We start from the raw sequence: 40,865 nt of genomic DNA, 5'->3' as shown, positions 1-40,865 counted from the left end.
GCGGCCGGGGTGGTCGACGCCGGCGGCCAGGGCGTGGTCGCGGTGCTGGTCGCGCTGGTCGCGGTGGTGCGCGAGCAGCCGGCGGCGCTGGTGGCCGCCGCGCGGGCGCGCGAGCTGCCCGCGCCGGAGCTGTCGATGTACACCTCCCGGGAGTCGGGGTCCGACCAGTTCGCCTACGAGGTCATGTACCTCCTGGAGGACGTGGCCGAGAACGGGTCGGACCCGGTGGCCAAGCTGCGCGACACGCTCGTCGGACTGGGGGACTGTGTCTCGGTGGTCGGCGACGGGGTCGGGCTGTGGACCGTGCACGTGCACTGCAACGACATCGGCGCGGCCATCGAGGTGGGCGTCGAGACCGGGCGTCCCCGGCAGATCCGGGTGGCCAGGTTCGCCGACGCGCCGTCGGCCGAGTCGACCCGGTTCGTCCGGGACCGGGCCGTGGTCGTGCCGGTGCGCGCCCCCGAGCTGGGTGACCTCCTGGCCGGCGAGGGCGTGACCGTCGTGCCCGTCGACGGGGACGAGACCACGTTCCGGCTGGTCGACGCCATCACCGCGACCGGGGCCGCGCACGTGACCGTGCTGCCCGCGGGGGCCGGTCTGGTCGAGGCCGCCGACGAGGCCTCGATCAGGGCCGTGGCCGCTGGTCAGGACGTCGTCGTGGTGCCGTGTGCCTCGCCGGTGCAGGTGCTGGCCGCGGTGGCCGTGCACGACCCGCGCCGCCGCGCCGGCGACGACGTGGTGGCCATGGCCGAGGCCGCGGCGGCCACCAGACGGGGTGAGGTCGTGGTCGCGGCGCAGGACGGCATCACCTGGGTCGGCGCGTGCTCGGCCGGGGACGTGCTCGGGTTCGCCGACGGAGAGGTCGTGCTGATCGAGCCGGGCCCACCACGGGTGGACGCCCTGGACCGGGCCGCGTGCGGGGTGGTCGCGCGGCTGCTGGGCGCGGGCGGCGAGCTGGTCACCGTGCTGCTCGGGGCGGGCGCCCCGGAGGACCTGGCCGACGAGCTGACCGACTACCTGCGCCGTGAGCACCCGGCCGCCGAGGTCGTGGTCTACGACGGCGGCCAGCCGGACGCGGTGGTGATCATCGGTGTCGAGTAGCTCACCACCCGACGGCGCCGTCGACCCGCTCGCGTAACAGGTCGGCGTGGCCGAGGTGGCGGGCGTACTCGGCGATCATCTTGAGCAGCACCCACCGCAGCGAGAACCGCTCACCGGTCTGGATCCGGGTGCCGGTGTCCTCCGGCGAGGCCCCGGCGACGATCTCCCGGGAACGCGCCACCTGCGCCCGCCAGACCGCGACCGCCTCGTCGAAGTCGCCGTCCAGGCTGGTGAAGTCCTGGTCGGGGTCGTCGTCACGGTAGTAGAGCAGCTCGGTGTCGTCGCCGGCGAACTGCAGGTGCAGCCACCAGCGCTCCACCCCGGCCAGGTGCCTGACCAGGCCGTGCAGCGTCAGCGTGGAGGGCGGCACCAGCGGCTCGGAGTGCTCGCGGCCGGGGATGCCGGCGCACTTGAGCGCCAGGGTCTCGCGCTGGAAGTCGAGGTAGGCCGACAGCAGGGTGGCCTCGTCGCCGAGCGGGGGTGGGTCGGGCCGGCTCGGCTCGGCGAGCTTGGGCGGGAAGTGGGACTCGGGCATGGGCGAGAGCTTCATGCCTGGAGCGTTCCACCGGGGTCCGACAGTTTTCTTCGGCGAGAGTCGGGGTGGGTCGCCGGGACTGTCGGGGCGGCGCGACATAATCGCGGGCGATGGCCTCCCTGGACGACAAGCTCGAGCTGGCGGTGGGCGCCAAGACCGCCAAGGCGCTGGCCGGTGCCCTCGATCTGCACACTGTCAACGATCTCGTGCACTACTACCCCCGCCGGTACGCCGAGCGCGGCGAGCTGACCAACATCGCCGGGCTCGAGCTCGGCGAGCACGCCACGGTGCTCGCCAAGGTGAAGACGATCAACGAGCGGCGCATGCGCCAGCGCCGAGGCTGGATCCTCGAGGTCGTCATCACCGACGGCTCGCGCACGCTGAACTGCACCTTCTTCAACCTGCGCCAACACTCGGTGAAGCTGGCGCCGGGAGTGAGCGCGCTGTTCGCCGGCAAGGTGTCGATCTACCAGAACAAGCTGCAGCTCACCAACCCCGAGTACCAGCCGATCGAGGAGGACACGCCGACCGAGCCCACCCTGGACACCACCACCGAGCCCGCCGCCGAGCCCACCACGGTCGACTCCGCCATCGACGAGTTCCTCGGCCTCATCCCGGTCTACCCGGCCGCGGCCAAGGTGCAGTCCTGGCAGATCGCCAAGTGCGTCCAACAGACCCTCGGCCTGCTCGACGCCATCGAGGACCCGATGCCCGAGCGGCTGCGCGCGGGCAAGCTGACCTACGACGAGGCCATCCGCGCCATCCACTCCGCCAAGGACTGGCCGGGGGTGAGCGCCGCCCGCTCCCGGCTCAAGTGGGGCGAGGCGCTCGCCGTGCAGCTCGCGCTCGCCCAGCGGCGCAGCGCGGCCACCGCGCGGCCCGCGCCGGCCTGCCAGCGCCGCGACGACGGCATCCGGGCCGCCTTCGACGAGCGCCTGCCGTTCCAGCTGACCGCCGGTCAGCAGGAGGTCGGCGAGTCCATCGCCGACGACCTGGCCCTGCCCCATCCGATGAACCGGCTGCTGCAGGGCGAGGTCGGCAGCGGCAAGACCATCGTGGCGCTGCGCGCGATGCTGCAGGTGGTCGACGCCGGCCGGCAGGCGGCGCTGCTCGCGCCCACCGAGGTGCTCGCCGCCCAGCACGCCCGCTCACTGGCCAGGATGCTCGGCGACCTCGCCCAGGCGGGCGAGCTGGGCGGGGCCGAGCAGGCCACCCGGATCGCGCTGCTCACCGGCTCGCTCACCACCGCCCAGCGCAAGCAGGCGATGCTCGACGTGGTCAGCGGCGCGGCGGGCATCGTCGTCGGCACGCACGCGCTCATCCAGGACAAGGTCTCCTTCGCCGACCTCGGACTGGTCGTGGTCGACGAACAGCACCGGTTCGGCGTCGAGCAACGGGACGCGCTGCGGACGAGGGCCGGCGAACACGCCAGCCCCCACGTGCTGGTCATGACCGCCACCCCGATCCCGCGCACGGTCGCCATGACCGTCTACGGCGACCTGGAGACCTCCTCGCTGCGTGAGCTGCCGGCCGGCCGCTCGCCGATCAGCACCACCGTGGTGCCGGTGGCCGAGAAACCGGCCTGGCTCAACCGCACCTGGCAGCGACTGCGCGAGGAGGTCGCCGCCGGCCATCAGGCCTATGTGGTCTGTCCGCGCATCGGCGAGACCGACGAGGCGGCCGAACTCGAGGCGCTGGAGAAGGACGACGGCACCGGCCGCCGGCCGCCGGTGGCCGTGCTGGACGTGGCCGCCGAGCTGGCCGGCGGCCCGCTTTCTGGGCTGCGCCTGGAGATCCTGCACGGCCGGCTGCCCGCCGACGAGAAGGACGCGGTGATGCGCGCGTTCGCCGCCGGCGAGGTCGACGTGCTGGTGGCGACCACGGTGGTCGAGGTCGGGGTGGACGTGCCGAACGCGACCGCCATGGTGATCATGGACGCCGACCGGTTCGGCGTCAGCCAGCTCCACCAGCTGCGCGGCCGGGTCGGCCGGGGCGCGGCGGCCGGGGTGTGCCTGCTGGTGTCCGAGGCGTTGTCCGGCACCGCGACCCGCGACCGGCTAGACGCCGTGGCGTCCACACTGGACGGATTCGAGCTTGCCCAGGTCGACCTGGAGATGCGCCGCGAGGGCGACATCCTCGGCGCGACCCAGTCCGGCAAGCAGTCCCAGCTCCGGCTGCTGTCGCTGCTGCGCGACGCCGAGGTGATCGCGCAGGCACGCGAGGTCGCACAGGGACTGGTCGCGGAGTCCCCGACGCTCGAGGAGTACCCGGGTCTGGCGCGGATGGTCTCCAGCCTGGTCGGCGATTCCCGGGCGGAGTACCTGGAGAAGGTCTGAGTCCACTCAGGACATGCAGCGGCGGACATGAAGCGGCGCCCGCACCGAACCGGTGCGGGCGCCGCTGTGCTGCTGAGCTACTTCCCGTTGACGTGCGAGCGAACCGAGTTGCCCGACTGCGGCTTTGGCTGGTTCTCCCGCGGCGCGGGCGCCTTGTCCTCGGCCGCCGGGACCGGCGCCGGCTCGGGACTGACCGCCGCGCCGACCTCCGCACCCATCGCCTTGCCGAAATGCCGGCGGGCCTCGCCGAGAATCGCGTACGTGGCGCTCACCTGCTCGGACACCCGACGCTCGAAGTCGTCGGCCCGCCGGGTGCGGTCGTTGGCCTCGGCCAACCGCTGCTCGGCGTCCTCGATGATCTTCGCGGCCCGGATCTTCGCGTTGGCCTGCTGCTCGGTGAGCTCCTTCTCGATCCGGTTGCGGCGCTCGGTGATCTCCTTGTCGCTGGCCTGACTCCTGGCCTCGGCGTCGGCGACGGTCTTGTCCGCCTGCTGCTGGGCCATGGTCTCCAGCTCGCCGAGGTGCTTCTCGGCCGCCGTGCGCTTGTCGGCCAGCGCCTTGTCGGACTCCTCGGTCCGGCGCCGGGCGTCCTCGATAATCTTGGACGCCTGGGTCTGCGCGGCCGCCTCGCGTTGGGCGAGGACCTGCTCGGCCTCGTCCAGATCGGCGTTCCACGCCTCGCGCAGCGTGGCCACCTCACGCTCGGCGTCGGCGACGATCTTGGCCGCCCGGTCCTTGGCCACCCCGGCGCGCTCGGCCAGCTCCCGCTCGAGCTCGGCGCGTTGGGCCTGGATGCCGAGCTCGGCTTCCTGTTCGAGCGAGACCCGCTTGGCGGCGGCCTTCTCGTCGAGCAGTTCGCGCTGCTTGGCCGCTTCGCCGTCGCGCTGGTCGCGCCGCTGGCGGGCGGCGGCGTCGAGCTGGGCGATGCGTTCCTCGTTGGCCTTGGTCGCCCGCTCCGCCTCGACCCTGGCGTCGGCCATCAGCTGGTCGTGCTCGGCGGACGCGCGGGCCCGCAGTGCCTCGTACTCGGTCTCGAGGGTCGCGTGGTTCTTCGCGTACTCCTCTTCGAGCGCCTTGCGGCGGCGGGCCAGCTCGGCGGTGGTCGCCTCGTGCTTGGCCTTCTGCTCCTTGGCGAACTCGGCCACCTCGGCGCGCACACCGGCGGAGTACTCGTCTGCTGCGGTCTTGGTGGACGACACGTAGGCGTCCGCGTTGTCGCGCAGTTTGGTCGAGTGGTCGTCGGCTTCCTTGCGCACACCAGCGGAGTACTTGTCCGCCGACTCCCGGGTGCTCGAGGCGTGTGCGTCGGCCTTCGCTCTGGTCGAGTGGCTGTACTCGTCGGCGTCGGCTCTCGTGGTCTGGTCGTAGTTGTCCGCGTCGCGCTTGAACTCCGCGATCTCCTCTTCGGCCAGCTGCCACATGAGCCGCTGCCGCTCGGACATCGCCTCGTTGCTGGTCGGGTTCGAGGTGATGCGGTTGAGTTGGGCCTTCGCGTCGATCAGCTGCTGCTGGGCGCTGCCGAGCGCCTTGGTCAGCTCAGCGACCTTCGTGACGGCCTCGTCGCGGCTCTTCTGGACGTGACCCAGGTCGAAGGTCAGGCGAGTGACTCTCTCGTTGACCTGGCGCTGGTTGTAGCCGCGGAGCACGGTGTCGAATCGAGGGACTCGGCTGTTTGCGTCGGAATCGCCAGCAGGCATTGCCCCACTTTAGAGGGTACCTCAAGGGGTGAACATCGGTGGCCGCACAAAACCCCCGAAGCGGCCATCTCACCGCCCGAAACGGTGAGATGGCCGCCTCCCCCTGGCGGTCACCGCACGGACTGTGGTACCCCGTGCCGTGCCTCGATCGAGTGATCATCTTGCGGCGGAAAGGCCGGCGGGAATTCCGTGCCGTCGTCCTGGCGAATTCGGCCTGGCCACCAGTTCGCCCGCCCCAGCAGTGCCATCAGCGACGGCAGCACGAGTACCCGGATCACCATCGCGTCCACGAACACCGCGACCGCGAGCCCGACACCCATCTGCTTCATCTCGCTCATGCTCAGCGTCGCGAAGATGGCGAACACCGACACCATCACCATCGCGGCGCTGGTGACCACCCCGGCCGAGCGCGTGATCCCGTACGCCACCGCGTCCTTGGTCGACAGGCCTGCCCGCGCGGCCTCGCGGATCCGGCTCACCACGAACACGTGGTAGTCCATGGACAGTCCGAACAGGACGGCGAACAGGAACAGGGGGATCCACGCGACGATGGCGCCGTTGGAATGGAATCCCAGGATCCCCTCCGCCCAGGAGTTCTGGAACACGAGTACGAGCGTGCCGAAGGCGACCCCGGTGGATAGCGAGTTCAGCAACAGCGCGGTCAGCGCGATCGCGATCGAGCGGAACGTGGCGAACATGATGACGAACGTCAGCAGCAACACGAACCCGATCACCCACGGCATGCGTTCCCGCAACAGACCGGTCGAGTCGACATCGCGTGCGATCTCACCGCCGACCGCGTGTTCGCTGCCCGGGATCGGGCCGATGTTCGCCGGCACGAGATCACCCCGGAGTTTCTCCAGCGACGCGCTCGCCCCCTCGGTGCCCGGCGGCTGGGTGGTCGGCACGTCCAGCATGGTCACCCGCTGGTCGGCCGACACCTGGATCCTCGGCGGCGCGACGCTGGCGAACAGCGGGTCGTTCCTGGTCCGCGCGTAGAGCGTGTCGAGCGCGGCCCGCACCTGGCCGGCCTGTCCCGGTTCGGCGCGCACGGCCACCACGTGGTTGACGCCCTCGCCCGGGTAGGCGTCGGTCAGCCGGTCGTAGGCCTGCATCACCGGGATGCTGCGCGGCAGGTCGTCCTCGCCGCTGTTCTTGAGCTTCAGGTCGAGGGTGGGCAGGGCGAGCGCACCGAGCGCGGCGAGCGTGACCACCAGGGTCACCAACGGGTAGCGCAGGGCCGGGCGCAGCAGCTTGGGCCACACCCTCGGCGGGCCGGATCGGTTGGTCAGCCGCCACAACAGCGGCACGCGCGGGCGGTCGACGAACCGGCCGAGCTTGGCCAGCAGCGCCGGCAGCACGGTCAGCGAGCCGAGCACGGCAACCGCCACCACGATGATCGACCCGGTGGCGAGCGAGGCGAAGACCGCGTCGCTGGTCAGGTAGAGCCCGGCCATGGACACCATCACGGCGAACCCGGACACCACGACCGCGTGCCCCGACGTGGCCGCCGCGATCTCCACCGCCCGCACGTGTGGGTTGCCGCGGTGGCGTTCCTCGCGTTCTCGCTTGAGGTAGAACAACGAGTAGTCCACGCCGACCGCCATGCCCATCAGCAGGATGACGCTGGAGATGGTGTCGACGGACGGGACCACGAGGGAGGCGACCGAGGAGAGCCCGAACGCCGCGCCGACCGCGGACATCGCGAGCAGCACCGGCACGCCGGCGGCGATGATGGCGCCGAAGGCGATCAGCATGATCACCAGGGTCACCGGCAGGCTGATGAACTCGGCCTTGGTCAGGTCCTCGCCGACCCGGTCCATGATGCCCTGATCGATCGACTCGCCGCCGACCTGCTCCACCCGCAGACCGGGGTGATCCCGTTGCAGTCCGGCGGTTTCGTCGAGCAACGCGCCGACGTTGTCGCTCTCCTCGCCGTAGTCGGTCGCCATGGTCACCGGGACCAGCAGTGCCTGCCCGTCCGGTGCGGACACCGGCTCGCCGACCTCGCCGACCTCGGGCAGCGCGAGCATCCGCTGCCTGGTGTCGGCCGCCGCCGCGGCCGCCGCGCGCTGGTCGAGCTGCCCGGACCTGGCGGTGATGAGGACGTTCTCCTCGGCCGGGTCGTCGAAGTCGCCCGCGTTGATGATGGCCGTCGCCCGGCCGGACTCCCCGGTGGCCATGTCCTCGTCGGTGGCGTCCCTGGTCCCCACCCAGGAGCCGGCCGCGAGGCAGACCGCGACGAACACGACCCATAACCCGATCGCGCGCCACGGATGCGTCGCACTCCATCTCGCGACCCGTACCGTCGTTGGTTGCTTGCCCACTGTCCGCCCTTTCCCCTTGCCTGACAACGTGTTCATGCTCTCGGGGTGCGGGGGTGGGAGGCACGGGTGTGTTCCCCCGGACCGGGGGTGGGGTTAGCCCTACCGGGTACCTGGCAAATGGTGAACCTTGCTCGTGTCTTCGTGAACGACTAACGACATGAGTATGAATCCGCGCACCGGGAAACAGCTGGTCACCAAGGTCGGGGTCGCTCTCCTGCTCGCCACGGCGGTCGCCGTGCCGGCCGAGGCCGCCGCCGAGGAGTCCGACTACATAGTGGTGCTGTCCGACACGAGTGGACAGCGGGCGGTGCCGGCACAGGCGACCGCGATCGCCGACCGGTTCGACAGCACCGTCGACCACACCTATACCGCCGCGTTGCGCGGTTTCTCGTTGTCGTTGACCGCCGACGAGGCCGCCGCGCTCGCCCGCGAACCGGGGATCGCGGAGGTCGTCGCGGACGAGCCGGTCCGGGCACTCGGCGAGCAGCTCAACCCGCCGTCCTGGGGGCTGGACCGGATCGACCAGCGCACGCCGCCGCTGGACGGGGTGTACCGGTACCCGAACACGGCCTCGAGCGTGCACGCGTACGTGATCGACACCGGGGTCGCCCCGCACCCGGACTTCGGCACCCGGCTGCTGCCGGGGATCGACATCGTCGACGGCGACGACGACCCGGTGGACGGCAACGGGCACGGCACGTTCATCGCCGGGATCATCGGCGGCGAGCTCTACGGCGTGGCCAAGGAGATCAGCATCGTGCCGGTGCGGGTGCTCGACGACGCCGGCTCTGGCTCGGTCGCGGACGTGATCGCCGGGATCGACTGGGTGGCCGCGAACGCCGTCGGGCCCGCGGTGGCGAACATGAGCCTCGGCGGGAGCGCCAACGCGGCGCTGGACACGGCCGTGCGGAACACGATCGCCGCCGGTGTCCCGTTCACCGTGCCGGCCGGCAGCTCGGCCACCGACGCGTCTGGCTTCTCCCCGGCGCGGGTGACCGAGGCGCTGACGATCGGGTCCATGGGTGGCGAGTGCGCCGCGCCGCAGTCCAACCACGGGCCGGTGCTGGACATGTACGCGCCAGGGCAGAACATCACCGGCCCGTGGCCGGGCGGCGGCCAGCAGACGATCTCCGGGTCGTCCTTCGCCGCGGCGCACGTGGCCGGGGTGGTCGGCATGTACCTGCACGCGCACCCCACCGCGGACGCCGCGACCGCCTCGACCGCCGTGGTCGCGGCGGCGACCGAGGGCGTGCTGTGCAACGTGCCGCCGAACACGCCGAACCGGTTGCTCTACGCCGGCGTGTAGACCATCACCTGGGACGATGCTCCCGGTTGGCGGGATCGGGCAAGTAGAGTCGCCTGGACGTTCCCCTCGGCCAGGAGGTTCGCCCATGTTCAGCAAGGTCCTCGTCGCCAACCGGGGTGAGATCGCGATCCGCGCGTTCCGTGCCGGCTATGAGCTCGGTGCCGGCACGGTCGCGGTCTTCCCCCACGAGGACCGCGGCTCGCTGCACCGGATGAAGGCCGACGAGGCCTACGAGATCGGTGAGCCGGGGCATCCGGTCCGCGCCTACCTCTCCGTCGAGGAGATCATCAAGGCCGCGCGGCGGGCGGGCGCGGACGCGGTGTACCCGGGCTACGGCTTCCTGTCGGAGAACCCGGAGCTGGCCAGGGCCTGCGAGCAGGCCGGCATCGTGTTCGTCGGCCCGTCGGCCGACATCCTGGAGCTGACCGGCAACAAGGCCCGCGCGGTGGCCGCCGCGCGGGAGGCCGGGCTGCCGGTACTGCGCTCGTCGGCGCCGTCCTCGGACATCGACGAGCTGGTCACCGCGGGCGGCGAGCTGGGGTTCCCGCTGTTCGTCAAGGCGGTCGCCGGTGGCGGGGGCCGGGGGATGCGGCGGGTGCTGGTGGCCTCGGCCCTGCGCGAGTCGGCCGAGGCGGCCATGCGGGAGGCCGAGTCCGCCTTCGGCGACCCGACGGTGTTCCTGGAGCAGGCCGTGGTGGCGCCCCGGCACATCGAGGTGCAGATCCTGGCCGACGGCACTGGCGAGCCGGGCGGGGTGATCCACCTGTTCGAGCGCGACTGCTCGGTGCAGCGCCGCCACCAGAAGGTCATCGAGATCGCGCCGGCGCCCAACCTCGACCCGGCGCTGCGCGAGCGCATCTGCGCCGACGCGGTCGCCTTCGCCAGGCACATTAACTACCGCAACGCGGGCACCGTCGAGTTCCTGCTCGACGCCGCCGGCCAGCACGTGTTCATCGAGATGAACCCGAGGATCCAGGTCGAGCACACGGTCACCGAGGAGGTCACCGACGTCGACCTGGTGCAGTCGCAGATGCGCATCGCCGCCGGGGAGACCCTCGCAGACCTCGGCCTCGCGCAGGAGGAGATCCGGCTGCGCGGCGCGGCCCTGCAGTGCCGGATCACCACCGAGGACCCGGCCAACGGCTTCCGCCCGGACACCGGCGTGATCAGCCACTACCGCTCGCCGGGCGGCGCTGGCATCCGGCTCGACGGCGGCACCTCCTCCTCCGGCACGGTGATCAGCGCGCACTTCGACTCGATGCTGGTGAAGCTGTCCTGCCGTGGCCGGAACTTCACCGCGGCGGTGGCCAGGGCCCGGCGCGCGGTGGCCGAGTTCCGCATCCGCGGCGTGGCCACGAACATCCCGTTCCTGCAGGCGGTCCTGGACGACGGGGACTTCATCGCCGGCAACGTCACCACCGCGTTCATCGAGGACCGGCCCTACCTGCTCACCGCGCGCCAGCCGGCCGACCGGGGGACCAGGCTGCTGACCTACCTGGTCGACGTCACGGTCAACAAGCCGCACGGCGAGCGCCCGGAGGTGATCGACCCGCTGGAGAAGCTGCCGGCGGTCGAGCCGGGCACGCCGCCGGCCGGGTCCAAGCAGCGGCTCACCGAGCTCGGGCCGGCGGGGTTCGCGCGCTGGCTGCGCGAGTCGACCTCGGTCGGGGTCACCGACACGACCTTCCGGGACGCGCACCAGTCGCTGCTCGCCACCAGGGTGCGCACCAAGGACCTGCTCAACGTCGCGCCGCACGTGGCCGCGCTGACCCCGGAGCTGCTCTCGGTGGAGTGCTGGGGCGGCGCGACCTACGACGTCGCGCTGCGGTTCCTGGCCGAGGACCCGTGGGAGCGGCTGGCGGCGTTGCGGGCGGCGATGCCGAACCTGTGCCTGCAGATGCTGCTGCGCGGGCGCAATACCGTTGGCTACACGCCGTATCCGGCGGAGGTGACCACCGCGTTCGTGCAGGAGGCGGCGGCCACCGGGATCGACATCTTCCGGATCTTCGACGCGCTCAACGACGTCGAGCAGATGCGCCCGGCGATCGACGCGGTACTGGAGACCGGCACGGCCGTGGCCGAGGTCGCGTTGTGTTACACGGCGGACCTCTCCGACCCGGCCGAGCGGCTGTACACATTGGACTACTACCTGAAGCTGGCCGAACAGATCGTCGGCGCGGGCGCGCAGGTGCTGTGCGTGAAGGACATGGCGGGCCTGCTGCGCCCGCCGGCCGCCCACCGGCTGGTCACCGCGCTGCGCAAGGAGTTCGACCTGCCGGTCCACCTGCACACCCACGACACCGCGGGCGGGCAGCTCGCGACCTACCTGGCGGCGATCCAGGCCGGGGTGGACGCGGTGGACGGCGCCAGCGCGTCGATGGCCGGGACGACCTCGCAGCCGTCGCTGTCGGCGATCGTCGCGGCGACCGACCACGGCCCCCGCGAGACCGGGCTCGACCTGCGGGCGGTGTGCGACCTCGAGCCGTACTGGGAGATCGTGCGCAAGGTGTACGCGCCGTTCGAGGCCGGGTTGCCGGGGCCGAGCGGTCGGGTCTACACCCACGAGATCCCCGGCGGTCAGCTGTCGAACCTGCGCACCCAGGCGGCGGCACTCGGGCTCGCGGACCGGTTCGAGGAGATCGAGGCGACCTACGCGGCCGCGGACCGGATGCTCGGCCGGCTGATCAAGGTGACCCCGTCGTCCAAGGTGGTCGGTGACCTGGCGCTGCACCTGGTCGGCGCCGGCGTCGACCCGGCCGAGTTCGAGGCCGACCCCGGCCGGTTCGACGTGCCGGCGTCGGTGATCGGCTTCCTGCGCGGTGATCTCGGCGACCCGGCCGGCGGCTGGCCGGAACCCTTCCGCGGCAAGGCGCTGCGCGGCCGGGCCGACCCGAAACCGGTGGCCGCACTGAGCGACGAGGACCGTGCCGGCCTGGCCGACGATCGGCGGGCGACACTGAACCGATTGCTGTTCCCGGAGCCGGCCAAGGAGTTCCTGGTCCATCGGGAACAGTTCTCGGACACCAGTGTGTTGGCCAGCAAGGACTTCTTCTACGGCCTGCGCCCGAGGATCGAGTACCCGGTCGACCTGGAGCGCGGCGTCCGGCTGCTGATCGAGCTGGAGGCGATCGGCGAGGCCGACGAGCGGGGGATGCGCAACGTCATGGCGAACCTGAACGGCCAGCTGCGCACGATCCAGGTGCGGGACCGGTCGGTGGCCTCGGACCTGCCGGTGGCCGAGCGGGCCGACCGGTCCAACCAGGGCCATGTCGCCGCGCCGTTCGCCGGCGTGGTGACCCTGGTGGTCGCCGAGGGCGACCAGGTGGAAACCGGCGCGACGGTAGCCACGATCGAGGCGATGAAGATGGAGGCCGCGATCACCGCGCCGAAGGCCGGCACGGTCGAGCGAGTAGCCATCGGCGCAGTAGCCCAGGTCGAGGGCGGCGACCTCCTGGTCGTCCTCAGCTGATGCGCTGAACATTTCGGGGCAGTTGACCCATGTCGCACTGGCGGGTGTTCGTGCGGAGGCTGCTCGCCGAGGGCCTGTGCGCGGAGCTGACATCTGAGTTGGCAGTCAGCTATGTCGGCGTGCTCTCAGCTACGTCGTAGCTCGGCGAGCAGGTGGTCCGCTGCTGTCCGCGCCGGCTCCGACAACGGTGTTGGCGCACCGCGACGGGTGGCGACGCGGATCGCGTTCGCGCACTGCAACAGTTTCGTGAGCCTGCCGGAACGGGTCTCCAGGTCGGCGGTGAACTCCCGGTGGACCCGCTCGGCGACCCGAGGGTCAGGAAGCGCTGACTGCCACAGGCACGCGGCATCATGGCCACGTGGGGCCGCACCCCAGTCTTCCCAGTCGATCAGGTGCCCCTCGGCGGTCAGGTTGCTCCAGTGCACGTCCGTGTGCGCGGTGGCCCACTCGTCCACGGTCGTGTCCACATCGCCGAACACCTCGGTAATCCTCTTGGTGAGGTGAGCCTGACTCATCCCCACCCGTTCAGTCGGGTGCGCCCCCAACGCGGCGAGCGAGTTCCGGAGGCCGGTCCACCACGAGTCCGGCAGGGTTGCCGCTGTGGTGAGGTCACCCACAACGGGGACAGTGATCAACTCGATCTCGTCTGTTCGCCACACCACGTCCCGGTCCTGGTCGCTCCAGGTGGCGCTCTGGAACCACTCGGGTTTCTTGACCCCACGGATCGTTGCCGCCGCTTCGAGTCCGATCCATCCGGCGCTGTTGATGCGCCACCGCTGACGGCGTTCCACCCTGACCCAGGTGCCGCGATCGGTGCGGAACCCCTCGGTGGCGCCGTGAATGCCGTAGACGACCGATTCTCGATCGAGACGAACCGCCAGGTTCCGTTCAACACGGTCCAACACGTCGGAGTGCGGGTTCACGCGAACGTCGAACACGGGAGATGGCGGCGTGGTGGTCACGCGCCCAATGATGCCAGTTACCGACCGGTGGGCCGGGACTTCACGGAACCTGCCCCGTTGGCCGCGTTGGGTGGTTAGTCTGGCGCCGGTAAGTGATCCGGTGTGCACATCCAGTGCGCGGGCTTGGGGGCCTGATGACCGACGGATTTCACGTGAAGCTGGCCGCGATCGACCTGTTCATCCAGACGCTCAACCAGGCGATCAGCGAATACAAGACGACCGAGCAGTACCTGGCGAACGGCGACTTCTCCACGGACGACGCAGCGAAGAAGCGGTTGACCGGAAGCTCCGAGCACTCGAGTGCCGCCGAGTTCACCGAGGCCTGCGGGTCTCTGGTGTCGAAATACGCTCAACTGTTCCATCAGTTCAACCGAGCGAACACAGCGGTCAGAAATCAGCTGGAAATTATGGCGAAGAACTTCACGGAGACGCGGTCCGCCTATGCGGACTCCGAGTCCGGGAGCCTGACCCGGTTCGAGGGCATCGCCGCGAACTTCTCGGCCGATCCGGACGGGGTGAGCCGATGACCCCGCCGGATCGGGGGGAGAGCCCACGCCGGCCGGAGAACGTCGAGTACCTCGCCAAGTCCGGGCTCGGCCAGGGGCGGCTCAGCGCCAATGCCGGCATTCTCGCGTCGTGGATCGAGTGGCTGCTCCACCCGGAGGAGCACGACTACGACAGAACCATCATCTACAACGATGAGAGGATCGAGAAGCCGCATCGCGAGTACATCATGAATCCCACCGGGGACGTGCACGCCGAACGTCCCTACGAGTCGGTCATCCAGGGCTACTACATATCCCAGTTCCTCGACGGGCTCGCGGCGGTGGCCATCCAGCAGGTCGAGCGACCGGACAGTCTGCTGAGCGCCGGTGCGGCCGGCCTGATGAACTTCCACTATTTCGGCGACAGTCACATCGACGCCCTGCAACAGAACTTTCCGACCGAGGACGAGTGGAGCGGTGATGCCCGGATCGCGGCGAACACGTTCTTCACCGAGTTCGCCACCGCCGCCAATCTGCTGAGCAAGATCGCCGAGGACTTCTCCGCCTGCGGTCCGCAGTATGCCGCGATCATCAAGGGGACGCGGGACAATCTGGACGCGGCCGCGAAGAACACCGCCGACGCGTTCCAGCACAAGTTCGACACCAGAGCCGGGTCCAGTATCAGTTTCGATTTCGTCGGTGTCGTCCTCGGTACGGTCGCCTCCGTCGCGTCCGCCTTCATGACTGGTGGTGCGGCCACCCCGCTCGTGTACACCTCCGCGACGGCACTGTGGGGTGCGCTGTTCTCGGCAACCACCACCGGCATCAAGGATGCCAAGGTGGACCACGAGACGAGATCTGTCAGCGGATTCTGGTGGAAGGAGCTCGCGCAGTCGCATCTGGATGTCCAGGAGGAGACGTTGACGGCGGCGACCGCGCAGCTCAACACCATCAACCAGAAACTGGATTCGCTGCTCGCGACCTTCAGCCACCCGTCGATTCAGGTCATCATCAACAAGTACGCGACGATGTCATGACCACGCGATACCGGCTCGCGGGTCTCCTCATCGCCGTGCTGGCGCTGGTCGGCTGTACGGCCGACCCTCCGCGTCAACCGGACCGGCGGGATGATCCGCCAGCATCGCGGTCCGCCGAGCCGCTGGCCGACCGGGACCGGACGGCCGTGCTGGCAGCCCTGCGTGAACTGGACATCTGCGAGTTGTTGCTCGCCGCGTCGGACGGGCTGGTCGCGCCGCCGCCGGGTACCGAGCCGAGCTTTGTGTTTCCGGCCAACTGCGTTCTCGGCACGGACTCGTCCGGGGTCACCACCATCGGTATCCAGATCCTCGATCTGTGGCCCCAGCCGATCGCGTACGACTCTGGCGAGCGTCGGCGGGCACTCGGCGGGGCGACGGCGTTCGTTGACGGCACCCAGCCGAACGAGTGCGTCGTCGACCTGCCGGTCAGCCCGACGACGTCGATCGAGGTGCGGGCCACCGACAGTGACGCGACGACAAGTCCGTGCGCACTCGCGGAGCCGGTCGCCGCGGCGGTCGCGGAGACGCTTGACGATCCCGGTCAAGTCCGGGCCGCCGCCCGCTGGGATCCCTGCGATGCGGTGCGCACCGCACACGGCGGACAACCTGACCAGTACGAGGAGGTGTCCGACCTCGCGATCTGTACGCACACGGCCAGCGGAACCACGTTCGCGTTCCGGTCCGGCAAGCCAGGTGCCTCGGGGAGCGAGGCACCAGGCGCCGAGCCATGGCGAGCCGAGAGGGTTGCCGGTGTGCGGGTGTGGTTCAGCGACAACCCGACGAAGGCCAGCTGTCACGCCCAATGGGAGGCCGGGCAACTCGGCTCGCCCTACTCGATCAGCGCGAGCGACGTTCTCGTGGCGGAGGTCGGCGCGAAGAGTTGTGCCGATGCCATGGCGCTGATCGAGCCGCTCGTCGGCGTGCTCGGTCAGCCGCCGCCGGACCAGGCACCGCAGCGCCCGGTGCTGTATCCGGCCTGATCGTCAACCCAGGGTGTGGCTCGGCGGCTGCTGCCCGCGCCGGCTTCGACAACGGCGTGGGCACACCGCGACGGGTGGCGACGCGGATCGCGTTCGCGCACGGATGCGGGTCAGTCGCGCATGGTGGTGGTGAGTGCGTGCCAGGCGGTCGGGGTGAGGACGAGTGTCCCGCCGTCGCGGTGTTTGGTGTCCCGGACGTGCACGGCGTCTGGAGTGGAACCGATCTCGACGCAGGCGCCACCAGCACCGTTGCTGAAGCTGGACTTACGCCAGGCGATCACGGGGTCATTCGTTCCTTCCATCGCTGGGCCTCTTCCTCGATGAGCGTGCGGCTTGCGTCCCTGGTGAGCGCGTCGGCGCGCATGGTCTCGAACAGTTCAGACAGCCTATCCGCCGTCCCGCCGTCCTCCAGGGTCTGGCCCACCAGTGGTCCCTCCAGGTAGACCACCGGCGGTGGTTGCTTGTTCTCGGCGATGATGAACGCGCCGCCCAGGCCGAGATGCGGCCGGTCAGATGAAATGATCTGGACGGTGATCTTGGGTCGGGTAGCTAGTTCAGCCAACTTGGCCAATTGGGCGTACATGACTTCAGGGCCACCGATATTGCGCTGTAGGACGTATTCATCGAGCACGACCCACATCCACAGCGGTGGATCGTTGCGATCAAGCACAGCCTGACGATCCATACGTGCTGAAACAAGCTCCGCGACGTCGTCGGCATCAATTCCCGGATATGCCATTGTCAGGACCCGTGCATAATCCTCGGTCTGAAACAGTCCGGGAATCAAGGTGTGCTCGAACCACTTGATGGTGGACGCCTCGGCCTCGTGGGGTGCGAACGGGCGGAAGCTGGCCGCCAGCGGCAGACCGCGCAGGCGTTCGTACATTCGTTCAAATATTCCGGGGAGGCCGAACGCCGTGTCCAGCACGGCGCACTGGTCGCGGGTGGGGAGACGGTAGCCGGACTCGAGGTTCTTGACCGTGGACAGGCTGTAGTTCATGGCGCAGGCCAGATCGTCCTGGGTCCAGGTCTTCTGTTCGCGTAGCGCGCGCATCTCGTTGCCGAAGACCCTGCGGTCGCTCTGGTCGGCACCGAAGGTCGGCATGGTCACGTGTCCTCTCGCGATAGTCACGGGCGGTGTGCCCGTGCCGTTGGCTGGTCACAACCACCCGTTGACGTAGTGCGCACACTACGTCACCCGATGCATTGTGTCCTGGCGCCCTGCGGGGACACCACAGGCACCTTTTCGAGACGACCGGACAGGACAAGTACATGAACGGGGAACTGATGGCCCTGACCGTCGATCGGTTGATCGCGCACGGGCTGACCGTCGTCCAGTGCGAGGACCGGAAAACGACATGGATGATCGAGACCCACGGCTGCGGGTGGGAGCTGGTCGTGTCCGACAGTGGTTCGGTCGAACTCGTGTACTGGCCGCGGGATCAAGCGAGCCGGGATCGGGAACGGCGAGCTGATCTGGCCGCGTTGTTGCTGACCGGGAAACCACGGGTCAACCGGCTACCGCCCGAGAATGTCTCGGCGGCGGAAATGGCGTGGATCGGGTTCTCACTCCGTGGAAACGGTTTTGACGTCGATATCCACGCCTACACCGACCCGATCGGGCTTGACTGTGTTCCGTCCATCGTGGTTCGGGTGGACACGTACGCCAAGGCCGTGGTGTACGTCGAGGAGGACGGCAGTTTGTTGTACTGCCGTGAATACGCCCCGGAACACGTCGTCTACGACCCGGTCAGCCAGCGGGCGTACTTCCCCGACCTGCCGGCGGTCGCCGATGCCATCGTGTCCACTGTGCTGCCCGCCATCACTGGTCAGAGCCTGGGTCGGCGCGGGCAGTGCAGCGAAGGGTCCCTTCGCTGCGCTGGACGCAGTGATGGGACCCTTCGCTGCGTTTGAGCCGGCGTGCGCTAACCCAGGGTGTGGCAGATGTTCTCCTGGGTGCCGGTGGCGATGGTCATGTGACGGGTGCCGTCGCTGTCCATGGTGATCTGGTGCAGGCCGTCGAGGCGGTAGTAGCCGCGCGGGTAGGTGTCGGTGGCGCGGAAGCCCATGCCGAACGGGCCGATGCCGGTGAACGACTTCATCGTCACGCCGTCGGGGTACAGCTCCACCCAGGCGTGGCCGGAGTTGTCCCTGACCGTCGACTCGCCGGTGGCCAGGTTCGTGAACCGGGTGATCAGTTTGCCCCGGTACTCCACCAGCTTCTCCGTGCCGTCGGGGTAGCGGGCGTCGACGCGGTATTCCTCCTCGTCCTCGATCGCCTGTACGTTCAGGTCGAAGTCGCAGGACCGGCCGGCGGGGGAGAGGAAGTCGGCGCTGCGGTAGGGCTGCCACGGCTCCGGGTCGGTCAGTGGCTCGGCCAGCGCCGTCGACCCGCCCGAGAGCACGCCGGCGGTCGCGACCGCCACCACGGCGGCAAGGATCAGTTTTCGTAAGCGCATCGTCGGCCCCTTCTCGCTAACCTGTAGACGGGATTCAAGTGGTTAGCATGGGGCGCTGTCAAGGAGGTGTCATGGCCGTGAAGGTGCCGCCCTACGCGGTGATGGTCGACGGCTACCCACTGCCCAAGCCCATCGCCGGGCACCCGGCCCTCGAGTTCTGCAACACCTGGGCCGGGTGGGCCGAGTTCGCCGGGCATGGCTCGGAGTGGCTCGCCGACTACGACCGGTTCGTGGTGTGGGCCGGGCTGCACGAACTGCTCCCGCCGGCGGTCGCGCGGGGGCTGCGTGGGCGTACCGAGGAGCAGGTTATGGCGCGCGCCCGCGCGCTGCGGCACGCCATCTACCAGATCCTGCTTCGCCGGGACTCCGCCGATCTCGGGCTGCTGGCCGCCGAGGCGGAGGAGGCCAACCGGGCGACCAGGCTCGTTGACACCGGCTCGACCATCCACTTCGAACTCCCCGACGACCGGAATCCGTTGCTGCCGTTGAGATCGGTCGCACTGTCGGCTGTGGACCTGCTCGGCAGACCGGAGCGGGAGGCGGTGCGCGCGTGCCCGGGCGCCGGCTGCGGCTGGCTGTTCCTCGACCAGCGTGGCCGGCGGGTCTGGTGCAGCATGGCCGCCTGTGGCAATCGCGCCAAGGTGCGGGCGCACGCGGCCAGGAACAAGTGAGAGTTCCGGCTCGAATTTCTTCCCGGCTGTCATTGCCGGTGGCGATCAAGGCGAATTCGGAGCTACGGTGTGTCACCGGCTGGGGGCCGGGCCGACCAGTGGGGACTGGTCGGCTGTGGGGAATCTTGGGGGATTCACATGACTGTGCGTTCTTTTGACGTTGTCGCGCTCCGGGTGCCGATCGTCTACAACACTTACGGTGATCACGACCGCGACGGAACCATTTTCGCGCTGGCCGAGAACGTGGCGCACCTGCGTTCGATCGGCGCGCACTTTCCCGACCCGTTCCCGGACCCGCTGACGCGGCCGGACGACCTGCCATCGCCCGACCCACTCGTGCGGCCGCTCGTGCTGCGCGCGCACGTCGGCGACCGGGTCGTGGTCCGCTTCCACAACCAACTCCGCCAGCGCGCCGGCATCCACCCGCGCGGGGTCGACTACGACGTCCGCACCGCCGACGGCGGGCAGGTCGGCCGCAACCGCGACTCGGCGGTCGAGCCCGGCGGCCGGCGCGAGTACGTCTGGGACTGCGGCCACGAGGGCGTGTTCCTGTTCAACGACCTCGCCGACCTGCGCGGCGGCGAGGAGGGCTCCAACGCCCACGGCCTGTTCGGCGCGCTGGTCGTCGAGCCGAGGGCGGCCACCTGGACCGACCCGGTCACCGGCGACCCGGTCAGCGACGGGCTCTACGCCGACGTGCACGTGCCCGGCGAGCCGAGCTTCCGCGAGTACGTCGTGTTCATGCAGGACGAGACCGACAACCACAACCCGACCAATCCGCCGCACCCGGCCTACTTCTGCGACGACCCGCGCCCGCACGGGCACTCCGTGGCCCGCGGCGAGGAGCGGCTGGTGCCGGAGATCTTCCCCGAGCACGGCGACCCGGAGCACGGTGGGCACGCCTCCGGCGAGGCGGCGCACTCGATGATGCTGATGAGCCTGCGCACCGAGCCGATGGGCTGGCGCTCACTGGCCTACGAGCGGCTGATCGAACAGGGCAGGCTCGACCTCACCCGGGACCAGATGGTCGGCGAGGAACAACACCACAGCTCGTGGCTGTTCGGCGATCCGTCGACGCCGATCCTGCGCGCCTATCCCGGCGACCGGTCGCGGATCCGGCTGGTGCACGCCGGGGTCAAGGAAACCCACGTGTTCCACCTGCACCTGCACCAGTGGCACGCGGTGCCGGGCAACGACCGGTCGCCGATCATCGACTCGATCTCGATCAGCCCGCAGCAGGCGTTCACCATCGAGCCGATCGGCGGTGCCGGCTCGGTGCAGCACGCCACCGGCGACATCATCTGGCACTGCCACCTGTACCCGCACTTCCACGCCGGCATGTGGGGCATGTGGCGGGTGTTCAACACCCGCCAGGACGGCACCGGCAGCTACCCGGACGGCACGCCGATCGCGGCCCTGCGCCCATTGCCCGGCCACGACCTGCCGCCGGACCCGACCGCGCAACGGCCGGGGTTCCCCGGCTTCATCCCCGGCGAGTTCCCGCAGAAGTCGCCCCGGCCGCCGAGGACCCCGCTGATGCCGGCCGGCATGGGCCGCGAGCCGACGGAGTTGGAGCGCAACGCCTTCTGCCCAGACCCGCAGCCTGGCGAGGCATTCACCAAGTCCACACTGGACCCGTCGGCGCCGGTGCGTAAGTACGACCTGGTCGTGCTGCAGGGGAACATCAACTACTACAACAGTTCCGGCGATCACGAGAACAGCTGGCACGACCACCGGGGCGTGTTCTTCGTGCTGGCCGAGGAGATCGACGAGGCCGGCGGCGTGGCGGAGTTCCAGCGCCAGCTCGAGGAGGGCACCAGGGAGATCGCGCCGATCGCCATCCGCGGTCGCGCGGGTGAGGTGATCGAGCTGACGCTCACCAACGAGCTGCCGCCCGGCTGCCACGAGTCCACCGCCTTCGACCCGGTGCTGCCGCTGCAACCGGAGTGCGGGCTGCACGTGCACCTGGTCAAGTTCGACCCGCTGGTCTCAGACGGCGCGAGTGTCGGCTGGAACTACCTGTCCGGCACGGCCACCGCCGACCAGGGCGCGGAGGCCCACCAGCGGTACAAGAGCTGGGTCTACCGCTGGTACTGCGACGAGGAGTTCGGCGTGGTGTTCTTCCACGACCACCTCCTGGCCAACGAACGCCAGCGGCACGGCCTGTTCGGCGCGATGCTCGCCGAGCCGGCGGGCGCGGTGTGGGTCGACCCGCACGACCACTCCCGCGAGGTGCGCAACGCCAACCAGGCGGTGGTGAAACTCCCCGACGGCACGGCCTTCCGGGAGCAGGTGCTGCCGATGGCCGACTTCGTGCCGCTGGTCGAGCACGGCCACGACGAGGCCGGCCAGCCGATCAACCCGCCCGCCTACCCCGGCGGGCTGGAGGACCACGGCACGGTGGCCGTCGGCTACCGGTGCGCGCCGTTGCACGAACGGCCAGGCGACCCGGACGAGTTCTTCTCCTCGGCGGTGCACGGCGACCCCGGCACGCCGCTGCTGCGCGGCTATCCCGGCGAGCAGATCCGGCTGCGGCTCTACCAGGGCTCACACGAGGAGCAGCACACCCTGACCGTGCACGGGATGCGGTGGCCGGAATGGCGTGACGACCCGGCATCGCCGCCGCGCGACCAGCAGACGCTCGGCATCTCCGAGGCGTTCAACTTCCACGTCGAGCCGAACACGTTGCCCGGCGACCACCTGTGGAGCTTCACCGCCGCGGACGACACCTGGCTCGGCGCGTGGGGTCTGTTCCGGCTGCACGAGTCCACGATGGACGATCTGCCGGCGTTGCCCGGCGCGTTCGCCGGCAACCCGTTGCCGCCGTTCACCGAACCCGACCGGCGCTACCTGGTTCGCGTGCTGCCGCACGAGATCCGCTACAGCGACCAGCGCACCGACCCGCACGGCATGATGTACACAGTGGACGGTTCGGACCCCGGCGAGACCCTGGTACTGCGCTGCCGGGTCGGCGAGTGGGTCGAGATCGAGCTGCACAACGAACTGTCCGGGCCGGGGGCGGCCACGCCGTTCGACCCGGAGTTCTCCGCCAAGGACGACCCGGCGGAGCGGGCCATCTCCGAGTGGGTGTCGTTGCACGCGGGTTCGTTGCTGCGCACCGACGTGCGCGTCGGCGACGGCTCCTACGTCGGCTGGAATCCGCGTACCCAGGTCAAACCGGGCGACTCGATCAGGATGCGCTGGTTCGCCGACCGGGAGGGCGTGGTGTTGCTGCAGGACCGCGCGGACATCCGCAACCACCGCCACCGGGGGCTGGTCGGCGCGCTGGTGGTCGAGCCGGCGGGGTCGATGCCCAGTGACTGGACCGGGGCGCGGACCAGGGTGCGGCTGCCGGACGGCTCGGTCGAGCACGAGCTGGTGTTGGTGCTGCAGGACGGCGTGCGGCTCTACCACGACGGCGACCCGACCCAGCCGGTGACCGATCTGGACGACGAGGTGGTCGACCAGGGGCAGAAGGCGTTCAACCACCGCAGCGCGCATCTGTTGGCCCACCGCCCGTCGCTGGCCGACGGGCGGCCGGAGACCCCGCTGCTCGAGGTTCGGCGCGGCGACACCGTGCGGCTGCACCTGGTGTGCGGCGCTGACCGGGGCCGCAACCACAGCTTCGAGATACACGGGCAGACCTGGCCGATGGCCGAGCACCTGGACACGCCGAGGGTCGGCTCGATCGGCGCGCTGAGCGCGGGCAGCGTGCGGTCGCTGCGGTTCACCGCGGCCGGGCGCGGCGACTGGGCCTACCGGACCGGGCAGCTGCGCTGGGGGCTGACCGAGGGACTGTGGGGACTGGTCAGGGTTCGGTGAGTCAGGACGGCCAGGACGGGTCGGTGGTCAGCACGGTCAGCTGCTGGGTCGCGCGGGTGAGCGCGACATAGAGCGTGCGCGGGCCGGTGGTGGACTCGCTGACCAGTTCGGTCGGCTCGACCAGCACCACCGCGTCGTACTCGAGCCCCTTGGCCTCCACACCGTCCACGACCGACAGCCGGAGGTCGTCGACGCCGGCCAGGGTGGCGCGCACCCGCGCCACCCGGCCGGTCGGCGTGATCACGCCGACCGTTCCGTCCACTTCGGACAATAAGGCCGTGGCCGCCGGGAGCACGGCGGCGATCAGCTCGTCGGGGGACACCGCCATGACCGACGGCTTGACCCCGGTGCTGCGCACCGCGGTCGGCAACTGGTCCGGAGTGGACACCTCGGTCACGACCTTGGCGGCCAGCTCGAAGATCTCCGCCGAGTTGCGGTAGTTCGTGCCGAGGGTGAAGCGGCGGTGGGTGGTGCGCGGACCGAGGGCCGCCGCGCGCGCCGACTCGGCCTCGGCCGGGTCGGGCCACGAGCTCTGCACCGGGTCGCCGACGATGGTCCAGCTCGCGTACTTGCCGCGCCTGCCGACCATCCGCCACTGCATCGGGGAGAGGTCCTGTGCCTCGTCGATGACGATGTGGGAGTACTCGTCGTAGTGCTCGGTGCGGCGGTAGGTCGGCGCGTCCGCCCGCTGCTCGCCCCACGCCCGCAGCTCGGCCGCCGCGGCGGCGACCCGGCGCCGGTGGCGCTTGGGCGGGTTGCCGAGCAGCACCCGCAGCTCGTCCAGCAGCGCGACGTCGGCGACCGTCGGCCCGCCCCGCGTCCACGAGGTCGCCAGCAGGTCGACCTCGGCGGGGGACAGCGCGCGGCCGGCGGCACTGGCCAGCCGGGCGCGGTCAGTGAGCGTGGTGAGCACCTCGGCCGCGGTCATGATCGGCCACCACACCACCACGAACCGGTGGAAGTCGATCCGCTCGCCCAGCGCGGTGACCAGCTCGTCGTGGTCCATGCCGGGACGGCCGTCGGCCTGGCGCCACAGCGCCTCCAGCAGCGCCTCGGCCGCGTCGACCCGCGACTGGTTCGGTGGCCGGCCGGCGGAGTGCACCTGCCGGCGGACCCTGGCCAGCTCGCGCCCGTCGAGCTTGAGCACCTCGCCGCGGTAGGTGATCCGCAGCTCGGTCGGCGCGTCGGCCGGGGCGTCGCGCAGGGCCCGCTTGAGGATCCGGCGCATGCGCAGCGAGCCCTTGATCCGGGTGACCTCCGGCGGGTCGATGGCCACCGCGGTCGCGCCGTCGAGCACCTCGCCGAGGGAACGCAGCTCGACGGTGTCCTCGCCCATCGAGGGCAGCACGCGGGAGATGTAGGAGGTGAAGGCCGGCGACGGGCCGATGACCAGCACGCCGGAGCCGCCCATCCGGCGGCGGTCGCGGTAGAGCAGGTAGGCCACCCGGTGCAGCGCCACGGCGGTCTTGCCGGTGCCCGGGCCGCCGGTGATCTCGGTGATCCCCCGCCACGGCGCGCGGATCGCGTCGTCCTGCTCCTTCTGGATGGTCGCCACGATGTCGCGCATCCGGTCGCCGCGGGCGCGGGTGAGGCTGGCCATCAGCGCGCCCTCGCCGACCACGGCCATGCCGGCCGGCCGCTTCTCCGGCGCGAGCAGGTCGTCGTCGATGTCCACCACGTGCTGGCCGGTGGAGCGGATCACCCTGCGCCGCACGACGTCCATCGGCTGCTCGGCGGTGGCCTGGTAGAAGGCGGCGGCCGCGGGCGCCCGCCAGTCGGTGACCAGGTTGTCGAAGTTCACGTCCCGGATGCCGAGGCGGCCGACGTACATGGTCTCGCTGTCGCCATCACCGTCATCACCGCCGTCATCGCCGCCGCGATCACCGTGGTGGTTGTCGAGCCTGCCGAAGACCAGGCCCTCGTGCTCGGCGTCGAGGCTGCGCAGGATCTGGTTGGCGTGGCGGACCATCACGTCGCGCTCGAACAACATCGAGGCCTGCTCGAAGATCGCCTCGTTGCGGGCGCCGTGGGCGAGCTGGTCGCCCTTGCGCCGCATGTCGCGGGCCTCGACGCGCATCTGTTCGACACGCGTGTACACGACATCGACGTGTGCCTGCTCGACCGCGATCTCGGCCTGCCTGACAGAGATGTGCGACACGCACTCTCCCTGGGGTGCCTGCAGTGTGGAATGGGAAGAGCGAGCCTACGCGAAATGGCTGACAAGGGGGCGGACACCCTGATCACAGATTCTTGCGCGACCATGTCCCGGTGACCAGGATCGTGGCCGGAACGGCCGGCGGGCGGCAGCTCGAGGTGCCCAAGCGAGGCACTCGGCCGACATCGGATCGGGTGCGCGAAGCCCTGTTCAGCGCGGTCGAGGCGACGATGGACCTGGACGGCGCGCGGGTGCTCGACCTCTACGCGGGCACCGGCGCGCTCGGGCTGGAGGCGTTGTCCCGGGGAGCGGCGCACGCCACACTCGTCGAGTCCGACGGCGGGGCGCTGGCGGTGCTGCGGCGCAACGTGGCGGCGTTGGGGTTGGCGGGCGCGCGAGTGCGGCCGGGCCGGGTGTCGACCGTGCTGGCCACCCCGCCGGACGCGCCGTTCGATCTGGTGCTGGCCGACCCGCCGTACGCGCTGCCGGTGGCCACGCTGACCGAGGACCTGGTCGCGTTGCTGGCCTGGACGCTGCCGGACACGGTGGTGGTGGTCGAGCGGGCGCGGCGGTCGGCGGGCTTCGACTGGCCGGCGGCGTACCTGCCGGGCCGGGTGCGCGACTACGGGGACACCTCGCTGCACTGGGCCTCGCGGGTGACTGGAACGCCCGGGTGATCGGTGCCACCGTTGTCGGCTGACGGTCCGCTTTGCCTGATACGGTCCGCCAATGAGGCGCGCGGTGTGTCCTGGTTCGTACGACCCGCCAACCAACGGCCACCTCGACGTGCTCGAGCGATGTGCGGCCGTGTTCGACGAGGTCGTGGTCGCGGTGCTGATCAACAAGAACAAGCGCGGCCTGTTCACCGTCGACGAGCGGATGGAGATGCTCGCCGAGGCGACGGCGCATCTGCCGAACATCCGGATCGACTCCTGGCACGGGCTGCTGGTGGACTACTGCCGCCAGCACGACATCCAGGCCATCGTGAAGGGCCTGCGCGCGGTGAGCGACTTCGACTACGAGCTGCAGATGGCGCAGATGAACCAGCAGCTCACCGGGGTGGAGACGCTGTTCATGCCGACCAAGCCGCTGAACAGCTTCCTGTCCAGCTCACTGGTGAAGGAAGTGGCCACCTACGGCGGCGACGTGGCCCACCTGCTCCCGGAGACCGTGCATCGCCGTCTGGTGAAGCGCCTGGCCGAGGAGCACTGACCCGCTCACAGCGCCAGTTTCATGCCGACGTGGCTTGGCACGAAGCCGAGCTTCTCGTAGAAGCGGTGGGCGTCCACCCGGCTGGCGTCGGTGGTCAGCTGGACCATCGCCGCGCCCCGTGACCTGGCCTGCTCGATGGCCCACTCGGCGAGCCGGCGCCCGAGGCCCGCGCCCCGCTGGTCGGCGCGGACCCGGACGGCCTCGATGAGCGCGCGGGTGGCGCCCCGCCGGGACAGCCCGGGGATGAAGGTCAGCTGCAGGGTGCCGACCACCTCGCCGTCGAGCTCGGCCACCGCGAGGTACTGCCGCTCGTCCCGGTCGATCTCGGCGAACGCGGCCGCGTAGGCCGGATCGCCGGGGGACTCCCTGGTCGCCCCGAGCGGGTCGTCGGCCAGCATCGCCACGATCGCCGGCACGTCGGCGACCGTCGCGCGGCGGATGTTCGTCCTGTTCATGTACGCCTCCCGGACGCCATTGAAACTCATCCGGCACCGACGAACGGCGGCTACTCGGCGTCACCCGATCGGGTTACGGTCGGAAAATGAGCAACGTCACACCAAAGTCTGTGAAGACGCTACTCACCCTGCTGGTCGTCGTGTTCGGGATGCTCGGGCTGACCTCGGCCACCTTCGCGGCGACACCCGAATTAGCTATCGCCCAGCCAGTGTGTGGGGACACGTCCAGCTACGACCTCGTGCCGTTGGCCGACCTCCCGCCGGAGGCCGCCGACACCGCCGACCTGATCGCCGCCGGCGGCCCGTTCCCGTACCCGCAGGACGGCACGGTCTTCCAGAACCGCGAGAGCCTGCTGCCCGACTGCGCCCTCGGCTACTACCACGAGTACACCGTCGACACCCCCGGCAGTCCCGACCGCGGCGCCCGCCGGATCGTCACCGGCGAGGACGGCGAGCACTTCTACACCGACGACCACTACGCGAGCTTCGTGCTGATCGACCTCGGCGGCGCGCCGCCGGCCGAGTGCGGCGACCCGGCCGGCATCGACGACGCCGGTCTGTCCACCCTGCCCGCCGAGGTCGCGGACACGATCGCGCTGGTGAGGGCGGGTGGGCCCTACCCGTACCCGGAGGACGGCCAGGCCTACGAGAACCGCGAGGGCGTGCTGCCCGACTGCGCCGCCGGCTACTACGCCCTCTACACCGTGCCGACCCCCGGCGCGCCCGACCGGGGCGAGCGCAGGCTGATCGCCGGGGACGGCGGCGAGTTCTACTACACCCCCGACCGCTACCTCACCTTCGTGCACATCGATCTCGACGGCTGACACGCCAGGGGCCCACGTCCACCGTTCGCCCTGCGCGAGGCGGCAAACTGGACCACGCGGTCACGCGGCAGTCACGCGTGGGGCGGCGGAGGAGGCCCGGTGTACAAGGTGTTCGAGGCGCTCGATGAGCTGGTCACGATCCTGGAGGAAGCCAGGGGAGTGCCGATGACCTCCAGTTGCGTTGTTCCCCGGGGCGACCTGCTCGAGCTGCTCGACGAGGTGCGGGACGCGCTCCCGGCCGAGGTCGACGACGCCCAGGACGTGCTCGACCGCAAGGACGAGATCATCGGCAACGCCGAGCACCAGGCCGAGCAGACGGCCAGCGTGGCAACCATGGAGGCCGACAAGCTCGTCGACGACGCCAAGGCCACGGCCGAGCGCACGATCGCCGAGGCCAACGCGCACGCCGACCGGATGGTCGCCGACGCCGAGGCGCAGGCCGACCGGACCATCGCCGCCGGCCAGGCCAAGTACGACGAGCTGGTGTCCCGCTCCCAGGTCGAGGCCGACCGGATGATCCAGGCGGGCCGCGAGTCCTACGAGCGCTCGGTCGAGGACGGCCGGATCGAGCAGGAGCGCCTGGTCTCCCAGACCGAGGTGGTCCGCGCCGCCAACGTCGAGTCGGCCAGGATCCTGGACGCCACCGCCGACGAGGCCGCCCGCCAGCGCGCCGAGTGCGACGAGTACGTCGACAGCAAGCTCGCCGAGTTCTCCGACCTGCTCAGCCACACCCTGCGCACGGTCGGCAAGGGCCGGGCCCATCTGCGCGGCGCGTCGGCGCTCAGCTCGACGCTCAACTCGGCGACCAGCATGAGCGCGGGCGGCGGCGCGCCGTTCGACTACACCGCCTGAACCGGCGCGCGGTTCGGCGTACGCTGGTCTGGCCGTGGCGCGGTCGCGCTCGGCCAGCAAGCAACCGTTGGGAAGCGTCGAGTTCGCCATGTCCGAACGCAACAGTCCGTGGGTCGTCGACACCAGGGAGCTCGGTCGCCGTGCGGGCCTGTCCCGTGAGGTGCACCGGGTGGCCACCACCGAGTCCGCGCTGGGTGTCGAGGGCGTGATCGCCGTGCCCAAGGGCGCCGAGGTCACCCTCGAGGTCCTGCTCGAGTCGGTGGTCGAGGGCGTCCTGGTGTCCGGCACCGCCGTCGCACCCGTCACCGGGGAGTGCTCGCGCTGCCTGGACCCGATCGTCGGCGAGGAGATCGAGGTCGAGTTCACCGAGCTGTTCGCCTACCCGGACAGCGCGACCGAGCAGACCACCGACGAGGACGAGATCGCCCGCCTGGTCGACGATCTGGTCGACCTGGCGCCGGTGGTCCGCGACGCGGCCGTGCTCGCGCTGCCGAGCGCGCCGCTGTGCACGCCCGACTGCGCCGGGCTGTGTGCCGAATGCGGCGTCAAGTGGGCCGATGCCGGTCCCGATCACCGGCATGAGACCATTGACCCTCGGTGGGCCGCGCTCACCGAGCGGTTCAGCACGGACCGGGACAAGTGAGCATGCTGTCCGGTCCCACCCTGTCGTTGAAGGAGAGTTAGTCGTGGCCGTCCCCAAGCGGAAGATGTCGCGTTCCAACACGCGTACGCGCAGGTCGCAGTGGAAGACCAGCGCTCCGCACCTGGTCGCCTGCGCCAACCGCGCGTGCCGTCAGCCCAAGCCGCAGCACGTCGTCTGCCCGGTCTGCGGCCAGTACGACGGCCGTCAGGTCAACGAGCCGGCCTGACCGGTTCGGTAGAAGGTGGCCGGTGTCAGTGGCGGGTAGGGCGCGGGGTTCGGCAGCCGAACCCGCCAAGTTGCTTGCGGCGCTCGGTGTCGATCTTGACCCCGAGCTGCTGACGCTTGCCATGACCCACCGTTCGTTCGCCTACGAGAACGGTGGGTTGCCGCCCAACGAGCGGCTGGAGTTCCTCGGTGACGCCGTACTCGGCCTCATCGTCACCGACCACCTGTACCGCACGCACCCGGACCTGCCGGAAGGCAACCTGGCGAAGCTGCGGGCCAGCGTGGTCAACATGCACGCGCTCGCCGGCGTCGCCCGCGACCTCGGCGACGGCGGCCTCGGCCCACACCTGTTGCTTGGCAAGGGCGAGGAGCTGACCGGCGGGCGGGACAAGGCCAGCATCCTGGCCGACGGCATGGAGGCCGTGATCGGCGCGGTCTACCTGGCGCACGGCGTCGAGGTCGCCCGCCAGCTCGTGCACCGGCTGTTCGACCCGCTGCTGACCGAGGCCCCGCTGCTGGGCGCCGGGCTCGACTGGAAGACCTCGCTGCAGGAGCTCACCGCGCAGGCCAGTCTCGGCGTGCCGGAGTACCGCGTCCAGGAGGACGGCCCCGACCACCGCAAGGAGTTCACCGCCACGGTGATCGTCGCGGGCCAGGACCGGGGCAACGGCGACGGCCGGACGAAGAAGGAAGCCGAGCAGAAGGCCGCCGAAGCGGCCTGGCGCACGCTCTCCGAGCTGATCAAGTCCGCCGACCAGGACCCGGATGCCTGAACTTCCCGAGGTCGAGGTGGTCCGGCTCGGGGTCGACACGCACGTCACCGGTCGGCGGATCAGCTCGGTCGAGGTCCTGCATCCCCGGGCGATCCGCCGGCACGTGCCCGGCCCGGCCGACTTCGCCGGCAGGCTCGCCGGTCGTCGGGTCGAGGCGATGCGCCGGCGCGGCAAGTACCTGTGGGCCGAGCTGTCCGGCGACGAGGCGATGCTGGCCCACCTCGGGATGAGCGGTCAGCTGCTCGTCCAGCCGACGGGCGCGCCGGACGAGAAGCACCTGCGGGTCCGGTTCCGGTTCGACGACGACGGCCCTGAGCTGCGGTTCGTCGACCAGCGGACCTTCGGCGGGCTGTCCATGGGCGACCTGGTCACGGTGGACGGCACGGTGGTGCCGGTGCCGATCGCGCACATCGGGCGCGACCCGATGGATCCGCTGTTCGACCCGGCCGCGGCCGTGCGCGCGTTGCGGCGCAAGCGAACCGAGCTGAAGCGGGCGCTGCTCGACCAGCGGCTGGTGTCCGGCATCGGCAACATCTACGCCGACGAGGCGCTGTGGCGGGCCAGGATGCACTGGGCGCGGCCGACCGAGCGCGTCTCCCAGGCCAAGGCGGCCGAGGTGCTCGGCGCGGCGACCGAGGTGATGAACGAGGCGCTCGGCGCGGGCGGCACCTCGTTCGACGCGCTGTATGTCAACGTCAACGGGCAGTCGGGGTACTTCGAACGCAGCCTCGCGGTGTACGGGCAGGAAGGCCTGCCCTGCCGGCGCTGCGGCCGGCCCATCCAGCGCGCGCCGTTCATGAACCGCAGCTCGTACTTCTGCCCCCGCTGCCAGCGTTAACCCACGTCCCCAATGCCCTGAATGAGGCATTGGGGACGGTCAACGTCCTGAATGGGGCATTCAGGGCGTTCAGCCCCGGGCGCCTTCGGGGGTGGGGGTGGTCGTTGTTCGACAGCGGCCCTGGTCCTTGGCGCGCAGCTCGGCGGTCATGCCGGCGTAGCCGGGGCCCGGGCCGGGCGGGATGTCGGTCAGCTGGTCGACGGACATGGCCGGGCCGGGCAGTTCCTGGTCGAACATCACCCGCACCAGGCCGTCCAGCAGCAGCTCGAGATGCCGGTGGCTGAGCCGGTGGTTGGCCGTCGACTCCATCGCGCCCGGCAGGGGCGGGGTGAACCGGATGATCAGCAGGCTGATGTCGCCGCTGGTGACGTCCAGGCGCAGCGAGCCCTCCCGATGCGCGGCGGAGACCAGCGTGTCCACCGCGGCGCGGGAGGACTGGCGGGCGCTGAGTAACTCGTCGTCCATCGCCATCCGGTCGACGAGCACCGGCATGACCAGGCCGATCCGCAGGTCGATCGAGTCGTGCATGTAGCGGGTCATCGCCGCGAAGGCGTCCGGCTCCTCGGCGAGCGCCTCCGTGGCCTCGACCGTGTTCTGGTGCAACATGTCGAGCGCGACCTGCCGGAGCAAAACCGACCGGTCGGGAAAATGCCGATAGAGCGTGGCGATCCCGACCTTCGCCCGGCGCGCGATCTGATCCATCGGCGCGGTCGGTCCCTGCTCGATAATGAGGTCGACGGTGGCATGGAGGATCTGCTCCCGGTTGCGCACGGCGTCAGCCCTGGTTCGTCGCTGCCGGGGTCCTCGTTCACCAGTCTTGTTCATGGTGGCCTTATCCGGAGGAAATCGGAAGATAAACGTACTGCACACCCCGGGAGAACCACCAGGTTAATTTGTTGCCACAGCAATTACCACTTTGGTGTCAGGAACACGTCAATGCGCGCGCGGGTCCGTCGTCCGGATCGCCGCGAGGGCGGAGACTGATGGCGTGGACCTGAGGACGGAGCGGACCGTGGGGCGGGCGGCGGCGGCGACCGCCCCCCGCCTGGACGAGACCCGGCGCGGTGAGCTGCGCATCTACTTCGGCGCGGCACCGGGTGTTGGCAAGACCTTCGCCATGCTCAGCGAGGCCCATCGGCGGGTCGAGCGCGGCACCGACGTGGTGGCCGGCCTGGTCGAGACTCACGAGCGGGCCAGGACCGACCAGCTGGTCGAGGGCCTCGAGGTGGTGCCGAGACGGCTCGTGCGCTACCGCGATCGGGAGTTCGCCGAGCTGGACACCGACGCGGTGCTCGCCCGCCGCCCCGAGGTGGTGCTCGTCGACGAGCTCGCGCACACCAACGTGCCCGGCTCGCGCAACGCCAAGCGCTGGCAGGACATCGACGAGCTGCTCGACGCCGGCATCGACGTGCTGTCCACGGTGAACGTTCAGCACCTGGAGAGCGTCAACGACGTGGTCGAGCGGATCACCGGGGTCCGCCAGCAGGAGACCGTGCCGGACGAGGTGGTGCGCCGGGCCGAGCAGCTGGAGCTGATCGACATCACCCCGGAGGCGCTGCGCCGCCGCCTGGCCCACGGCAACGTCTACCCGGCGCGGCGCATCGACGCGGCGCTGGGCAACTACTTCCGGCCGGGCAACCTGATCGCGTTGCGTGAGCTGGCTTTACTGTGGGTCGCCGACCAGGTCGACGTCGCGTTGCAGCGCTACCGCGCCGAGCAGCGGATCACCGACACCTGGGAGGCCCGCGAGCGGGTGGTGGTCGCGGTCACCGGCGGTGCGGAGACCGAGACCCTGGTGCGGCGGGCGAGCCGGATCGCGGCCAGGGCGGGCGCGGAGCTGCTGGTGCTGCACGTGCTGCGCGGCGACGGGCTCAAGGGCGTCCCGCCGCAGGCGGTGGCCCAGATGCGCGGGCTGAGCAAGGACCTCGGCGCGACCTTCCACACCGTGGTCGGCCACGACGTGCCGGACGCGCTGCTGGACTTCGCGCGCGGGGTCAACGCCACCCAGCTGGTGATCGGCACCTCCCGGCGGGCGCGGTTCGCGCGGCTGGTCGACGAGGGCATCGGCGCCACCGTGGTGCAGCGGTCCGGGTCGATCGACGTGCACATGGTCACCCACCAGCAGGCCGGGCGCGGCTGGCGGCTACGACCGGCGCGCAACCCGTTGCCGTTGTCCCGTCGGGTGGCGGCGTTCGTGCTGGCCGTGCTCGGGACCTCGCTGGCGACCGTTGTCGGGGTGGTGCTGCGCGACGAGTTCAGCAGCTCCACCGACCTGGTGGCCTACTTCCTGGTGATCGTGCTGGTCGCGCTGGTCGGCGGGCTCGCGCCGGCGGTGCTGGCCGCGGTGCTGGCCGGCGGGCTGCTGAACTACTTCTTCACCGAGCCGTACCACTCGTTCCTGGTGGCCGACGAGGAAAACCTGATCATGCTGGTGGCCCTGGTGCTGGTCGCGGTGCTGGTCGCGCTGGTCGTCGACCGGGCCGCGCGGCGCACCTCCCAGGCGACCACCGCGCGGACCGAGGCCGCCCTGCTCACCTCCTACGCGCGCACCGTGCTGACCTCGACCGACCCGGTGAACCGACTGCTGGAGAAGGTCCGGGAGAACTTCGGGCTGTCGTCGGTGGCCCTGCTGGAGCGCACCTCGGGGGAGTGGCGCCGGGTGGCCTGTGTCGGCGCGGCCCCGTGTGACGTCCCGGACGAGGCCGACGTCGATGTCGTGGTGACCCCGGACGTGCACCTGGCGCTGCGCGGCGCGACGCTGCCGGCCGAGGCCCAGGGCGTGCTGGAAACCGTTGCCGGACAAGCGTTGCTGGCGCTGCGCCAACAGCGGATGGCGGCCGAGGCGGCGGCCGCGCGGCACCACGCGGAGACCACCGAGCTGCGTACCGCGCTGCTCTCGGCCGTCGGCCACGACCTGCGCACCCCACTGACCTCGATCAAGGCCGCGGCCGGCAGCCTGCGCGCGCCGGACCTGACGCTGTCCCGGCAGGACTCGCAGGAGCTGTTGGCGACGGTCGAGGAGTCGGCCGACCGGCTGTCGGGCCTGGTGGACAACCTGCTGGACTCCTCGCGGCTGGCCACCGGCGCGGTCCGCCCCCGGCTGCGCGCGGTCACCTACGACGAGGTCGTCTCCCGCGCGCTGTCCGGGGTGGACGGCCGGGCGGCGGTGCAGGTGGACGTGCCGGAGACGCTGCCGCCGGTGCTGGCCGACCTCGGGCTGCTCGAACGGGTGGTGGCCAACGTGGTGGACAACGCGCTGCGGCACGGCTCGCCCGGCCTGGCCAGGGCGGTGCCGCCGGCCGAGCCGCCGATCGCGATCCGCGCGAGCGCGCACGAGGACCGGGTCGAGTTGCGGGTGGTGGATCATGGGACCGGGTTGCCGAAGGGCACGGCGGACACGGTGTTCCAGCCGTTCCAACGGCTCGGCGACTCGACAAGTGGCATCGGACTGGGGATGTCCGTGGCGAAGGGGTTCATCGACGCGATGGCCGGCACGATCAGCACCGAGGACACCCCGGGCGGTGGCCTGACCGTGGTCATCTCCCTGCCGATGGCCGGCGGTGAGCGATGACCAGGGTGCTGGTGGTGGACGACGAGCCGCAGATCGTCCGCGCGCTGCGGATCAACCTGACCGCGCGGGGCCACGAGGTGGCCACCGCGCTGACCGGCACCGAGGCGCTGCGGGTGGCCGCCTCGTTCCGGCCCGAGGTGGTGATCCTCGACCTCGGCCTGCCCGACCTGGACGGCACGGCGGTCATCGAGGGCCTACGCGGCTGGACCTCGGCGCCGATCATCGTGCTGTCCGCGCGCACCGACTCCGGGGACAAGGTGTCCGCGCTGGACGCCGGCGCCGACGACTACGTCACCAAGCCCTTCGGCATGGACGAGTTGTTGGCCCGGCTGCGGGCGGCGGTGCGCCGGGCGTCGTCGGTGCCGCCGGGGGAGGCGGCCGTGGTGGAGACGGCGTCGTTCACCGTGGACCTGGCGGCGAAGAAGGTGCTGCGCGACGGGTCGGAGGTGCACCTGACGCCGACCGAGTGGGGAATCCTGGAGCTGCTGGTGCGCAACCGGGGGAAGCTGGTCGGGCAGAAGCAGCTGCTCCAGGAGGTGTGGGGGCCGGCATACGCGTCGGAGACCCACTACCTGCGGGTGTACCTGGCCCAGCTGCGCCGCAAGCTGGAACCCCAGCCAGCACACCCGCGACACCTGGTCACCGAGGCCGGCATGGGCTACCGCTTCGAGGCCTAAGCCCTGAATGCCTCATTCGGGACGTTCAACGTCCCGAATGAGGCATTCAGGGCTTTAGTAGCCGAAGTTTTGGGTCCAGTACCAGCCGTCCTTGTCCAGGCCGACGCCGATGGCGGTGAGCTGGCAGTTGAGGATGTTGGCGCGGTGGCCGTCGGACTCCATCCAGCTGTTCATCACCTGGGTGGCGCTGCGCTGGCCGCGGGCGATGTTCTCCGCGCCCGGCTCGGAGTAGCCGGCGGCGATGATCCGGTCGGCGAACCCGACGCCGTCGGGGGTGGTGTGGTCGAAGTAGTCCCGCTGCGCCATGTCCGCGCTGTGCCCTCTGGCCGCGTCCACCAGCTCGCCCACGATCCGCACCGGGCCGCAGCCACTGCGCTCGCGGGCCGCGTTCACCAGCGTGACGACCTGTTCCTCCTGGGTCACCTGCGGGCGGTTGGTCGTGGTGGGCGGTGCGGACGGGGTGGCCGTGGTGTCCGGTGTCTCGGAGGCCGGCGGCGGCGCCTCGGTGGTCGTGGTCGGCTCGGGCGTGGTGGGTTCCGAGGTCGTGGACTCGGCCGGACCCGTTGGCACGGAACCGATCGGGTCCTCGGCACTGGCGTCGCCGGACTGCGACGCGCTCGCGTTCTCCACCGCCATATCCAGCTGACCGGACTCGGCGGCCGACAGGGTGTGGGTCATGAATGTCGCGGCGCCCGCCGTCAGTGCGCCGACGAGGGCTGCGCTGAGGGCGGGGAGGAGGGGGCGGCGTTTACGTGACGAGGTCACGGTCCGGCAACGTACCACCAATGGGTGTCGTTACAAAGAGGGGCTCAGTTACCCGAGGTAGTGACGACGGCGGGCTCCGTGATGGTCACCGTGACGGTCATCGAGTCGGTGTCGCTCTGGCCCTTGTTGTCGGTCACGGTGAGCGTCACCGTGTAGGTCCCGGCGGCGTAGGTGTGCGACGGATTCGCCGACGAACTTGTCGCACCGTCACCGAAATCCCAGGAGTACTGCAGGGCGCCACCCTCCGGATCGCTCGATCCGCCACTGGAGAACGAGCAGTCGCCCCCGACGTCGGGGCAGCCACCACCGATAGCTGCCGACGGCGGCTTGTTCACCGGCGGTGGCGGGGTGGTGGTCCTGGTCGGCGACGGTGGCGGCGGGTTGTCGCCCGGCGGCTTGGTCGTGTCGTCGGTCGTCTCCTCGTCCTCCGTCGTCTCCTCGTCCTCCGTGGTGGTGGTCGTGGTGGTGGACGTGGCTGAACTCGGCGGGGTCGATGACGAACCCGGCTGGGAGGTCGTGGTGGTGATCGTGGGGTAGCTGCTGTCCGAGTCGTAGTCGGTCGTCTCGATGCTGCCCCGGTTCTCCGGGCTCGGCGCCGCCTGCTCGTCGCGCGAGCCGGCCAGCGACGCGACCGTGGCGAACGCCGTGGACACCACGAGCGCGGCCACGCCGAGCGCCAGGTAGGGCGAACGGGTCAGTCGCGACCTGGTCTCGGCTGGTTGCTCTGGTAGTGGCGTCAGCTCGTCGTTTGGTTCGGACATGCTGGGGCCCAACCTCCTTGAACTGCGCCATTGCTCCGGACGGCGTAGTACAGCGGCGGTAAGTTATCACCGTGCGCCACACCGTAGTTGACCAGCCCGTGCGGCTGACCTCCTGGGTCCACGGGCAGGTCCAGGGCGTCGGGTTCCGGTGGTGGACCAGAGCCCGTGCCCGTGAGCTTGGTCTGACGGGCTATGCCAGCAACCTCAACGACGGACGGGTGGAGGTGGTTGCGGAAGGGTCGAAATCCGCCTGCGCCACCCTGCTCGACCTGCTGCGATCCGGCCGGACGCCGGGCGAGGTGGCGACCGTGGTCGAGCGCTGGTCGGCGGCCAGGGGCGGCCTCGACGGGTTCGTCGAGCGCTAGCGAGCGCGCGGCCGGCGATCGCGATCGGACAAACGATCGATAACGGCGTGGTCACGGCCCGGTGCGGGTTGAACTTTTCGCCGAGCTCAGGCGTAATTCTGCGTTGTGGGGAACACCCCGGACCAGGAGGACGAGCTCATCCGTGAGCTCTACAGCCGCTATCGGCGGCCGCTCTACGGCTATGTGCTGAGAGCGGTTGGCGGCGACCACCAACACGCCGAGGACGTCGTGCAGGAGACGCTGTTGCGCGCCTGGCGCAACGCGCATTCGTTGTCCGTTGACCAGGCCGGGCCGTGGCTGTACACGGTGGCCCGCAATCTGGTCGTCTCCGGCTACCGCAAGCAGAGCGCACGAGTCGACGAGGTGCCGATTCTGGAACGGGACTGGGCAAGGCCGAGCGACGACTTCGACCGCGTGCTGCAGGGCTGGCAGGTCGCGGAGGCGATGCGCGCGCTGTCGAAGGACCACCGCGCGGTGATCGCCGAGCTGTTCTTCCGTCGCCGGACGATCACCGAGGCGGCCTCGGTGCTCGGGGTGCCCGCCGGCACGGTGAAGTCCCGCTCGTTCTACGCGCTGCGGGCACTACGAGACGCACTGGAGGAACGGGGGGTGACCGAGCCATGAACTCCTGCACGCAGACCGTGACGCTCGGCGCGTACCTGCTCGGTGCGCTCGAACCGCCGGAGCGCTACGAGTTCGAGGCGCACATCGCCGACTGCGACAGCTGCCGGACCGAGTTGATCCGGCTGGCGCCGCTGCCCGGGATGCTCAACCAGATCTCGGTGGAGGACTTCGACGAGGGCCTGCACCCCGGTGAGCTGTACCCGACCGCGCCGATGCCGATCCAGACCCTGACCGCGCCCGCGCCGCAGATGCTCGCCCCGCCGCCAGAGCTGTTGCAGCCACGGACCCAGCGCGAGGAGCCGCCGCCGGACCGGCCGGGCTCCCAGGACACGGTCGAGTTCACTCCTCGGCCGCGCCGCGCGATGCGCCGGGTGCTGCTGGCCGCGGCCGCGGTGGTGGTGCTCGCGTTCGGCGGCGTGCTCGGCTGGCAGGCACTGCGCGAGCAGCCGCCGGCCGAGGAGCCGGGCATCACCTGGACGGGCACCGCGCCGGAGAGCGACGTCCGGGCCGACGTGCGGCTGCTGGACAACGAGTGGGGCACCGAGCTGCGGATCAAGATGGCCAACATGCCGCCGGGTCACCGGTGCTACGCGGTGGTCTTCGACCACTACGGCCGGCGGGAGACCATCGGCTGGTGGGGCACCGACCACGACGAGGCCGAGGTGATCTCCGCGCCGACCTCGTTCCAGCGCAGCAAGATCGACCGGGTGGAGTTCAAGCTCGAGGACAAGATCACCTTCCTGACGATCCCGGCCCCCGTCGGCTGACGTCTCGGAGCAGGTGGGAACACCTGCCGGTGCCACGTCCCACGATCGGCCGGACCCCACAGGTACCCTCATCCGGTAGACCGCCAGCACCGGCTACCTGAGAGGCACGCGTCCCGTGCATTTGAAGAGCCTGACGCTCAAGGGGTTCAAGTCGTTCGCTTCGGCGACCACCCTGCGGTTCGAACCGGGGATCACCTGTGTCGTCGGACCGAACGGTTCCGGCAAGTCCAACGTGCTGGACGCGCTGCGCTGGGTCATGGGCACCCAGGGCGCCAAGGACCTGCGCGGCGGCAAGATGGAAGATGTCATCTTCGCCGGCACCGCCGGCCGCGCCCCGCTCGGCCGCGCCGAGGTCAGCCTCACCATCGACAACACCGACGGCGCCCTGCCGATCGAGTACACCGAGGTCTCCATCACCCGCCGGATGTTCCGCGACGGCGCGAGCGAGTACGAGATCAACGGCAGCACCTGCCGGCTGATGGACGTCCAGGAGCTGCTGTCGGACTCCGGCATCGGCCGCGAGATGCACGTGATCGTCGGCCAGGGCCAGCTCGCCCAGATCCTCGAGGCCAAGCCGGAGGAGCGGCGCGCCTTCATCGAGGAGGCGGCCGGCGTGCTCAAGCACCGCAAGCGCAAGGAGAAGGCGCTGCGCAAGCTGGACGCGATGCAGGCCAACCTCACCCGGCTGACCGACCTGACCAGCGAGCTGCGCCGCCAGCTCAAGCCGCTGGGCAAGCAGGCCGAGATCGCCCGCAAGGCCCAGTCGGTGCAGGCGGAGCTGCGCGACGCCCGGCTGCGGCTGCACGCCGACGACCTGGTCACCCAGCGCACCGACCTGGCAAGGGAGCAGGCGGACGAGGCCGCCGCGCGCGCCCGTCGGCACGAGGTCGAGCAGATGCTCGAGGTCGTCGACGTCCGCCAGTCCGAGCTGGAGGAGCAGCTGGCCGCGGACGCGCCGAAGCTGGCCGCCGCCCAGGACACCTGGTACCGGCTCTCCGCGCTCGAGGAACGGCTGCGCGGCACCGTTCGGCTCGCGGTCGAGCGGGAACGCCACCTCTCCGCCGAGATCGAGGCCCCGCACGGCGGCCGCGACCCCGACGAGATGGAGGAGGAGGCCACCGAGATCGCGATCCGCGAGGCCGAGCTCGGTGAGCACGTCGAGGTGGCCCGCGGCCTGCTCGGCGACGCCGCCGAACGGCGTGCGGACCTGGAGCAACGGGTCTCGGCCGCGGAGAAGGCGCACCTGGCGGCCGTTCGCGCGGTCGCCGACCGGCGCGAGGGCCTCGCCCGGCTCGCCGGCCAGGTGGAGGCGCTGCGCAGCAAGACCAACGCCACCGCCGAGGAGATCGAGCGGATGTCCTCGGCGCTGGTCGAGGCGACCGAGCGGGCCGAGCAGGCGGCCACCGAGCTGGCCGAGGCGGAGACCGAGACCGGCGTCGAGGAGACCGACGACCAGGGTCTTGCCGAGCGCTTCGAGCTGGCCAAGGAGGCCAAGCGCGCCGCGCAGGCCAGGGTCGACGAGCTGGTCGCGGCCGAGCGGACCGCGGAGAAGGACATCGCGTCCTGGCGGGCCCGGGTCGACGCGCTGGCGATGGGCCTGTCCCGCAAGGACGGCGCGGGCGCGCTGCTGGCCGCGAGCGATCGGCTGCCGGGGCTGCTCGGCTCGGTCGCCGCGCTGCTGACCGTCGAGCCGGGGCACGAGGCCGCGTTGGCCGCCGCGCTCGGCCCGGTGGCCGACGCGGTCGCGGTGTCCTCGGGCGACGACGCGGTGGCCGCGCTGCGGCTGCTGCACGACACCGACGCCGGCCGGGCCGGCGTGCTCGTCGGCGGTTGGGCTCAGGCCGACCGGATCGGCTGGCCGCAGCTGCCGCCGGACGCCCGGTGGGCGGTCGACCTGGTCAGCGCGCCGGAGTCGCTGCGGCTGGCGGTGCTGCGGGCACTGGACCGGGTGGTCGTGGTCGACGGCCTGTCCGCCGCCGCCGACCTGGTGAAGCGCTACCCGGACATCCGCGCGGTCACCGCCGAGGGCGACGTGTTCGGCGCGCACTGGGTGGTCGGCGGCGCGGACCGGGGCCAGAGCGTGATCGAGGTCCAGGCCGCGGTCGACGAGGCCAACGAGAAGCTCGCCATGAGCGAGCACGCCGCCGAGCAGGCCGCCGCCGCGCTGGCCG

Annotated in this window: 36 protein-coding genes; 24 read left to right on the top strand and 12 right to left on the bottom strand. The window is 70.7% G+C overall.

What is annotated here, in order from left to right:
- Nucleotides 1-1,101: DAK2 domain-containing protein (locus ACYVIP_RS43305; protein ID WP_460406947.1), on the top strand; the 1,101-nt coding region annotated here is incomplete at its 5' end.
- 1 nt (nt 1,102) lies between these two features.
- Here ACYVIP_RS43305 and ACYVIP_RS43300 read toward each other — a convergent pair.
- On the bottom strand, nt 1,103-1,651 hold the full coding sequence (locus ACYVIP_RS43300; RefSeq protein ID WP_460406946.1) for a DinB family protein: 549 nt from the start codon (nt 1,649-1,651) through the stop codon (nt 1,103-1,105).
- 95 nt (nt 1,652-1,746) lie between these two features.
- Here ACYVIP_RS43300 and recG point away from each other — a divergent pair, with 95 nt between their 5' ends.
- On the top strand, nt 1,747-3,972 hold the full coding sequence (gene recG / locus ACYVIP_RS43295) for an ATP-dependent DNA helicase RecG (protein WP_460406945.1): 2,226 nt from the start codon (nt 1,747-1,749) through the stop codon (nt 3,970-3,972).
- A gap of 77 nt (nt 3,973-4,049) precedes the next feature.
- Here recG and ACYVIP_RS43290 read toward each other — a convergent pair whose 3' ends face one another.
- Both ACYVIP_RS43290 and ACYVIP_RS43285 read right to left on the bottom strand, forming a co-directional pair.
- A complete protein-coding gene (locus tag ACYVIP_RS43290) occupies nt 4,050-5,669 on the bottom strand; it encodes a hypothetical protein (protein WP_460406944.1) in 1,620 nt (539 codons plus the stop codon).
- A gap of 110 nt (nt 5,670-5,779) precedes the next feature.
- Nucleotides 5,780-7,918, bottom strand: coding sequence for an MMPL family transporter (locus tag ACYVIP_RS43285; protein WP_460406943.1), 2,139 nt, complete (start codon nt 7,916-7,918; stop codon nt 5,780-5,782).
- Between the two features lie 235 nt (nt 7,919-8,153).
- Between ACYVIP_RS43285 and ACYVIP_RS43280 the strand changes: the two genes are divergently transcribed.
- Together ACYVIP_RS43280 and ACYVIP_RS43275 are read left to right on the top strand one after the other, a co-directional pair.
- Complete coding sequence (locus tag ACYVIP_RS43280) at nt 8,154-9,302, top strand: S8 family peptidase (RefSeq protein ID WP_460406942.1); 1,149 nt, start codon at nt 8,154-8,156, stop codon at nt 9,300-9,302.
- 85 nt (nt 9,303-9,387) lie between these two features.
- Entirely contained in the window at nt 9,388-12,771 is a 3,384-nt protein-coding gene (locus tag ACYVIP_RS43275; RefSeq protein ID WP_460406941.1) for a pyruvate carboxylase, read from the top strand.
- Nucleotides 12,772-12,896: 125 nt separating this feature from the next.
- Here ACYVIP_RS43275 and ACYVIP_RS43270 read toward each other — a convergent pair whose 3' ends face one another.
- A complete protein-coding gene (locus ACYVIP_RS43270) occupies nt 12,897-13,841 on the bottom strand; it encodes a hypothetical protein (RefSeq protein WP_460406940.1) in 945 nt (314 codons plus the stop codon).
- A 26-nt stretch (nt 13,842-13,867) separates the two neighbouring features.
- Here ACYVIP_RS43270 and ACYVIP_RS43265 point away from each other — a divergent pair, with 26 nt between their 5' ends.
- From ACYVIP_RS43265 to ACYVIP_RS43255, 3 genes are read left to right on the top strand one after another with little or no spacing between them, the layout of a single operon-like run.
- Entirely contained in the window at nt 13,868-14,260 is a 393-nt protein-coding gene (locus ACYVIP_RS43265) for a hypothetical protein (protein WP_460406939.1), read from the top strand.
- A complete protein-coding gene (locus ACYVIP_RS43260) occupies nt 14,257-15,255 on the top strand; it encodes a hypothetical protein (RefSeq protein ID WP_460406938.1) in 999 nt (332 codons plus the stop codon). Before ACYVIP_RS43265 ends, ACYVIP_RS43260 begins: the two co-directional genes overlap by 4 nt.
- The gene (locus tag ACYVIP_RS43255) at nt 15,252-16,235 is read left to right on the top strand and encodes a hypothetical protein (protein ID WP_460406937.1); all 984 of its coding nucleotides are present in this window, start codon (nt 15,252-15,254) and stop codon (nt 16,233-16,235) included. Before ACYVIP_RS43260 ends, ACYVIP_RS43255 begins: the two co-directional genes overlap by 4 nt.
- 110 nt (nt 16,236-16,345) lie before the next feature.
- Here the strand turns inward: ACYVIP_RS43255 and ACYVIP_RS43250 are convergent, their stop codons facing one another.
- Together ACYVIP_RS43250 and ACYVIP_RS43245 are read right to left on the bottom strand one after the other, a co-directional pair.
- Nucleotides 16,346-16,516, bottom strand: a complete 171-nt coding sequence (locus ACYVIP_RS43250) for a DUF397 domain-containing protein (RefSeq protein ID WP_460406936.1) — start codon at nt 16,514-16,516, stop codon at nt 16,346-16,348.
- Complete coding sequence (locus ACYVIP_RS43245; protein ID WP_460406950.1) at nt 16,513-17,340, bottom strand: helix-turn-helix domain-containing protein; 828 nt, start codon at nt 17,338-17,340, stop codon at nt 16,513-16,515. Before ACYVIP_RS43245 ends, ACYVIP_RS43250 begins: the two co-directional genes overlap by 4 nt.
- A gap of 182 nt (nt 17,341-17,522) precedes the next feature.
- Between ACYVIP_RS43245 and ACYVIP_RS43240 the strand changes: the two genes are divergently transcribed.
- Nucleotides 17,523-18,149, top strand: a complete 627-nt coding sequence (locus ACYVIP_RS43240) for a hypothetical protein (protein WP_460406935.1) — start codon at nt 17,523-17,525, stop codon at nt 18,147-18,149.
- A gap of 11 nt (nt 18,150-18,160) precedes the next feature.
- Here ACYVIP_RS43240 and ACYVIP_RS43235 read toward each other — a convergent pair whose 3' ends face one another.
- Nucleotides 18,161-18,694, bottom strand: coding sequence for a hypothetical protein (locus ACYVIP_RS43235; RefSeq protein ID WP_460406934.1), 534 nt, complete (start codon nt 18,692-18,694; stop codon nt 18,161-18,163).
- Nucleotides 18,695-18,765: 71 nt separating this feature from the next.
- On the opposite strand from ACYVIP_RS43235, the gene ACYVIP_RS43230 reads away from it, so the two are divergent.
- Together ACYVIP_RS43230 and ACYVIP_RS43225 are read left to right on the top strand one after the other, a co-directional pair.
- On the top strand, nt 18,766-19,365 hold the full coding sequence (locus tag ACYVIP_RS43230; RefSeq protein ID WP_460406933.1) for a CGNR zinc finger domain-containing protein: 600 nt from the start codon (nt 18,766-18,768) through the stop codon (nt 19,363-19,365).
- Between the two features lie 138 nt (nt 19,366-19,503).
- Nucleotides 19,504-23,187 carry a multicopper oxidase domain-containing protein gene (locus ACYVIP_RS43225; protein ID WP_460406932.1) on the top strand — a complete coding sequence of 1,228 codons (3,684 nt, stop codon included), beginning with the start codon at nt 19,504-19,506 and terminating at the stop codon, nt 23,185-23,187.
- A 1-nt stretch (nt 23,188) separates the two neighbouring features.
- Here the strand turns inward: ACYVIP_RS43225 and ACYVIP_RS43220 are convergent, their stop codons facing one another.
- On the bottom strand, nt 23,189-25,345 hold the full coding sequence (locus ACYVIP_RS43220) for a HelD family protein (protein WP_460406931.1): 2,157 nt from the start codon (nt 25,343-25,345) through the stop codon (nt 23,189-23,191).
- A gap of 110 nt (nt 25,346-25,455) precedes the next feature.
- Between ACYVIP_RS43220 and rsmD the strand changes: the two genes are divergently transcribed.
- Together rsmD and coaD are read left to right on the top strand one after the other, a co-directional pair.
- On the top strand, nt 25,456-26,019 hold the full coding sequence (gene rsmD / locus ACYVIP_RS43215) for a 16S rRNA (guanine(966)-N(2))-methyltransferase RsmD (RefSeq protein ID WP_460406930.1): 564 nt from the start codon (nt 25,456-25,458) through the stop codon (nt 26,017-26,019).
- Between the two features lie 52 nt (nt 26,020-26,071).
- A complete protein-coding gene (coaD, locus tag ACYVIP_RS43210; RefSeq protein ID WP_460406928.1) occupies nt 26,072-26,554 on the top strand; it encodes a pantetheine-phosphate adenylyltransferase in 483 nt (160 codons plus the stop codon).
- Nucleotides 26,555-26,559: 5 nt separating this feature from the next.
- Here the strand turns inward: coaD and ACYVIP_RS43205 are convergent, their stop codons facing one another.
- Entirely contained in the window at nt 26,560-27,009 is a 450-nt protein-coding gene (locus ACYVIP_RS43205; protein WP_460406927.1) for a GNAT family N-acetyltransferase, read from the bottom strand.
- A 110-nt stretch (nt 27,010-27,119) separates the two neighbouring features.
- On the opposite strand from ACYVIP_RS43205, the gene ACYVIP_RS43200 reads away from it, so the two are divergent.
- The 6 genes from ACYVIP_RS43200 to mutM all read left to right on the top strand — a co-directional run bounded on the left by ACYVIP_RS43200 (nt 27,120) and on the right by mutM (nt 31,164).
- Entirely contained in the window at nt 27,120-27,833 is a 714-nt protein-coding gene (locus ACYVIP_RS43200) for a guanyl-specific ribonuclease (RefSeq protein ID WP_460406926.1), read from the top strand.
- A gap of 99 nt (nt 27,834-27,932) precedes the next feature.
- Entirely contained in the window at nt 27,933-28,685 is a 753-nt protein-coding gene (locus ACYVIP_RS43195) for a DivIVA domain-containing protein (protein WP_460406925.1), read from the top strand.
- 88 nt (nt 28,686-28,773) lie between these two features.
- Complete coding sequence (locus ACYVIP_RS43190) at nt 28,774-29,328, top strand: YceD family protein (protein ID WP_460406924.1); 555 nt, start codon at nt 28,774-28,776, stop codon at nt 29,326-29,328.
- Nucleotides 29,329-29,371: 43 nt separating this feature from the next.
- Nucleotides 29,372-29,554 carry a 50S ribosomal protein L32 gene (rpmF, locus tag ACYVIP_RS43185; RefSeq protein ID WP_460406923.1) on the top strand — a complete coding sequence of 61 codons (183 nt, stop codon included), beginning with the start codon at nt 29,372-29,374 and terminating at the stop codon, nt 29,552-29,554.
- 70 nt (nt 29,555-29,624) lie between these two features.
- Nucleotides 29,625-30,326, top strand: a complete 702-nt coding sequence (gene rnc, locus ACYVIP_RS43180) for a ribonuclease III (protein WP_460406949.1) — start codon at nt 29,625-29,627, stop codon at nt 30,324-30,326.
- Entirely contained in the window at nt 30,319-31,164 is an 846-nt protein-coding gene (gene mutM / locus ACYVIP_RS43175; protein ID WP_460406922.1) for a bifunctional DNA-formamidopyrimidine glycosylase/DNA-(apurinic or apyrimidinic site) lyase, read from the top strand. Before rnc ends, mutM begins: the two co-directional genes overlap by 8 nt.
- A gap of 69 nt (nt 31,165-31,233) precedes the next feature.
- On the opposite strand, the gene ACYVIP_RS43170 is transcribed toward mutM, so the two are convergent.
- Nucleotides 31,234-31,989: a TetR/AcrR family transcriptional regulator gene (locus tag ACYVIP_RS43170; protein WP_460406921.1), complete on the bottom strand. Its 756-nt coding sequence runs from the start codon at nt 31,987-31,989 to the stop codon at nt 31,234-31,236.
- 220 nt (nt 31,990-32,209) lie between these two features.
- Here ACYVIP_RS43170 and ACYVIP_RS43165 point away from each other — a divergent pair, with 220 nt between their 5' ends.
- Together ACYVIP_RS43165 and ACYVIP_RS43160 are read left to right on the top strand one after the other, a co-directional pair.
- A complete protein-coding gene (locus ACYVIP_RS43165) occupies nt 32,210-34,735 on the top strand; it encodes a sensor histidine kinase (protein WP_460406948.1) in 2,526 nt (841 codons plus the stop codon).
- Complete coding sequence (locus ACYVIP_RS43160; protein WP_460406920.1) at nt 34,732-35,412, top strand: response regulator; 681 nt, start codon at nt 34,732-34,734, stop codon at nt 35,410-35,412. The genes ACYVIP_RS43165 and ACYVIP_RS43160 overlap by 4 nt, the downstream gene beginning before the upstream one ends.
- 54 nt (nt 35,413-35,466) lie before the next feature.
- On the opposite strand, the gene ACYVIP_RS43155 is transcribed toward ACYVIP_RS43160, so the two are convergent.
- Nucleotides 35,467-36,090 carry a CAP domain-containing protein gene (locus ACYVIP_RS43155; protein ID WP_460406919.1) on the bottom strand — a complete coding sequence of 208 codons (624 nt, stop codon included), beginning with the start codon at nt 36,088-36,090 and terminating at the stop codon, nt 35,467-35,469.
- Between the two features lie 131 nt (nt 36,091-36,221).
- Entirely contained in the window at nt 36,222-36,938 is a 717-nt protein-coding gene (locus ACYVIP_RS43150; RefSeq protein WP_460406918.1) for a PKD domain-containing protein, read from the bottom strand.
- A gap of 71 nt (nt 36,939-37,009) precedes the next feature.
- On the opposite strand from ACYVIP_RS43150, the gene ACYVIP_RS43145 reads away from it, so the two are divergent.
- The 4 genes from ACYVIP_RS43145 to smc all read left to right on the top strand — a co-directional run.
- Entirely contained in the window at nt 37,010-37,303 is a 294-nt protein-coding gene (locus ACYVIP_RS43145) for an acylphosphatase (protein WP_460406917.1), read from the top strand.
- 105 nt (nt 37,304-37,408) lie between these two features.
- A complete protein-coding gene (locus ACYVIP_RS43140; RefSeq protein WP_460406916.1) occupies nt 37,409-37,927 on the top strand; it encodes a sigma-70 family RNA polymerase sigma factor in 519 nt (172 codons plus the stop codon).
- Complete coding sequence (locus ACYVIP_RS43135) at nt 37,924-38,694, top strand: anti-sigma factor family protein (RefSeq protein WP_460406915.1); 771 nt, start codon at nt 37,924-37,926, stop codon at nt 38,692-38,694. Before ACYVIP_RS43140 ends, ACYVIP_RS43135 begins: the two co-directional genes overlap by 4 nt.
- 115 nt (nt 38,695-38,809) lie before the next feature.
- The coding region (gene smc / locus ACYVIP_RS43130; protein ID WP_460406914.1) for a chromosome segregation protein SMC at nt 38,810-40,865 on the top strand (2,056 nt) is incomplete at its 3' end.

It is taken from the genome of Actinophytocola sediminis, assembly GCF_054779715.1.
The sequence above is the reverse complement of the archived record's forward strand: the minus strand, read 5'-3'. Positions and strand labels throughout refer to the sequence as shown.

Bases quoted from the DNA above. Each gene is read 5' to 3' on its own strand.
- recG (WP_460406945.1), top strand. From the start codon at position 1,747: ATGGCCTCCCTGGACGACAAGCTCGAGCTGGCGGTGGGCGCCAAGACC.
- ACYVIP_RS43225 (WP_460406932.1), top strand. From the start codon at position 19,504: ATGACTGTGCGTTCTTTTGACGTTGTCGCGCTCCGGGTGCCGATCGTC.
- ACYVIP_RS43255 (WP_460406937.1), top strand. From the start codon at position 15,252: ATGACCACGCGATACCGGCTCGCGGGTCTCCTCATCGCCGTGCTGGCG.
- ACYVIP_RS43300 (WP_460406946.1), bottom strand. From the start codon at position 1,651: ATGAAGCTCTCGCCCATGCCCGAGTCCCACTTCCCGCCCAAGCTCGCC.
- ACYVIP_RS43155 (WP_460406919.1), bottom strand. From the start codon at position 36,090: ATGACCCACACCCTGTCGGCCGCCGAGTCCGGTCAGCTGGATATGGCG.
- ACYVIP_RS43260 (WP_460406938.1), top strand. From the start codon at position 14,257: ATGACCCCGCCGGATCGGGGGGAGAGCCCACGCCGGCCGGAGAACGTC.
- ACYVIP_RS43135 (WP_460406915.1), top strand. From the start codon at position 37,924: ATGAACTCCTGCACGCAGACCGTGACGCTCGGCGCGTACCTGCTCGGT.
- ACYVIP_RS43170 (WP_460406921.1), bottom strand. From the start codon at position 31,989: ATGAACAAGACTGGTGAACGAGGACCCCGGCAGCGACGAACCAGGGCT.
- ACYVIP_RS43275 (WP_460406941.1), top strand. From the start codon at position 9,388: ATGTTCAGCAAGGTCCTCGTCGCCAACCGGGGTGAGATCGCGATCCGC.
- ACYVIP_RS43265 (WP_460406939.1), top strand. From the start codon at position 13,868: ATGACCGACGGATTTCACGTGAAGCTGGCCGCGATCGACCTGTTCATC.
- ACYVIP_RS43240 (WP_460406935.1), top strand. From the start codon at position 17,523: ATGGCCCTGACCGTCGATCGGTTGATCGCGCACGGGCTGACCGTCGTC.
- ACYVIP_RS43280 (WP_460406942.1), top strand. From the start codon at position 8,154: ATGAGTATGAATCCGCGCACCGGGAAACAGCTGGTCACCAAGGTCGGG.
- ACYVIP_RS43160 (WP_460406920.1), top strand. From the start codon at position 34,732: ATGACCAGGGTGCTGGTGGTGGACGACGAGCCGCAGATCGTCCGCGCG.
- ACYVIP_RS43205 (WP_460406927.1), bottom strand. From the start codon at position 27,009: ATGAACAGGACGAACATCCGCCGCGCGACGGTCGCCGACGTGCCGGCG.
- ACYVIP_RS43230 (WP_460406933.1), top strand. From the start codon at position 18,766: ATGGCCGTGAAGGTGCCGCCCTACGCGGTGATGGTCGACGGCTACCCA.
- ACYVIP_RS43235 (WP_460406934.1), bottom strand. From the start codon at position 18,694: ATGCGCTTACGAAAACTGATCCTTGCCGCCGTGGTGGCGGTCGCGACC.
- coaD (WP_460406928.1), top strand. From the start codon at position 26,072: ATGAGGCGCGCGGTGTGTCCTGGTTCGTACGACCCGCCAACCAACGGC.
- ACYVIP_RS43290 (WP_460406944.1), bottom strand. From the start codon at position 5,669: ATGCCTGCTGGCGATTCCGACGCAAACAGCCGAGTCCCTCGATTCGAC.
- ACYVIP_RS43245 (WP_460406950.1), bottom strand. From the start codon at position 17,340: ATGCCGACCTTCGGTGCCGACCAGAGCGACCGCAGGGTCTTCGGCAAC.
- mutM (WP_460406922.1), top strand. From the start codon at position 30,319: ATGCCTGAACTTCCCGAGGTCGAGGTGGTCCGGCTCGGGGTCGACACG.
- ACYVIP_RS43150 (WP_460406918.1), bottom strand. From the start codon at position 36,938: ATGTCCGAACCAAACGACGAGCTGACGCCACTACCAGAGCAACCAGCC.
- ACYVIP_RS43190 (WP_460406924.1), top strand. From the start codon at position 28,774: ATGTCCGAACGCAACAGTCCGTGGGTCGTCGACACCAGGGAGCTCGGT.